This is a genomic window from Pseudomonas sp. NBRC 111143 (assembly GCF_001320965.1).
In the GTDB taxonomy this organism is placed as follows: domain Bacteria; phylum Pseudomonadota; class Gammaproteobacteria; order Pseudomonadales; family Pseudomonadaceae; genus Aquipseudomonas; species Aquipseudomonas machongensis.
The window spans coordinates 1-42,213 of record NZ_BCBT01000058.1; the positions used below are offsets into that span (position 1 = coordinate 1).

37 protein-coding genes are annotated in these 42,213 nt (G+C 64.4%); 17 read left to right on the forward strand and 20 right to left on the reverse strand.

Going from position 1 to position 42,213, the window contains the following annotated elements; genetic code table 11:
• Positions 1-26: 26 nt before the first annotated feature.
• Positions 27-476: a hypothetical protein gene (locus APH44_RS23930; protein WP_054894891.1), complete on the reverse strand. Its 450-nt coding sequence runs from the start codon at positions 474-476 to the stop codon at positions 27-29.
• Between the two features lie 110 nt (positions 477-586).
• Positions 587-1,480: a helix-turn-helix domain-containing protein gene (locus tag APH44_RS23935; RefSeq protein WP_054894892.1), complete on the reverse strand. Its 894-nt coding sequence runs from the start codon at positions 1,478-1,480 to the stop codon at positions 587-589.
• A 196-nt stretch (positions 1,481-1,676) separates the two neighbouring features.
• Between APH44_RS23935 and APH44_RS23940 the strand changes: the two genes are divergently transcribed.
• From APH44_RS23940 to APH44_RS23955, 4 genes are all read left to right on the forward strand, one after another.
• Positions 1,677-2,582: a DMT family transporter gene (locus APH44_RS23940; RefSeq protein WP_054894893.1), complete on the forward strand. Its 906-nt coding sequence runs from the start codon at positions 1,677-1,679 to the stop codon at positions 2,580-2,582.
• A gap of 84 nt (positions 2,583-2,666) precedes the next feature.
• Positions 2,667-4,178, forward strand: a complete 1,512-nt coding sequence (locus APH44_RS23945) for a glucosyltransferase domain-containing protein (protein WP_054894894.1) — start codon at positions 2,667-2,669, stop codon at positions 4,176-4,178.
• The gene (locus APH44_RS23950; RefSeq protein WP_367613733.1) at positions 4,175-4,561 is read left to right on the forward strand and encodes a GtrA family protein; all 387 of its coding nucleotides are present in this window, start codon (positions 4,175-4,177) and stop codon (positions 4,559-4,561) included. Before APH44_RS23945 ends, APH44_RS23950 begins: the two co-directional genes overlap by 4 nt.
• A complete protein-coding gene (locus APH44_RS23955; RefSeq protein ID WP_054894895.1) occupies positions 4,558-5,496 on the forward strand; it encodes a glycosyltransferase family 2 protein in 939 nt (312 codons plus the stop codon). Before APH44_RS23950 ends, APH44_RS23955 begins: the two co-directional genes overlap by 4 nt.
• Positions 5,497-5,630: 134 nt before the next feature.
• Here the strand turns inward: APH44_RS23955 and APH44_RS23960 are convergent, their stop codons facing one another.
• Positions 5,631-6,605 (reverse strand): D-glycerate dehydrogenase, encoded by a 975-nt coding sequence (locus tag APH44_RS23960; protein ID WP_054894896.1) that lies wholly within the window; start codon positions 6,603-6,605, stop codon positions 5,631-5,633.
• A gap of 113 nt (positions 6,606-6,718) precedes the next feature.
• The gene (locus tag APH44_RS23965; RefSeq protein WP_054894897.1) at positions 6,719-7,666 is read right to left on the reverse strand and encodes a LysR family transcriptional regulator; all 948 of its coding nucleotides are present in this window, start codon (positions 7,664-7,666) and stop codon (positions 6,719-6,721) included.
• Between the two features lie 180 nt (positions 7,667-7,846).
• Between APH44_RS23965 and APH44_RS23970 the strand changes: the two genes are divergently transcribed.
• Genes APH44_RS23970 through APH44_RS23985 form a run of 4 tightly spaced genes read left to right on the forward strand, consistent with a single transcriptional unit; the run spans position 7,847 to position 12,578 of the window.
• A complete protein-coding gene (locus APH44_RS23970) occupies positions 7,847-9,361 on the forward strand; it encodes an efflux transporter outer membrane subunit (RefSeq protein ID WP_054894898.1) in 1,515 nt (504 codons plus the stop codon).
• Positions 9,361-11,517, forward strand: a complete 2,157-nt coding sequence (locus APH44_RS23975) for an FUSC family protein (protein ID WP_054894927.1) — start codon at positions 9,361-9,363, stop codon at positions 11,515-11,517. The genes APH44_RS23970 and APH44_RS23975 overlap by 1 nt, the downstream gene beginning before the upstream one ends.
• Positions 11,507-11,707, forward strand: a complete 201-nt coding sequence (locus tag APH44_RS23980; RefSeq protein WP_054894899.1) for a DUF1656 domain-containing protein — start codon at positions 11,507-11,509, stop codon at positions 11,705-11,707. Before APH44_RS23975 ends, APH44_RS23980 begins: the two co-directional genes overlap by 11 nt.
• A gap of 10 nt (positions 11,708-11,717) precedes the next feature.
• On the forward strand, positions 11,718-12,578 hold the full coding sequence (locus APH44_RS23985) for an HlyD family secretion protein (protein ID WP_054894900.1): 861 nt from the start codon (positions 11,718-11,720) through the stop codon (positions 12,576-12,578).
• A gap of 3 nt (positions 12,579-12,581) precedes the next feature.
• On the opposite strand, the gene APH44_RS23990 is transcribed toward APH44_RS23985, so the two are convergent.
• Entirely contained in the window at positions 12,582-13,028 is a 447-nt protein-coding gene (locus tag APH44_RS23990) for a universal stress protein (protein ID WP_054894901.1), read from the reverse strand.
• A gap of 274 nt (positions 13,029-13,302) precedes the next feature.
• Here APH44_RS23990 and APH44_RS23995 point away from each other — a divergent pair, with 274 nt between their 5' ends.
• The 4 genes from APH44_RS23995 (at position 13,303) to APH44_RS24010 (ending at position 18,402) form a co-directional block, all read left to right on the forward strand.
• The gene (locus APH44_RS23995) at positions 13,303-14,208 is read left to right on the forward strand and encodes a LysR family transcriptional regulator (RefSeq protein WP_054894902.1); all 906 of its coding nucleotides are present in this window, start codon (positions 13,303-13,305) and stop codon (positions 14,206-14,208) included.
• 122 nt (positions 14,209-14,330) lie between these two features.
• The gene (locus APH44_RS24000) at positions 14,331-15,872 is read left to right on the forward strand and encodes an MFS transporter (protein ID WP_054894903.1); all 1,542 of its coding nucleotides are present in this window, start codon (positions 14,331-14,333) and stop codon (positions 15,870-15,872) included.
• Between the two features lie 23 nt (positions 15,873-15,895).
• Positions 15,896-16,957 (forward strand): HlyD family secretion protein, encoded by a 1,062-nt coding sequence (locus tag APH44_RS24005; protein ID WP_054894904.1) that lies wholly within the window; start codon positions 15,896-15,898, stop codon positions 16,955-16,957.
• Positions 16,954-18,402, forward strand: a complete 1,449-nt coding sequence (locus tag APH44_RS24010) for an efflux transporter outer membrane subunit (RefSeq protein ID WP_054894905.1) — start codon at positions 16,954-16,956, stop codon at positions 18,400-18,402. The genes APH44_RS24005 and APH44_RS24010 overlap by 4 nt, the downstream gene beginning before the upstream one ends.
• Before the next feature lie 203 nt (positions 18,403-18,605).
• Here the strand turns inward: APH44_RS24010 and APH44_RS24015 are convergent, their stop codons facing one another.
• The 15 genes from APH44_RS24015 to yaaA form a co-directional block, all read right to left on the reverse strand.
• A complete protein-coding gene (locus APH44_RS24015; RefSeq protein WP_054894906.1) occupies positions 18,606-19,418 on the reverse strand; it encodes an SDR family oxidoreductase in 813 nt (270 codons plus the stop codon).
• Positions 19,419-19,557: 139 nt separating this feature from the next.
• Positions 19,558-20,022 (reverse strand): hypothetical protein, encoded by a 465-nt coding sequence (locus APH44_RS24020; protein WP_054894907.1) that lies wholly within the window; start codon positions 20,020-20,022, stop codon positions 19,558-19,560.
• Between the two features lie 132 nt (positions 20,023-20,154).
• Positions 20,155-21,609 (reverse strand): mannose-1-phosphate guanylyltransferase/mannose-6-phosphate isomerase, encoded by a 1,455-nt coding sequence (locus tag APH44_RS24025; protein WP_054894908.1) that lies wholly within the window; start codon positions 21,607-21,609, stop codon positions 20,155-20,157.
• Between the two features lie 35 nt (positions 21,610-21,644).
• Positions 21,645-22,292 carry an alginate O-acetyltransferase AlgF gene (locus APH44_RS24030; RefSeq protein WP_054894909.1) on the reverse strand — a complete coding sequence of 216 codons (648 nt, stop codon included), beginning with the start codon at positions 22,290-22,292 and terminating at the stop codon, positions 21,645-21,647.
• A gap of 17 nt (positions 22,293-22,309) precedes the next feature.
• A complete protein-coding gene (locus tag APH44_RS24035; RefSeq protein ID WP_054894910.1) occupies positions 22,310-23,467 on the reverse strand; it encodes an alginate O-acetyltransferase in 1,158 nt (385 codons plus the stop codon).
• A gap of 10 nt (positions 23,468-23,477) precedes the next feature.
• On the reverse strand, positions 23,478-24,938 hold the full coding sequence (locus tag APH44_RS24040) for an MBOAT family protein (RefSeq protein WP_054894911.1): 1,461 nt from the start codon (positions 24,936-24,938) through the stop codon (positions 23,478-23,480).
• A 182-nt stretch (positions 24,939-25,120) separates the two neighbouring features.
• On the reverse strand, positions 25,121-26,224 hold the full coding sequence (locus tag APH44_RS24045) for a mannuronate-specific alginate lyase (RefSeq protein WP_054894912.1): 1,104 nt from the start codon (positions 26,222-26,224) through the stop codon (positions 25,121-25,123).
• Positions 26,225-26,231: 7 nt separating this feature from the next.
• Positions 26,232-27,677, reverse strand: a complete 1,446-nt coding sequence (locus APH44_RS24050; RefSeq protein WP_054894913.1) for an alginate O-acetyltransferase — start codon at positions 27,675-27,677, stop codon at positions 26,232-26,234.
• A gap of 13 nt (positions 27,678-27,690) precedes the next feature.
• Positions 27,691-29,250 (reverse strand): mannuronan 5-epimerase AlgG, encoded by a 1,560-nt coding sequence (algG, locus tag APH44_RS24055; protein ID WP_054894914.1) that lies wholly within the window; start codon positions 29,248-29,250, stop codon positions 27,691-27,693.
• Positions 29,251-29,268: 18 nt separating this feature from the next.
• Positions 29,269-30,747: an alginate export family protein gene (locus tag APH44_RS24060; protein ID WP_054894915.1), complete on the reverse strand. Its 1,479-nt coding sequence runs from the start codon at positions 30,745-30,747 to the stop codon at positions 29,269-29,271.
• Positions 30,744-32,141, reverse strand: a complete 1,398-nt coding sequence (algK, locus tag APH44_RS24065; RefSeq protein WP_054894916.1) for an alginate biosynthesis TPR repeat lipoprotein AlgK — start codon at positions 32,139-32,141, stop codon at positions 30,744-30,746. Before algK ends, APH44_RS24060 begins: the two co-directional genes overlap by 4 nt.
• A gap of 190 nt (positions 32,142-32,331) precedes the next feature.
• Positions 32,332-33,498 (reverse strand): alginate biosynthesis protein Alg44, encoded by a 1,167-nt coding sequence (locus APH44_RS24070; RefSeq protein ID WP_054894917.1) that lies wholly within the window; start codon positions 33,496-33,498, stop codon positions 32,332-32,334.
• A gap of 36 nt (positions 33,499-33,534) precedes the next feature.
• Entirely contained in the window at positions 33,535-35,016 is a 1,482-nt protein-coding gene (locus tag APH44_RS24075; RefSeq protein WP_172964813.1) for a glycosyltransferase family 2 protein, read from the reverse strand.
• A 62-nt stretch (positions 35,017-35,078) separates the two neighbouring features.
• Positions 35,079-36,395 carry a nucleotide sugar dehydrogenase gene (locus APH44_RS24080; RefSeq protein ID WP_054894919.1) on the reverse strand — a complete coding sequence of 439 codons (1,317 nt, stop codon included), beginning with the start codon at positions 36,393-36,395 and terminating at the stop codon, positions 35,079-35,081.
• Between the two features lie 765 nt (positions 36,396-37,160).
• Positions 37,161-37,940, reverse strand: coding sequence for a peroxide stress protein YaaA (yaaA, locus tag APH44_RS24085; RefSeq protein WP_054894920.1), 780 nt, complete (start codon positions 37,938-37,940; stop codon positions 37,161-37,163).
• Between the two features lie 134 nt (positions 37,941-38,074).
• Here yaaA and APH44_RS24090 point away from each other — a divergent pair, with 134 nt between their 5' ends.
• From APH44_RS24090 to moaE, 5 genes are all read left to right on the forward strand, one after another.
• A complete protein-coding gene (locus tag APH44_RS24090; RefSeq protein ID WP_054894921.1) occupies positions 38,075-39,202 on the forward strand; it encodes a polysaccharide deacetylase family protein in 1,128 nt (375 codons plus the stop codon).
• Positions 39,203-39,495: 293 nt separating this feature from the next.
• Positions 39,496-40,890, forward strand: a complete 1,395-nt coding sequence (locus tag APH44_RS24095; RefSeq protein WP_054894922.1) for a PhoH family protein — start codon at positions 39,496-39,498, stop codon at positions 40,888-40,890.
• 151 nt (positions 40,891-41,041) lie between these two features.
• Positions 41,042-41,512, forward strand: coding sequence for a cyclic pyranopterin monophosphate synthase MoaC (moaC, locus tag APH44_RS24100; RefSeq protein WP_054894923.1), 471 nt, complete (start codon positions 41,042-41,044; stop codon positions 41,510-41,512).
• Positions 41,512-41,757: a MoaD/ThiS family protein gene (locus tag APH44_RS24105; protein ID WP_054894924.1), complete on the forward strand. Its 246-nt coding sequence runs from the start codon at positions 41,512-41,514 to the stop codon at positions 41,755-41,757. Before moaC ends, APH44_RS24105 begins: the two co-directional genes overlap by 1 nt.
• 2 nt (positions 41,758-41,759) lie before the next feature.
• Entirely contained in the window at positions 41,760-42,206 is a 447-nt protein-coding gene (moaE, locus tag APH44_RS24110; protein WP_054894925.1) for a molybdopterin synthase catalytic subunit MoaE, read from the forward strand.
• Positions 42,207-42,213: the final 7 nt, after the last annotated feature.

Below are 42,213 nucleotides of genomic sequence, written 5' to 3' on the forward strand. Positions count from 1 at the left end.
TAGAGTGCTTTCAATACACTCAGTCATCAACGTGGTTCACGCGGGTAAGGGAAGTTGAAATACCCTTTTCTGAGGATGAACCCGTCTGCCGTTCCAGAGAAGCTGACGATGCACCTTCCGTCGATGTTGTTCAGATCGACAACACCTTTTATTGAACGGAGGGCGGTTCCTCCCAGGATGATTCCGGGGATGATGCCGACTTTCCCGCCGTCATGTTCATCCCTGGTGACAAAAGGGTAGTTCCCATCTTTGGTCCCATTGGGAACGTTCAGAACGACCCGATCAACCGGGGGATCCATATACGCGATGATCTGAGTGAAGCCTGCGTTGAACTCATAATCAATCTTGGCATTCGAGGTCTCATACGTATGTTCGCTCTCGAAGCCATACCACTTCAGGCTAAAGTAAGGTTCCGGCGATCTATCCGGCGCAGTTGAACCATAAGAGGCGTCGGGGAGTTTTGTGATCTTGTCCATGTTCCACTCCTGAGCGATAGATTCAGTGAAGGACGATAGGTGCCTGCTGAAGCTAAGCAATTGATCAGGAGCCCACAACTAGCAGAATTATCAGGTACCCAGGCGAAGGTTTACCTGCTCGCAAGTTCTATTCTGCCCAACGCAGCGCGATATTCCCCGGGCGTTGCGCCCATCGCCTGCCTGAAGCGGTTGCTGAAATGGCTGGCACTGGCAAACCCGCACAGCAATGCCACCTGCCCCAGCGGCAGGTCGCCCTGGCGCAGTAACCGGCACGCCTGGTGCAGCCGGCGCGCCAGCAGGTATTGGTGTGGCGGCAGGCCGAAGCTTGCGCGGAACATCCGGGCAAAGTGGTATTCGGACAGATTGCAGCGCAGCGCCAGTTCGTTCAGTGAAAGCGGCTGATCGAGATTGGCCTCGATGTAGTCCACCAGATGCCGACGCTGGTGCGGCGCCAACCCGCCCTTGAGCTTTAGCCCCTGGCGCAGGCCGGCCTGGCCCAGCACGGCATGGTCGATGATGGCGTGGGCCAGGCTGCTGGCCAGCAGGCGCTCGGCAGGTTCGTTCCAGTCAAGCCCGATCAGTTGGTGAAAGCGCAGGGCCTGCTGTGGGTCGTCGAGGAAGGTGGCTTCGTGCAGCTGCATTTCCCGTGGCTCGCGGTCGAGCAGGCGAATGCAGCCGAGGGCGAACTGTTCTTCGCTGATGTACAGGTGCGCCAGGCGGATGGTGCCGTTGATCACCCAGTTGGACTCGTGGCCGGCCGGCATGATGCACAGTTTGTTCGGCGCGCCCTTGTCGCCCGGGCGCTGGCGGCGGAAGGTGCCGGTGCCGTCGGCGATGTAGCACGACAGGGTATGGTGGCTGGGGGCGAGGTAGTCACGCGCATCGTCACGGTTGCGCCACAGGGCTGCGGCCAGGCCCTCGCCCATTTGCGCGCTGGCTTCCAGGCGGGCGTTGGGCGAGCTGTGCATGGCGTTGAAGACTTGCAGCTGATGAAGTGGCGGCATGGGCGATTCCTCTGGAGGGCTATCGTACTGCGGCGCGAGCGCAATGGGAGTGGTTGCCGACGTAAAAGCGCAAGTTTGTGCAAGCGCGGGGCGGGGCGAGGGGGACACACTTCGTGAGCGGCGGTGGGTTCTTCGCGGGCAAGCCCGCTCCCACCGCCGCTCCCGCAGACCGTCGCCAGCCCCAAGGACCCCGCCCATGAACCTGTCGCTCTACCTGCTCACCGTCCTGATCTGGGGCACCACCTGGATCGCCCTGAAGCTGCAATTGGGTGTGGTCGAGATCCCGGTATCGATCGTCTACCGCTTTGCCCTGGCAGGTCTGATCCTGTTCGCGATCCTGCTGCTGACCCGTCGCCTGCAACCGATGAATCGGCGTGGGCACCTGATCTGCCTGGCCCAGGGGCTTTGCCTGTTCTGTGTCAACTTCATGTGCTTCCTCACCGCCAGCCAGTGGATCGCCAGCGGCCTGATCGCCGTGGTGTTCTCCACCGCGACCCTGTGGAACGCGCTCAACGCGCGGATCTTCTTCGGCCAGAAGATCGCCGCCAACGTGCTGGGCGGTGGCGCCATGGGCTTGCTGGGGTTGGGCCTGCTGTTCTGGCCCGAGCTGTCCGGACACGCCGCCAGCCGTGAAACCCTGGTCGGCCTGGGCCTCGCGTTGCTGGGTACCCTGTGCTTCTCGGCCGGCAACATGCTTTCCAGCCTGCAACAGAAGGCGGGCCTCAAGCCGATGACCACCAACGCCTGGGGGATGGTGTACGGTGCGACCCTGCTGGGGTTGTATTGCCTGGTCAATGGCGTGCCCTTCGCCATGGAGTGGAACACCCGCTATATCGGTTCGCTGCTGTACCTGGTGATTCCAGGTTCGGTGATTGGCTTTACCGCCTACCTTACCCTTGTCGGGCGCATGGGCCCGGAGCGGGCGGCGTATTGCACGGTGCTGTTCCCGCTGGTAGCGCTGAACGTGTCGGCATTCGCCGAAGGCTATCAGTGGACGGCACCGGCATTGCTGGGGCTGGTCGCCGTGATGGCCGGTAATGTGCTGGTGTTTCGCAAGCCCCGGTTTGCCAAGGCCACCCAGGCAGCGTTGGCCATGAAGTGAGGCCTGTGCCCGACACCGATGCAGAAGACGCTGGCGCTGCGCTGTCTACACTTGGCCAAACCCCTTGATCCTGCAAGGTAGGCCATGCCGACAGCCCAGCCGTGGAACCGCCCCCTGACACCGCGCCAGGCGCACCTGCTCTGCCTGCTCGCACTTGCCCTGCATGTGCTGCCGCTGATTCTCGCCGACTCGATGTACCTCGACGATGTCTGGCGCGCGCAGACCGCCACGGGGAACTGGACCGCCGAAGGGCGCCTGCTCACCCAGTGGCTGCATGCAGGGCTGAGCTTCGCCGGCGGGGCGATCAACCTGTTCCCCTTGCCGCTGCTGTTGAGCCTGCCAGTGGCGGCCTATGCCCTGGCGCGCCTGGCCATTCACTACTTCGGCCAGCCGCGCCCGACCGACCTGCTCGTGGTGTTGCCGCTGTGGTACAGCCCGTTCTTCCTGCAGAACCTGTCATACCAGTACGACGGGCCCGCCATGGCACTGGGTCTGGCGACGATGATCCTGGCGGTGAGCCTCGATCCACGCCGGTTGTTCGCCGGCACCGTCTTGATTGCCTGCGGCCTGGGTTTCTACCAGGTGACGCTGAATGTATTCATCGGCTTGTGTTGCATCGACGCGGTGCGTGGCCTGTTGCGCGGCGATCCGCTGGCCCGGCTGGGCAAGGTGGTGATCTTGCGTGTGGTGCAGATGTTGTTGGGCGCGCTGGTGTATCTGTCGGTGGCGATGCCATGGATGTCCGAGCAGCGTTTGACCATGCTGGCAGTGGATGCTGCGCTGCCGGGCGAAGTGATAACGCGCCTGGGCACGGCGTTCGAGCATGTCGCCCTGCTGCTGACGCCCGGCAACCTGGTCCTGGCGGCGGGGCTGGCACTGCTGGCCGCCGCTGGGCTGTGGCGCGATGGTCGAGGTATCCATCGGCAGCACGGCCTGCCAGGCCTGCTCGTGCGCGTCGCCGGCCTGCTGCTGGCGGTGCTGGTGCTGGTGGTGATGACCAGCGGCGTGATGCTGGCATTCGACTATTTCATTCATGGCGCACGCACCCTGATGGGCTTTGCCTGCGTGCTGGTGCTACTGCTCTACCTGGCCAGGCGCGGGCTGGGTGACCGCGCGCCTGATCGCGCGCTGATTCTCTGCCTGCCGCTGTTGTCGATGCTGGCGCTGGCCTACGCCCATGGCCGTCTGCTGGAGGCGCAGAAGGCGCAGTTCGCGGCGATCGGTCAGTACATCGGTCAGGACATCCTCAGCCACCCCGCGCTGGACAAGGCCCGCGCCTATTACCTGCTCGAACGCAACCAGGCCGATGGTTGGTTGCCTGCTGCCGCTGGCGCGCAGGCCCGGGCACCATTGCTCAAGTTCATCCGCAGTTCGGACTTCGTACTCTTGCCGGAGATGATGGCGCGCGTCGGTATCGGCCAGTTCTATATCAACAGCAGCGCCAACCAGAGCCCGGCGCCGACCTGGCGCGCCGATGACCTGCTGGCCCGCGGCGGCACACCGGTAGTGGACAACCGCCTGTACAGCATTTACCTCATCGGCGACCAGGGTTATGTGGTGACCAAGCCGCAGCCCAAACCCTGGACGCTGCCTTGAACGCCGGTGCGGGCGGGCTGTTGGACCAGATGCGGCGTTATGTGCTGGTCGGGTTGGGCAACACCCTGGTGCACGGGTCGGTGTTCTTCCTGCTGCACCTGCTGCTGGGGTTGCGCCAGGCGCCAAGCAACCTGCTGGCGTTTGCCGTTGCGGCGAGCCTGTCGTACTACGTCAACGCCCGCTACACCTTCGCGGCCAGGCCCAGCAAGCGGCGCTACTTGCTGTTCCTGCTGGGCATGGGGATAGTGAGTGTGGCGGTGGGTGCGCTTTCCGACTGGGCGCGCCTGTCACCCTGGCTGACCCTCGTGATCTTTTCCATGGTCAGCCTTGTAGCGGGTTACAGCTACTCGCGCAGTGTGGTCTTCAGACGGAGGACGCCATGAACATCACCCTCATCGTGCCGGTGTACAACGAGCAGGACACCCTCGAACACTTCTACCGCACCGTGCGTGCCGAGCCGTCGCTGCAGGGCATGACGGTGGAGATCCTGTTCGTCAATGACGGCAGCAGCGACGAGACCGAGGCGATCTGCGCCGAGCTTGCGCTACGCGATGAATGGGTCACGGTGATCAACTTCTCGCGCAACTTCGGCAAGGAGTCGGCGCTGTTCGCCGGGCTCGAATATGCCGATGGCGATGCCATGGTGCCGATCGATGTCGACTTGCAGGACCCCATCGAACTGATCGCGCAGATGGTCGAGCGTTGGCAGCAGGGCGCCGACGTGGTCCTGGCCAAGCGTCGCAGCCGCGATGCCGACACCCCGCTCAAGCGCTGGAGTGCGCGCCTTTATTACCGGCTGCACAACCGTATCGCCTCCACTCATATCGAAGAGAACGTCGGTGATTTTCGGCTGCTCGACCGCAAGGTGGTCGCCGCGATCCGCCAGTTGCCGGAGCAGCAGTTGTTCATGAAGGGCGTGTTGTCGTGGGTAGGATTTCGCACCGAGATCATCGAATACGACCGCCCGCCGCGGGTGGCGGGGGAGAGCAAGTTCGGCCTGTGGCGGCTGTGGAACCTGGCGCTGGACGGCATCACCTCGTTCAGTACCGTGCCGTTGCGGTTGTGGACCTACATCGGCGCGGGGGTGTCGCTGTTCGCGCTGGTATTCGCGGTGTACCTGATCGTGCAGAAGGTACTGTGGGGGATCGACCTGCCAGGGTATCCGTCGTTGCTGTCGGCGATCCTGTTCCTGGGCGGGGTGCAGCTGATCGGGATCGGGATACTGGGCGAGTATGTCGGGCGGATCTACCAGGAGACCAAGCACCGGCCGCGGTATGTGGTGCGCAGGGTGCTGGGCAGGCGGCGCCAGCCGCGGTGAGCCTGTTGGATGGGTGCTGGCCTCTTCGCGGGCAAGCCCGCTCCCACAACAGCCCACATAGCTTCTGAATACGGTGGTGTTACCTGTGGGAGCGGGCTTGCCCGCGAAGAGGCCGGTACAGTCAGCGGCCAGGCTCAGCCCTTCCACACCTGCGGATTCACCAGGTCCCGTGGCCGCTCGCCCAGCAACGCTGCGCGCAGGTTCTCCATTGCCCGGTTGGCCATGGCATCGCGGGTCTCGGCAGTCGCCGAGCCGATGTGCGGCAGGGTGAGCGCGTTGGGCAGCTTGAACAGCGGAGAATCGGCCAGCGGCTCCTTCTCGTACACATCCAGCCCTGCGCCACGGATGGTGCCAGCTTGCAGCGCTTCGACCAGCGCCGCCTCGTCCACCACCGGCCCGCGGGCGATGTTGATCAGGAAGGCGCTCGGCTTCATCAGCTTCAGCTCACGGGCGCCGATCAGCTTGCGGGTGGCATCGGACAACGGCACCACGATGCAGACGAAATCGGACTCGGCCAGCAACTGCTCCAGGCTGCGGAACTGCGCGCCCAGTTCCTGCTCCAGCGCGCTCTTGCGGCTGTTGCCGGCATACAGGATCGACATGTTGAAGCCCAGGCGACCACGGCGTGCCACGGCGGCGCCGATGTTGCCCATGCCGACGATGCCCAGGGTCTTGCCGTGCACGTCGCTACCGAAATGTGCCGGGCCTACGGTTGCCTGCCAATTGCCGGCCTTGGTCCAGGCGTCCAGCTCGGCGGTACGGCGGGCACAGCCCATGATCAGCGAAAAGCCCAGGTCGGCGGTGCTTTCGGTGAGCACGTCGGGGGTGTTGGTCAGGGCGATGCCGCGTTCGTTGAAGTAGTCCAGGTCGTAGTTGTCGTAACCGACCGACACGCTCGACACCACCTCCAGCTTGCCCGCACCTTCGAGCTGCGCGCGGCCGAGCTTGCGGCCGACGCCGATCAGGCCGTGAGCCTCAGGCAGCGCTTCGTTGAACTGGGCATTGATGTCGCCCAGCTTGGGATTGGGCAGGATCACGTTGAAGTCGTGCTGCAGGCGCTCGGCCATGGCCGGGGTGATACGGCTGAAGGCCAGGACGGTCTTTTTCATCGGGCTACTTCTCTGCAAGGCGGTGGGACGATGGCGGCCCGCGAAAAGGCCGCCGCGAATCAACGATTGGTTAGCAACCTACCATTGTCCCCACCTTCAGTGCAGCAGCTTTTTCAGGTGGCGATCAGCAATTCATGGGTCTTCAGGTCCGCTTCATGCGCCGCCAGGATTTCCGGCAGCGAGTTGCGCAGGTACTCGACCCAGGTCTTGATCTTGGCATCCAGGTACTGGCGCGACGGGTAGATCGCGTACAGGTTCAGCTCCTGCAGGCGATAGTCGGGCATCACCCGCACCAGGCTGCCGTCGCGCAGGCCGTCGATGGCAGAGTAGATCGGCAGCACGCCCACCCCCATGCCACTGCGGATCGCGGTCTTCATCGCGTCGGCGGAGTTCACCTGGAACGGCGAGCTGGTGATGTTGACCATTTCCTGGCCTTCCGGGCCGTCGAACAACCATTTTTCCAGCGGAATCACCGGGCTGACCATGCGCAGGCACTGGTGCTTGAGCAGGTCGGCAGGCTTGTGTGCGATGCCGTGGCGAGCAATGTAGTCGGGCGAGGCGCAGACGATGCTGTAGGTGATGCCCAGGCGCTGGGAGACGAACCCCGAATCCGGCAGCTCGCTGGCCAGCACGATGGACACGTCGTAGCCCTCGTCGAGCAGGTCTGGCACGCGGTTGGCCATGGTCAGGTCGAATGTGACGTCTGGGTGCGTTTCGCGGTAGCGGGCGATGGCATCGACCACGAAATGCTGGCCGACGCCGGTCATCGAATGCACTTTGAGCTGCCCGGCCGGGCGGGCGTGGGCATCGCTGGCCTCGGCTTCGGCCTCCTCGACGAAGGTCAGGATCTGTTCGCAGCGCATCAGGTAGCGCTTGCCCGCTTCGGTCAGGGCGATGCGCCGTGTGGTGCGATTGAGCAAGCGGGTTTGCAGATGGGCTTCCAGGTTGGAGACCGCTCGCGACACGTTGGCGGTGGTCGTATCCAGCTGCGCAGCGGCGGCGGTGAAGCTGCCGAGCTGGGCTACACAACTGAAAGCACGCATGTTTTGCAGGGTGTCCATGGGTCACTCTCGATCTAGAGGACAAAATTGTGACATGAAGTGACGAAAAAGAACGTCCGACCAAAGCCGGATTATCGCTGTTTTGGTAACAAAGATTCGCAGGAATATGCGCTTATCGCCAATGAAACCCGCCCCTAGAATTGCCCGGCCCCTTCACCTCTTCCTCGGGAAATCGCAGCTGTGCCGCGTCGCAACATCGGAGCGCTTCGAGCGCTCAGTGCCTGTGCCCTTAGCCTGTCCTTGAGCGGCTGTATCGGAACCTGGGGCATCGCCCCGCAAAGCAAGACGCTGCAAGCCAACCAACTCGCCACCGACACTGCCATCCGCGAAGCCGACCGCGACGCCCATTGGCCTGCGCAGCAATGGTGGCGCGCCTATGGTGATCCCCAGCTCGATCGCTGGATGGACCTCGCGGTTGCCGATAGCCCGAGCCTGGCCATGGCCGCGGCGCGGGTGCGCCAGGCCAGGGCCCTGGCCGGTGTGGTCGAGTCGGCGGAACGCCTCCAGGCCAACGGCGAGGCGACCCTCAAGCGCCACAACTGGCCGGAGGACCAGTTCTACGGTCCCGGCGCCCTGTCCGGCGCCAATACCTGGGACAACAACGCCGCCATTGGCCTGAGCTACGCCCTCGACCTGTGGGGCCGTGAACGCAACGCCACTGAGCAGGCGCTGGACCAGGCGCACATGCGCGCCGCCGAAGCCCGCCAGGCCCAGCTCGAATTGCACGACAACGTGGTGCGCACCTACATCCAGCTGAGCCTGCATTTCGCCCAGCGCGACATCGTCCAGGCCGAGCTGGAGCAGCAGGAGCAGATCCTCGCGTTGGCCAGGCGGCGCCTCGAAGCCGGGATCGGCACCCATCTGGACGTCAGTCAGGCCGAAGCGCCGTTGCCGGAAACCCATCGGCAGCTCGACAGCCTCGATGAAGAAATCGCCCTGACGCGCAATCAATTGGCGGCACTGGCCGGCAAGGGGCCGGGCGAGGGGGCCAGTCTGCAGCGCCCGACACTGACGCTCGCGGCGCCGCTGTCCTTGCCCTCGGCATTGCCCGCCGAGCTGGTCGGCCAGCGCCCCGACGTGGTCGCCAGCCGCTGGCAGGTGGCAGCCCAGGCCCGCGGCATCGAGGTCGCCCACGCAGGCTTCTTCCCCAATGTCGACCTGGTCGGCGGCCTTGGTTTCATGGCCACCGGTGGCGGGCCGCTGGAGTTTCTCACCGGCCGCAAGTTCAACTACAACGTCGGGCCTGCCATCAGCTTGCCGATCTTCGATGGCGGGCGGCTGCGCGCGCAGTTGGGTGAAGCTTCGGCCGGCTACGACATGGCTGTTGCCCATTACAACGAAACAGTGGTCGGGGCGTTGAAGGGGATTTCCGACCAGTTGATCCGTCGCGAGTCGATGGCGCAGCAGGCACACTTCGCGGCCGAATCGGTCGCCGCCGCGCAGAAGACCTACGACATCGCCACGGTTGCCTTCCAGCGCGGGCTGACCGACTACCTGAACGTGCTCAATGCGCAGACCCTGCTGTTTCGCCAGCAGCAGATCCAGCAGCAGGTCCAGGCTGCGCGCTTGAGTGTGCACGCCGAGCTGGTCACGGCGTTGGGCGGTGGTCTTGGCGCGGGCAGCGACGTGCCGGATGAGGCGCATCAGGCGGTGCCGAAAGCGCCGGCCCTGATTGCCTCGGGACGCGAGCAATGATGCGTTGGCTGTCCAGCCTGGAATGGCGCCGGGGCTTCTTTGCCTGGGCGCGCACCGACGGGGTGACCTGGGTCTACATCTTCAAGGTGCTCGCTGCGGCGTTCCTCACCCTCTGGCTGGCCATGCGCCTGGAGCTGCCGCAGCCGCGCACGGCGATGATCACCGTGTTCATCGTCATGCAGCCGCAGAGCGGGCATGTGTTCGCCAAGAGTTTCTATCGCATGCTCGGCACCCTGGCCGGTTCGGCGATGATGGTCGCGCTGATCGCGATCTTCCCGCAGAACACCGAGCTGTTCCTGCCCAGCCTGGCGCTGTGGGTCGGCCTGTGCTCGGCAGGGGCCATGCGCTATCGCACCTTCCGCGCCTATGGCTTCGTGCTGGCCGGTTATACCGCGGCGATGATCGGCCTGCCGGTACTCCAGCACCCTGACCAGGCGTTCATGGCCGCGGTATGGCGGGTGCTGGAGATTTCCCTGGGGATTCTCGTCTCGACCCTGGTCAGTGCCGCGATCCTGCCGCAATCGGCCAGCGCCGCCATGCGCAATGCCTTGTACCAGCGCTTCGGCGTGTTTGCCGGGGTGGTGGTCGAGGCCCTGCGCGGCAACAGCCAGCGTGCGCTGTTCGAGTCGTGCAACGTGCGTTTCATCGCCGAGGCGGTGGGGCTGGAGAGCCTGCGCAACGTCACCGCCTTCGAAGACCCGCACATGCGCAGGCGCTCCGGGCGCCTGGTGCGCATGAACAGCGAATTCATGGCCATCACCACCCGTTTCAACGCCTTGCACCGTTTGCTCGAACGCCTGCGTGCACGCGGCCCGGCGCAGATCGTCGGCGCCATCGAGCCGGGCTTGCATACCTTGGCGCAATTGCTCGAGCCCTACGTCGGGCGAGCCCTGACCGATGCCGATGCGCTACGCCTGACCCTGGAACTGGCAGCCTACAAGGATGGCCTCCAGGCGCAGGTGCGCGGGCTGCGTGCGGCGTACCTGGAGACCGGCCCCAGCGACGCCGACCTGCTGGACTTCCACACCACCTACGAGCTGCTCTACCGCCTGGTCGACGACCTCTACAGCTACGCCCAGACCCACGCCTCACTGGCCGCGCACAACCACGAACGCGAGCAGTGGGACGAGCCCTATGTGGCACAGACCAGCTGGCTGGTATCGCTGGCCGCCGGCGTGCGTGGCGCCGCGGTGCTGTTGCTGCTGGGCAGCTACTGGCTGCTCAGCGACTGGCCCAGCGGCGCCATGATGACGCTGATCGCCACGGTCACCGCCGGCCTTTCGGCAGCCTCGCCCAACCCCAGGCGCATGTCGTTCCAGATGGCGTGCGGCACCCTGCTCGGGGCGTTCATCGGTTTCTTCGAGACCTTCTTCGTATTCCCCTGGATCGACGGTTTCGCCCTGCTGTGCATGGTGCTGGCGCCGGTGTTCGTGCTCGGTGCGTTCCTCTCGTCGCGTCCGGCCTATGCCGGTTTTGGCGTGGGCTTGCTGGTGTTCTTCGCCATCGGTTCGGTGCCCAACAACCTCACGGTCTACGACCCGTATGCCTTCATCAACGATTACATCGGCATGATCATCGGCATGCTGGTCTGCGCTGCTGCCGGGGCGATCATTCTGCCGCCGAACAGCCGTTGGCTATGGAGCCGTCTGGAGCAGGACCTGCGCGAACAGGTGCTGTTCGCCATCGGTGGGCGCCTGCGTGGCCTGGGCTCGGCTTTCGAAAGCCGCACCCGCGACCTGCTGCACCAGGCCTATGGCCTGGCGGCCGGCAAGCCGCAGGTGCAGGCCGAGCTGATGGGCTGGATGTTCGTAGTATCGGAAGTCGGTCACGCCGTGATCGAACTGCGCAAGGAGCAGGCCAATGCCCCGGTGCACCCGGCCTATGCCGAATCGCAGCCCTGGCGCCAGGCGATCAGGGTGATGGGGCGCGCCCTGGCGCGGCTGTTCCTGCAGCCCAACGCCAGCAACCACGAGCGCGCGCTGGTGGCGGTCGACCACGCCATCAGCCGCGTGCAGGCCACCGACGAACCTTTCGGCCGGCACTTCGACACGTCGGTGCTGCGCCGCGCGCAGAGCTACCTGCACTTCATCCGCACCTCGCTGCTCGACCCCCAGTCACCCCTGGCCCCGGCCAAAGGATTGCACCATGCCCCGTGAGATCGCCTTCCATGGCGTGTACATGCCCACCATGACCCTGATGTTCCTGTTCGCTGCAGGCCTGGCCTGGGGCCTGGACCGCTTCATCGCCAGCCACGACGGCTATCGCTTCTTCTGGCACCCGGCGCTGTTGCGCCTGTCCCTGTTCGTCTGCCTGTTCGGCGCACTGGCGCTGTCTGTCTACTGGTGAGAAACCTTCGATGAAAAAGTTCTTCAGCCTCCTCGCCACCCTGCTGGTGCTGACCGCTGCCGTGGTGATCGGCCGCCAGTTGTGGCTGCACTACATGACCACGCCCTGGACTCGCGACGGTCGCGTGCGCGCCGACATCATCAACGTCGCGGCCGATGTGCCGGGCTATGTGGTGGACGTGCCGGTGCGTGACAACCAGCAGGTGAAGAAGGGCGATGTGCTGATCCGCATCGACCCCGAGCACTATCGCCTGGCCGTGGAGCAGGCCCGGGCGCTGGTCGCCTCGCGCAAGTCCACCTGGGAGATGCGCAAGGTCAACGCACGGCGCCGTGCCGACCTGGACAACCTGGTCATCTCCAAGGAGAACCGCGACGACGCCAGCAATATCGCCAACGCCGCCCTGGCCGATTATCAGCAGGCCCAGGCACAACTGGCAGCGGCCGAGCTGAACCTCAAGCGCACCGAGATCGTCGCCACGGTCGACGGCTACGTCACCAACCTGAACATCCACAAGGGCGATTACGCCCGCACCGGCGAGGCGGTGATGGCGGTGGTGGACGAGCATTCGTTCTGGGTTTACGGCTTCTTCGAGGAGACCAAGCTGCCGCATGTGAAGGTGGGGGACCAGGCCGAGCTGCAGATGATGAGCGGCGAGTTGCTCAAGGGGCATGTCGAGAGCATTGCCCGCGGCATCTACGACCGCGACAACCCGCAGAGCCGCGAGCTGGTCGCCGATGTGAACCCGACCTTCAACTGGGTGCGCCTGGCGCAGCGGGTGCCGGTGCGGATTCATATCGATGAAGTGCCAGAGGGCTACCTGCTGGCGGCGGGCACGACCTGCACGGTGGTGGTCAAACCGGGCGGTGCGTGAGGGTCACTCGCCTGCCGGGCAGACCAGCACCGGCACCTGTACCCGGTCGATCACCTTGCTGCTGATCGACGGGTCCAGCAGCCTGCCGAGGCGCGAAAGGTGCCGGTGGCCCATGATGATCAGCTCGCAGCCGAGTTCCCGGGTCTTGTCGACGATGGCCTCGACCGGTTGCGCAGCGACCATGCACCCCTGGCATTGGAAACCCGCTTCGCGCAGCGTGGCCACGGCTTGTTGCAGGGCGCGTTCGGCCAGTTGCTGCTCCTCGCAGGCGGCGGGGTATTCCTCCAGTTCCTGCTCGGTATAGGACGCCGGGCGCTCGTGCACGGCGAAGGTCGGGTCGATGGCCAGCAGTACCTGCAATGGATGTTCGCCGGGGCGGCAGTAGCGGCGGGCGAGGTCGATCAGGGGGGCGCTGGCGGGGGAGGCGTCGATGGCGATGAGGATGGGCATTGGCGGGGCCTTGTGTCAGGGCGGGTGAGCGGTGTCGATCTTTTCGCGGGCAAGCCCGCTCCCACTGGTTGCCATGTGAGAACAACTGTCATGTTCAAATTTGACAGCCAGCTAAATCCTTGTGGGAGCGGGCTTGCCCGCGAAAAGAACCCCACCATTCTCGAACCTTCCCCCAACCTGGATAAATGGCCCCCCACGCACGGCGTCATTGCACCAGACGCAATCGTGCGACCTGCTACCATCGCGTTTCCCACACTCGCCACGGAAACCGGCCATGCAACTCCCGGACATGAACCTGCTTGTCGCCCTCGATGCCCTGCTCGACGAGGGCAGTGTGGTGGGCGCTGCGCAGCGCATGAACCTGAGCCCGGCGGCGATGAGCCGCACACTGGGGCGCATCCGCGACGCGCTGGGCGACCCGATTCTGGTGCGCGCCGGGCGCGGCCTGGTGCCGACACCCCGCGCGCTGGCCCTGCGTGACCAGGTGCGGGCGCTGGTCGAGCAGGCCGGGCTGGTGTTCAACAGCGGCGAGGACGTCGACCTGCCGAACCTGGAGCGCGCTTTCAACATCCGCACCAATGACCTGTTCGTCGCGCTGTATGGCGCGCGCCTGCTTCACATGATGCTGGCTGAGGCACCGCGCACGGTGCTGCGTTTCGTGCCGGAAGCCCATGGCGATGACGACCTCGTGCTGCGCCACGGGCAGATCGACCTGGTGGTGAGTTCGAGCATCGAACTGGGGCCGGAGATCAAGGTGCAGCATCTGTTCGATACGCACTTCGTGGGCCTGGCGCGGGACGACCATCCGATCTTCGACGCGCCGATCACCCCCGAGCGCTTCGCTCGCTATCCACAGATCAGCGTGTCGCGGCGCGGGCGGGCCAATGGGCCGATCGACGTGGAGCTGAGCAACTACAAATTGCACCGGCGAGTGTCGCTGATCACCCCGAGCTTCCACTCGGCGATGTTCTCCCTGCCGGATTCCGACCTCATCCTGCCGATGCCGGCGAATATCCTTGGCAATGTGCTGAAGTTCGGGCTGCCGCTGCGCTCGTTCGAGATTCCGGTGGAGTTGGAGAAGGTGCGGGTGATGCAGGCCTGGCATCCACGCTTCGACAATGACCCGGCGCATCGGTGGCTGCGGCGCACGCTGAAGGCGTGTTGCGGGACCGAGCCTTGAGGCCACCATCGAAAGCGGATTGCGTCTGGCGCAATATAAAACTGCCAACAAGTCAGTTTTCGTAAGCATTGCCCGCCCCTAGACTTCCCACAGCTGAAAAATGTTGCTGGAGATGTCTAGAAATGAGTTCCCTGAGCGCACCCGCCGCTGCACTCGCTGCCGCCCCGGTGGCTGCTGCGCCCGCGCAGACGCCATTCGGCCTGCGCGTGGTGGTGGGGTTGTTCGGTGTGTTGCTGGCGGTGCTTTGCGCCGGGCTCAACGAGGCGGTGACGAAGATTTCCCTGGCCGATATCCGCGGCGCCATGGGCATCGGCGCCGACGAGGGCGCCTGGCTGGTGGCGGTGTATGCCGCTGCATCGGTTTCGGCCATGGCCTTCGCACCTTGGCTGGCCACCACCTTCTCGCTGCGCCGCTTCACCATGACCGCCATTGGCCTGTTCGCCGTGCTGGGCCTGGTCCAGCCCTTGGCCCCCAACCTGCATAGCCTGATGCTGCTGCGGGTGCTCCAGGGCTTTGCCTCGGGGGCATTGCCGCCGATGCTGATGAGCGTGGCGCTGCGCTTCCTGCCGCCGAACATCAAGGTCTATGGCCTGGCCTGCTACGCCCTGACTGCCACGTTCGGGCCCAACCTCGGCACGCCACTGGCGGGCCTGTGGACCGAATATGTCGGCTGGCAGTGGGCGTTCTGGCAGATCATCCTGCCCTCGGCACTGGCGATTTTCTGCGTCGGTTGGGGCCTGCCGCAGGACCCGCTGCGCCTGGAGCGCTTCCGGCAGTTCGACTGGCGCGGCGTGCTGCTGGGGTTGCCGGCCATCAGCAGCATCGTGCTGGGCCTGTCGCTGGGCGATCGTTGGGGCTGGTTCGATTCGCCGCTGATCTGCTGGTTGCTGGGCGGTGGCCTGCTGCTGCTGGTGCTGTTCATGTACAACGAATGGTCCGAGCCCTTGCCGTTCTTCCAGTTGCGCATGCTGTCGCGGCGCAACCTGAGCTTCGCCCTGGTGACCTTGGCCGGCGTGCTGGTCGTGCTTTCCGGCGTAGGTAGCATTCCTTCGGCGTACCTGGCGCAGATCCAGGGGTATCGCCCGGCGCAGACCAGCCCGCTGATGATGCTGGTGGCCATGCCGCAACTGATCGCGCTGCCGCTCACCGCAGCGCTGTGCAATATCCGCGCGGTGGACTGCCGCTGGGTACTGGCGAGCGGGCTGGCGATGCTGGCGGCCTCGTGCGTGGGCAGCAGCCTGCTCACCAGCGAATGGATCCGCGGTGATTTCTACCCGTACTACCTGTTGCAGGTGTTCGGCCAGCCGATGGCGGTGCTGCCGCTGCTGATGCTTTCGACCAACGGAATGACCCCGCAGGAAGGCCCGTTCGCGTCCGCCTGGTTCAACACCGTGAAGGGCCTGGCGGCAGTGATCGCTACCGGTCTGCTCGATGCCCTGGGCACCCTGCGCAGGCATTTTCATTCCAACCATCTGGTCGACAGCCTGGGCAATGCGCCACTGCTGGACGACGGCGCGGCGAACCTGGCCAGGCGCCTTCACGAACAGGCCCTGGTACTGACCTCGGCCGACCTTTACCTGGTGATGGCCTGCATCGCCGTGGCCCTGATCTGCCTGATTCCCTTTGTGCCTACCCGGGTCTATCCGCCCCGTGCGGTGGCCTGACCCTGTAGTTCGAGACAAATGACATGACCCAAGCACGCAAGACAGTTTTCATCGGCTCGGTACTCGCCGTGGCCGTCCTCGCCGCCATCGTCGGCCCCTGGATGTTCGGCAGCGACCACCGCCAGAGCACCAACGACGCCTACGTCACCGCCGACTACACCGTGGTCGCGCCGAAGGTAGCAGGCTTCGTCAAGCAGGTGCTGGTCGAGGACAACCAGCAGGTCAAGGCCGGCCAGTTGCTGGCGACCATCGACGCTCGCGACTACCAGGCCGCACTGGATGCCGCCCAGGCCCAATTGCTGGTGGCCAAGGCGCAGGCCATCGATGCCCGCGCCACCCTCGAGCGCCAGGCGGCGCTGATCGCCCAGGCCGAGGCCGCGGTGAAGGCGGCGCAGGCCGAGGCCGGTTTCGCCGACCATGAAGTGACGCGCTACAGCCGCCTGGCCGAGCAGGGCGCCGGCACCGTGCAGAACGCCCAGCAGACGCGCAGCCGGGTCGACCAGGCTCGCGCGCGGCTGGCCAACACCCAGGCGGCACTGGTGGCCACGCGCAAGCAGGTGGACATCCTCCAGGCCCAGGTCGCCAGCGCCGATGGCCAACTCAAGCGCGCCGAAGCCGGCGTGGAAAAAGCCGAGCTGGACCTCTCCTACACCCGCATCACCGCGCCGGTGGACGGCATGGTCGGCGAACGCGCGCTGCGTGTTGGCGCCTACGTCAATCCAGGCGCGCGGCTGCTGTCGGTTGTGCCACTGCAACAGGCCTATGTGGTCGGCAACTTCCAGGAAACCCAACTGACCCATGTGCAGCCCGGCCAGCCGGTGCGCATCAGTGTCGATACCTTCTCCGGCGAGACCCTGCACGGGCATGTCGAGAGCATCGCGCCGGCCACCGGCGTCACCTTCGCCGCGGTGAAGCCGGACAACGCGACCGGCAACTTCACCAAGGTGGTGCAGCGGATTCCGGTGAGGATCGTCTTCGATGATGGGCAGCCTTTGCTCGAGCGTCTTCGTGTGGGCATGTCGGTGGAGGCGACCATCGATACCCAGGGCGACACCCTGGCTGGCAAAGAGGTGACTGCGCGATGAAAGCCCATCCAGCGATTGCGGCAGCCGCTTCCACAGTGCTGCTCGCCGCGCTGTTGGCCGGCTGCACCCTCGGCCCGGATTTCCAGCGCCCCGACAGCCAGGCGCTGCAGCAGTGGAACGCCCTGGAGGGCGAGCAGGCGGCGAGCCAGCCTGTGGTAGAGCCGCTGCAACTGCGCTGGTGGGACAGCTTTCATGACCCGCGCCTGAGTGCGCTGATCGAGCAGGTCGCAGCGCGCAACCTCGATCTGCAGATCGCCAGCGCACGCCTGCTGCAGAGCCGGGCGCTGCGCAGTACCGTCGCAGCCGACGAGCTGCCGTCGGTGGATGCCAACGCTGGCTACAGCCGTGCGCGCAACAGCGCCGAAGGGCTGAGCGACCCATCTGGCAAGGCGGGCAAGTCGGCCTTCAACCTGTGGCAGGGCGATCTTGTAGCGGGTTGGGAGTTGGACTTCTGGGGGCGGGTGCGGCGCCAGGTCGAGGCGGCCGATGCCAGTGTCGAGGTGGCCGAGAATGACCGCAATGGCATGCTGCTGGCGCTGCTCGCCGAGACTGCGGGTGACTACATTCAGTTGCGCGCGGTGCAGCATACCCTGCAGGTCACCGAGGATAACCTGAAGGTTGCCCGGCACAGCCTGAAGCTGTCCGAGGACCGCCAGGCCGAGGGTGTCGCCACTCGCCTCGACGTGGCCCAGGCCAATGCCCAGGTGGCGTCGATCGAAGCGCGCCTGCCGACCTTGCAGGCGCGCCGCGATGACCTGATCAATGCCCTGAGCCTGCTGGCGGCCGAGCCGCCGCGCAGTTTGCAGACCACCTTGCTGGACGCTGGCGCGTTGCCGGCGCCGGAGCAGAAGTTCGCCATCGGCGTGCCTTCGCAGCTGGCCGAGCGCCGCCCGGATATCCGCCAGGCAGAAGCCCGTCTGCATGCCGCCACCGCGAGCATCGGCGTGGCCAAGGCGGATTTCTACCCCAGCATCCGCTTGTCCGGGAGTGCCGGCTTCCAATCGATGCAACTGGCTGATTTCGGCAACTGGGATTCGCGGCGCTTCGCCTTCGGGCCGCAGTTGTCGTTGCCGATCTTCGAAGGCGGCCGCCTGAAAGGCACGCTCCAGTTGCGTGAGGCGCAGCAGCAGGAGGCGGCGCTGAACTACCGCAAGGTGGTACTCGGTGCCTGGCATGAGATCGACGATGTGCTGCGCTTGTACAACGCCAGCCAACTGCGCCGTGACCATTTGGCCGAGGCGGTGCGGCAGAACCGCATTGCCCTGGAAACGGCGCAGCGTCAGTACGTGGAAGGGGCGGTGGACTTTCTCAACGTGCTGACCGTGCAGTCGGCACTGTTGGCCAGCCAAGAGCAGTGGATCGACAGCTCGGCGGCCGTATCGCAGGCGCTGGTGGGGCTTTACAAGGCGCTTGGGGGCGGCTGGCAGGCGTTCGACAAGGTTTGAGACGGGTGGTGGATTCTTCGCGGGCAAGCCCGCTCCCACAGGATGGACAGCACCGATTCTGTACTTGTGGGAGCGGGCTTGCCCGCGAAGAATCCACCACCGCTTCAAAGCGGCCGCAACAACCCGAAGCGCCCCCACAGGATGGACAGCACCGATTCTGTACTTGTGGGAGCGGGCTTGCCCGCGAAGAATCCACTACTGCTTCAAAGCGGGCGCAACAACCCGAAGCGCTTGCGCAACACCTTGTCCAGCAACCGCTGCGGCAGCAGCCGTGCCATCAACGGCAAGGCGGTGCTGCCATTGCCCAGCCTCACCAGCGCCGGTGTCGGCGTCTTGCGTGTGGCTCCCAGCAATCCCTGGGCAAAGGTCGCCGCTGGGGTCGGCCTGTCCTGCGAGGCGCGAGCCCTGGCCTGCACCTGCTCGCGCAACGGCCACCACGGCGAATCCGCTGCCAGTACCTGCTCGGCTTCGTGCTGTGCATTGCTGGCGAACTGCGAAGCGATCGCCCCGGGCTGCACTTCCATCACCCGGATCCCGAACGGTGCCAGCTCCAGGCGCAGGGCGTCGCTGAGCGCATGCACGGCGGCCTTCGAGGCACAGTAGGCCCCGGCGAAGGGGGTGACCAGGACTCCGGACACGCTGCCGATGTTCACCACCAGGCCTTTGGAGCGGCGCAGCAGCGGGAACAGGGCGCGGGTCACGCCGACCAGCGAGAACACATTGGTTTCGAACTGGCGCTGCAGGGCTTCGACGCCGCCGTCGAGCAGCGGGCCCATGGCGCCGTAGCCGGCGTTGTTGATCAGGATGTCGAGTTCCGGCAATTCCTCGGCCAGTCGTGCCAGGGCCTGAGGGTCGTTGACGTCCAGTTGCCGGGCGACGAAGCCTGCGGCGGCGAGGCGCTCGACATCTTCAGCTTTGCGGGCGGTGGCCCAGACCTGGTGGCCGGCATCGCGGAAAGTATCGGCCAGGGCGCGGCCGATGCCGCTGGAACAACCGGTGATGAGAACGGTGGGCATGGTCAGGGTCTGCTGTCAGGTGGGACGTACAGCGTCTGCGCCGGCCTCTTCGCGGGCAAGCCCGCTCCCACAGGTACTGCACAATTCCTCAGACTGTGGGAGCGGGCTTGCCCGCGAAGAGGCCGGTGCAGGCGCCCGGTCAATTGGCAAATGTACCCTGCAGGTGCTCGGCACGAAACTCCAGGGTCTGCGCACGATAGCCAGAGCGCAGCGGTGGCAATGGCAGGCAGTCTGTCCATTCGGCACCCGGCTGCAGCTCACCGGGCCCACGATAGCGCGGCGCGGCATAGGTGTTTTCGGCAAGGTTGACCGTATCGCCCGGGGTGTAGGCGGCAACCCGCCAGCGCAGCTCGGTGAGCGGCACCTTGTTGCCGTTCTTCATTCGTACTTGCAGGGCGCGGTCGGCGGGGCATTGATCGGGCGCATAGCTCAGGCGCAGATCGAGACGTGCCAGTTGCGAGGCTTCGCGGCTGTCCTGCCAGACCACGAGCAGTGCGACCAGGCCCAGGCCGCACACGGCGGCCATGGAAATCGGCAGGGCCTTGGCCGGGTAGCGCAGTAGCAGGACCAGCCAGGTGAGGATGAGAAAGGCGCCGATGATCATGAGGGTGCAGGCCTTGGTTGGGCGGTTCGATCATCGTAGCGGGAAATGACGCATGGCTCAAAAACGCCATCGCGGAACACGTCGCAGCGGCGAACCGCCGCTGCGACTTGTTCCGCGATGAAAGCGCTGCCGTTACTGCGCGATGGTCTTCACCGAAACCCCACGTTCGACCGGCGTAGAGGTGCGCCCGTACACATCCTCGAAGCGCTCGATATCATCCTCGCCCAGGTAGCTCCCGGACTGCACTTCGATGATCTCCAGCGGGATCTTGCCCGGATTGCGCAGGCGGTGCACCGAGGCAATCGGGATGTAGGTCGACTGGTTCTCGGTGAGCAGGAACACGTTCTCGTCGCAGGTCACCTCGGCGGTGCCGCTGACCACGATCCAGTGCTCGGCGCGGTGGTGGTGCATCTGCAGCGACAGGCTGGCGCCTGGCTTGACGGTGATGTGCTTGACCTGGAAGCGTCCACCCATGTCCACCGAGTCGTAGGAGCCCCACGGACGGTACACCTCGAGGTGGTTCTGCGTCTCGCTGCGGCCTTGCTGGTCGAGGGTGTTGACCAGTTGCTTGACGCCCTGGACCTTGTCCTTGTGGGCAATCATCATCGCGTCCTTGGTCTCGACCACGACGATGTTCTCAAGGCCGATCACCGACACCAGCTTGCCGTTGCCGTGGATCATGCAGTTGTGGCTGTCTTGCACCACCACATCGCCCTTGGTGACGTTGCCGTTGTCGTCCTTCTCGTGCACATCCCACAGCGACGACCAGCAGCCCACGTCGCTCCAGCCGGCCGACAGCGGCACCACGCAGGCGCGCTGGGTCTTTTCCATCACCGCGTAGTCGATGGAGTTGTCCGGGCAGCAGGCGAAGGTGGCTTCGTCGATGCTCAGCACGTCGGCCTCTTCGTCGCTGCGCTCCAGGGCCAGCAGGCAGGTGTCGTAGATGTCCGGGTCGTGCTTTTTCAGCTCTTCGAGGAAGCGGCTGGCGCGGAACAGGAACATGCCGCTGTTCCAGAAGTAGCCGCCAGCGCGGACGAACTCGTTGGCGCGTTTCTCATCGGGCTTTTCGACGAACTGCGCGACCCGCGCCACACCCTCTGGCAGCAGGGCGTCCTGGCTGGAGCGGATGTAGCCGTAGCCGGTCTCGGGCTTGGTCGCCGGCACGCCGAACAGCACCATCTCGCCGCGCTCGGCCGCCACGGTGGCCAGGGCCAGGGCGCGTTGCAGGGCTTTCTGGTCCTCGATCACGTGGTCGGCGGGCAGCACCAGCATCAGCTCGTCGCGGCCCTCGTTGACCAGTTTCATGGCGGCCATCGCCACCGCTGGCGCGGTGTTGCGCCCGAAGGGCTCCATGAGGATGGCCTGGGTTTCGAGCTTCAGGCCCGCCAACTGCTCCTGGACGATGAACTTGTGGTCCTTGTTGCAGACCACGATGGGGGTATCCATGCCCTCGAACACCAGGCGCTGGAGGGTCTGCTGGAACAGGGTGTGTTCGCCGGTCAACGCCAGGAACTGCTTGGGGAACTGCTTGCGCGACAGAGGCCACAGACGCGAACCGCTACCACCAGAAAGAATTACCGGGATCATCATGTTTCTCCAATAGTCGTTTAGAGGCAGGGGGATCAGTTGCTAGCCACGGGGCGAGTTACCCATACCGGCGACAAGCTGTTGCCGGAACCGGTGACATACAGCACGGCCGCTTCGCCGCGCTCCAGGGCGACGGGTTTGACGTCGCTGACTTTCTTGTTGCCGTCGAACAGGGCCAGGTTGACCTTGACCGGATTGATTTCGCGCTCGCCGCGACCCTTGGCGGCCACCGGCTTGACCACTTCGGTCTTGCCGTCGGCGGTCTTGAGGGTCAGCGACTGGTCGCTGAGGTTCTGCACGCGCACCAGCGCTTTCTGCTTGTTCTTGAACGGTGGCTCCTCGATCAGTTGCGGGTTGCCGCCGTTGTTGTTGACCAGGGTGTAGTACTTGTCCGAGGCCAGCTTGACCGGCACGCTCTTGCCGCCGACCTGGGCGGTGTAGTCGCCGCCAGGCAGGAAGCTGAAGTCGCTGCTGGCCTGGGCACCGACCTGCTTGATCTGGGTATTGCCGACCGAGGCCGCGGTGGGCGCGGAACTTGCGTTGTACAGGCGCACGAAGGTCGAGCCTTTCGGGGCGCTAGGGCCATAGAGTGCGGCGTCGGCACCGGCGAAGGCCTGCAGCGATGCCAGGGAAAGGCCGGCCGCGAGGGTGAGGGCTTTGGCGATGGATGGCTTGTGAGTCATGTGCGTGTTCCTCTCTTTCAGTGGTCCGTCCGGTTGGACGAAAGGGCCAGGTTTTCTTCGGATTTACGGGTGTTCTTCAGTTGTGCGATCCACTGCGGATCGAAGCTGCTGAGGTCGTTCTTCATTGGCAGATAGCGCTCGGGGAACTCCCACACCACGACCTGTGGCGGGGTGTTCTTGAAGGCGTCGCTCTGCAGGTACTTGAGCATCGGCAGCAGCGGGCCGTGGCCGTCCTCGGCATAGTTGGCGACGTCGCTGTGCAGCGCCTGTTGCAGGGCGCCGAGGAAGTTCCAGTGCGGGTTGGCGCTGTAGCTGGTGCCCACCAGTGCCACCGGGATGGCGCTGTCGGCGAACAGCGCATCGCCGTCGCCGCCCTCGGCTTGCGCCGGGCGAGTGGTGCGCTGCTGCAGGTTGTCCGGGGTTGGCAGCAGGTTGCTGAACAGCGGGTCGAGCGGCAGGAAGTTGGTCAGGTCGCCTTTGTATGGCGCAGTCTTGCCCGCCTCGGTGATGTAGGCCTGGGGTTGGCCGTCGAGCAGTTGCTGGCGCTTGACGCCTTCGGCGATGGACTGGGCAACCACTTCGGCGCCCATTGGCGTCCAGTGCGTGTCGGTGCGCAGGAATACCTGGCCACGGGCCTTGGCCTGCTCCAGCGGGGCGAGCAGGTCGGGGGCGAACACGTTGGCCTGGCGCGCCTGGGCATGGAACTGGTTGAACAACTCGCCGTGCAGGCTGGCGGGCGTCTCCTTGCCCAGGTACTCGGCATAGACCCGTGCCTTGGCCGGCACGATCGCCAGCACCAGCTCGATGTTCTGGCGCTGCAGGGTGTCGCGCACGCCGCGGATCAGCGCCAGGTTGTCCTGCATCAGTTGGTCGGCGTTGGCGGTGGGGTTGAATTCCTCATCGCTGAACAGCCACTGGTCGCGGCCCAGCACCACACCGGGGCGGCCTTCGTTGAACAGCTTGAAGTCCAGTGCGGCCCAGAGGTTGGTGCCCAGGCGCTTGATCGGGAACTGTTCGTCGTAGTGGGTTTCAGCGGCCTTGGCCAGCTTGCCGTCGAGCAGGGTCATCTGCCCGGTGCGGTTGAAACTCTCCAGGCCCGCGACCGACCAGGCGCCCAGGCCTACCAGCAGACCGAGGAACGACAGCGAATAGGTGATGCGAAGTGTGCGGTTCATGTCATCCACCTCAGAACTGGAAGTACAGGAACGGCGAGTAGCTCTGCGCCGAAAGCTTGAGGATCGAGGCCACGAACAGCAGCAGCACCAGGGCGCGGGTCATGACCCGGCTCCAGTCCAGGCTCAGCGTGCCGTCGCCATGTACTTGCGCCGGAATGCGCGGGGCGGCCGGTGGCGTTGCGTTGCGGTAGAAGTCGCGCAGGCCGAAGAACGCCAGGGTCAGGTAGGCGACGATCAGCGTGGCCACCTGCAGGCCGGTGAGTTGGGCGCGGTTGAGTTCCGACAGCTGCCACTGGCCGAAGCTGAACATGGCGCCGTACATGCGGCCGGCCACTTCGAGGTTTTCGGCGCGGAAGATCACCCAGCCGACGACCACCAGCAGGAAGGTGAAGGCCCATTTGATCGGGTTGAAGCGCTGCGGGTTGGTGTCGATGCCCAGCGCGCGTTCGATCGCCAGCCACATGCCGTGCCAGGCGCCCCAGATGATGTAGGTGAAGTTGGCGCCGTGCCACAGGCCGCCCAGCAGCATGGTCAGGAACAGGTTGCGGTAGGTGGCGAAGGTGCCGCCGCGGTTGCCGCCCAGGGTGATGTACAGGTAGTCGCGCAGCCAGGTCGACAGGCTGATGTGCCAGCGCCGCCAGAACTCGGTGATCGACTGGCTGATGTAGGGCTGCTTGAAGTTCTCCATGAAGCGAAAGCCCATCATCAGGCCCAGGCCGATGGCCATGTCGCTGTAGCCGGAGAAGTCGAAGTACAGCTGCGCGGTGTAGGCCAGCGCGCCCAGCCAGGCATCGCCGGTGGTGGGGTTCTGCAGGGCGAAGCAGTGGTCGGCGACCACCGCCAGGGTGTCGGCGATGAACACTTTCTTGATGAAGCCCTGCATGAAGCGCGTGCAGCCTTCGGAGAACTTGTCCAGGGTGTGGGTGCGGTTGTTGAACTGATCGACCAGGTCCTTGAAGCGCAGCACGGGGCCGGCGATCAGGTGCGGGAAGATCGCCACGAACGCGGCGAAGTCGATCAGGTTGCGCGTGGCCGGGGTGTCGCCGCGGTACACGTCGATGATGTAGCTGATCGACTCGAAGATGTAGAACGAGATACCGATCGGCAGCAGCACGTGGGTGAGGATGAACGGCTCAAGGCCGAACGAGCTGATGATCGCGTTGAGGCTGTCGACGCCGAAGTTGGCGTACTTGAAGTAGCCGAGGATCGCCAGGTCCACGCCTACGCCCAGCAGCAGCCAGCGCTGGGCCGGCTTGGTGCGCACGCCGGCAGCGCCGACTTTCAGACCGATCCAGTAATTCCACAGGGTGACGCCTGCGAACAGCGCCAGGAAGTCTACCCGCCACCAGGCGTAGAAGATGTAGCTGGCCACCAGCAACAGCAGGTTGCGATAGCGGTTCCCGCTCAGGTAGTACAAGCCGAGGAAAACCGGCAAGAACAGGAACAGGAACACGTTGGACGAGAAGACCATCCCGGTTCTCCTTTTTGTTCACAGCATCCGGGGCACAGCGCCCCCCAAACCCCCCACGAAAATGCGGGGGATCACCTTGGTCCCTGTGGGAGCGGGCTTGTCCCGCGATTGCGTCAGTCGATTCGCCGGTGTTGTCCAGTCGGACGCAATCGCGGGACAAGCCCGCTCCCACAGGGGTCACTTCATTTTTTGCTTTCAGCGCTCGGGTCGTAGACCCGGGTCATGTCGCCACCCATGCGGAAGCTGTTGAACGGCTGCATGTCGTGCTTGCGCTTGAGGGTGTCGCCGACGCACTGGTACAGCGCGCACCAGGGCTCGAGCCAGGCGTACTTGCTTTCGACCTTGAGGTCCTTGAGGTCCTGCTTGACCCCGGCGCGCTGGGCGAAGTGCACCGGGTCGCGGGCGCCTGCCAGCACGCCTTCGCCCAGACGCTGCAGGGCGAAGTTGTTTTCCTTGCGCAGGTCCACGCCGTTGACCTGAGCGAAGCTGGCGATCATCGCCAGCGGCGGCAGGGCGTAGTTGTGGTAGGCCAGCGCGCGCTGGCGACGCTTGATCTCGTTGGGCAAGAAGCCCTGGTCGTCGATCTGGTTCGCGCCGACCTTGAATTCCTTCACTGCCCAGTCGAACAGGTCGCGCCGGTCGGTGGCCACTGCCGTGGCCATCACCGACCAGGCCGCCCAGTAGCTATGGTTGTTGATCTTCTCCAGCGGCAGGTCGCTCCAGTCGCGCACGGTCTGTGTCGCCAGCTTGGCGAGCCACTTCTCGATCAGCTCGGCCTCGGCCTGGTGCGCGGCCAGTGGCTGGGAGTTGGAGAACTTCAAGCGCAGCCACGAGCCGCTCATGCTGCCCAGCGCCCATTTGCGCATGGACTTGCCGGTGTGGTTGAAATCGGTGGACTCCAGCGCATCGGCGCGCGCCCAGGTGCCGAGCCAGGTCAGCACGCAATCGAGCTGGGCCGGGCGACCGTCGCGCATGTACTGGCCGACCATCTTGCTGACGCCCTTCTCCAGGGTGGTGATGTCGGCGGTGGAGTCGCGGAAGGCTTTTTCAGAGGCGACGTTGAGCGTTGCCCGAGCCTTGTCCGAACCCTCGTACTTGCTGCGAAACTGCAGCGCGCCGGTGTAGGGCTTGGGCGCGGCTTCGCAAGTGAAGTTGCCGTCGCTGGTCTTGAGTTTCTCGATGCCCTCGTAGTACCCCTGCGGGGGCACCAGCGCAGCCTGTGCGGCACCGCCGAACAAGGCCAGCGCGAGCAGGGCGGGGCTGAAGGTTCGCTTCAATGTCGTCATGTTCGCCTCACTGGCCGGCTTGCGCGGTGTTACGCGCGCTGCCGGCGAAGTTGTTGCGTTTGCAGAGCTTGGCCTCGACTTTCTGGGTGCCGTTTTCCGGGCCCTGGACTTCCAGGGCCAGCAGGTTCTGGCTGGCCCAGTCTTCGTCCTCGCGCATCTGGAAGACGAAGCGTCCGTCGGTGTCGGAGGTCTCGGGTTTTTCGATCTTGATGTCCTCGTGGCGCCCGTTCAGGTACCAGAGGGTGGCCTGCAGCACCTTGACCGAGGTGTCCTCGAAACGGATGTCGAGTTGGTGATTGCGGTTGACCAGGTCCTTGATCACGCCACCCTTGCCGTTGACCATCAGCTCGTTCTTGCCCGGCTTGAGCGTGGTGCTGGCGCTCATTTGCGCCGGGCGGCCGTCGCAGCCATCGTCGAGCAGGCCGAGGATCTGCCGCCAGATGGTTTCCTGGTCCAGGCGGTACAGCGGCGAGAATTCCCAGATCAGGATCTTCGGCGGGTTCTTGTGGAACTCCTCGCTGCCCAGGTACTGGATCATCGAGCCTTCCAGGCCGCCGCCGGGGAAAGCGACATTGAGTACGTCGGCGCCGATGTACTGTTCCAGAAAGCCCGAGAAGTTGTAGTTCTTGCCACTGTGGCTGGTGCCGACCAGGGTGATCTGCGCGTTGCCTGAATCGCCGAACAGGTCGTCGCCGCCGCTGGCGCCCCCCTTGGGTTCGGTGGCGAACTGGTCCATGTACTGCACCGCGTAGCTGGTGCCGCACAGTTGTCCGGCGACGTTGTGCAGGGTGCCGGTCTTGCCCATGCGTCCGGATTTCTGGGTTTCGAATTCCTTGCGTGGAATACCCTCGAAAGCCGGCATCTTGTGCACGGTGTCGGCCACGATCTTCGCTGCGCGCTCGGCGCCGTAGGGCGTCCAGTGCTGGTCGCCGCGGAAGTAGAAGTCCTTGCCCTGATCGGCGGCGGCGAGCTGCTCGTTGGTCAGGGGCGAGAGGTCGGGCACGTTGTAGCCCATCCGGGCGAAGCGCTGCAGCATCGCCTGGTAGTTGTGCAGGGCTTTCTGGTAGTCGAAGGCAGCCTTCTCCTCGGGCTTGAGCATGTTGCGGTTTACCAGGCCACGGGTCGGCTGGTAGACCACCACCAGCTCCACGCCGCGTTTCTTGAACGCATCGTGCACCTGCTGCAGACGCTTGTAGCCGCCGGGCGTGGTGTCGAATTCGGTGCGCAGGTCTTCGCGGGTACGGAACAGCCAGTCGCCCTGGGCCTGCACCAGGGTGGTGAAGTTCTGCTGGTAGCGGGTGGTGTAGCGGCTGGCGTCGTGGGCCTCGGGGCACAGCTGGCAGCACGGCTCGGCGCTGAAGCTTGGCGGCTGCACGTCTTCGGCGCGCACGCCCTGGCTGATGGCCAGGAGGGCGGCGGACAGGCCGAGCAGTTTCATCAGGTGTGGGGTCATGGTCTGGGCTTCCTTAATCGATCATTTCGGTCTGGCGTTCGACCGGGTCGATCAGCACGGCCTTCTGCTGGCGTACCAGCAGGTCGAGGATTTCGTCCTGGCGCTCGCCGAGCACGCCGTTGAGGCTGATGCCGCTGGACTTGCGCGGGGCGAGCATGGAGACCTTGTACAGTTCCACCGACAGCGGCGAGTCGATCGACAAGGGCCCGGAACCGTTGGCCGCCAGCTCGCCGCCGACCACGATGAGCGACACCTTGGTGTCGAACGGGTCGAGGGCGATGTCGCGGTCGGTGTCGGAGAGGTCCTTGATGTGCCCGTACACCCCGACCAGGCCGTTGGCCATGGCGATGTTTTCGTACAGGCGGATGTTCACGCTGTTGCGTACGCGGATGCCGTGGCGACGGTTGTTGATCAGCTTGTTGCCCCAGATCAGGTTGTCGCCGCTCTCGTAGAGGGTGATGCCGTCGGTGTGGTTGCGGTAGATCTCGTTGTAGGCGATCAGGTTGTTGACGCTGTTACGGTCGATCACCACGCCCGAGAGCTTGTTGTCGTAGCTTTTGTTGTTGATGATCCAGCTGTCGTTGACCTCACGCGAGACGATGATCCCGTGCTTCTTCTTGGTGCCGTACACGGTATTGCCGGCAATGATCAGGCGGTGCGAGCGGTCGTGCGGGTCGATGCCGTAGACGATGTTGTCGCGGTAGGTCGAGTCCTTGACCACGAAGTCGCTGGTCTCGTAGCAGTAGAAGCCGTACCACATGTCGCTGAACTCCGAGCCGATGATCCAACCGGTCGGTTCAGGGCGGCCCATCTGCTTGGCCATGTTCGGCGTGTACTGCGAGATGCTCACGCCATACGACTTGGACTTGGCATAGCCGAAGCTGGCCATCTTGCTGTTGACGATGTACGTCTCAGTGCCGCCCCAGCTGAGCAGGAACGGGCGGAATTCCTTGGGCGAGCGGAAAGTCGCCGGGCCGTTGGCCTGCTCGCGCCAGCCGGTGACCTGGGTATCGCTGACGAACAGCTTGCCGTCGTTGACGATGAACGAGCCGCCCTCCTGGGACAGGCGCAGCTCCTTGACCTTGCCGTCGATCTCCAGCACGCCCTTGCGCCCGACCACGATCGGCAGGCGCGCCAGATACACGCCCGGCGCGGTTTCGCGCAGGTACTGGGCGGGCACCTTCTTGCTCAGTTCGACCAGGTCGACATGCCCGTCATCGACGAAGATCGCCTGGGGGATGCCGTGCTGGCGCTGGACCCACTCGGCGGCCTTGTTGTCGCCGCCGATGAATTCCTTGAGCGACTCTTCCTGGAGCATGCGGCGCACGCTGACCTTGCCCTTGTGGCGGCGGTCGATCTTCTGTTGCACGGCCTGCGCGGTGTAGCCGGAGAGGTCGGGCAGCTTGGGCGGATCCATCTGCAGCGGCTCGATCGGCGCGCTGGCGACGGTGTAGGTCTTGGCCTGTTGCAGCTCCTTGGCGATCACCGCCGGCTGGGCCGCGGCGGCCATGCCGCTGGCCAGCAGCAGGGCGCTGGCGAGCAGGCTGTGGCGGAGGTTCGGGTGCAGGTTCATAACGGTCCTCTCCCGGCCTCAGAAGCGCCAGATCACGTCGACGAAGGCGCGGTGCATGTACGAGTCCGCTTCCTTGCCATAGGCATCGCCGGGCTTGAACACACCGGCGCGCAGGCGTACCAGGGCCGACGGCTCGTCGATCGACTGGCTCAGCGAGGCGGGCAGCAGGCCCTGCTTGAAGTACTTGGTGACCACCACGTCCATCTCCTGGCCCAGGTCCTTCTCGCCGTTGATCAGCGGACGGTTGATGCCATCGTCGTTGACCACCGCGTTGATGCCGCTGGAGCCGATGTTCTGGTTGCCATCGACGCGCCAGAACTTGTGGTAGATGAAGCTTGCGTCGTAGTCGTCGCGCAGCTGCCAGGAGGCGAACAGGGTCGCGGCCTGCAGGTTGCCCAGCTCGCCGCGGAACGCCTCGCCGAAGCGGTGCACGCGCGAGCGGGTGCCGGTGAAGTTGGAGCGGTTGCTCTCAAGGCCGGTCTGCTCGAAGTTGTTCGAGCCATCGCTGCCGCCACCACCGCTGCCACGGGCATAGGCCGCGCCGACCTGCCACTGCGGGTCGAGGCGCAGGCGGATGCCGAGGTCGGTGGCCCAGGCATTGACGTCGCCGCTCTGTTTGCCGGTGGCGACCTGGTCTTCGCCGACCAGCTGGCTGCTGAGGCTGTCGCGATTGCCGGTCAGCCAGGTGACGCTGCCCCAGTAGTTGACGGTATGGTCGTTGCGCCAGTTGTAGGCGTCGCTGTTGGCCTCAAGGCCCAGCCAGGTGAGGTCGCCGGTGCGGGTCTTGTCGAGTGCATCGACGGTCTCGCCGGGGTTCTTCAGGCTGCCGCTGTCATGGGTATGGTGGGCGCGCAGGCCGACCCAGTGGCCGGGTGTCCACTGCGTGGCGATGTTGCCGTAGACGTGCGTGCGGTCCTTGTCTTCTGGGGCCAGCTCGGTGAGGTCGGTGCGGTATTCGCTGAAGCGTTGGGCGACACCGAGGTCGGCCTTGAGCAGGGTGGTGTCGAAGCTCCAGTTCAGCGCCTCGATGTTGGTGTCGCGCCACATGCCGTCGTCGCTGCGCAGGCGCTGGCGGCCGAAGCGCAGTTGCTCGCCGGGGTAGGGCGTGAAACCGCTGTAGCCGATCCAGAATTCGCGCATGGCCAGGTAGCTCTTGTCCGGCTTGCGGCTGTCGTCGCCGGTGTCGACGGCGGTGCCGTCGTCGTTCTGGCGCAGGGTGTCGGTCTCGATGATGTCGGTGGCAGTCACCGCCTGGCCCATGGCGAAGGCGCTCCAATTGCCGCGCTCGCCATACACCCAGGGACGCAGGTCCAGGCCCAGGCCGTTGACGTCGCCGCCAGAGCGGGTGCCCAGGTCACGGTCGTCCTCGGACTGGCCGGTGATCTTCACGTCCAGGCCGAAGTTCTTCACTGCGGTTTCCGCGGCCAGGGTCGGCAGCGACCACAGCAGGGCGAAGCTCAGGCCGATACCGGCTTTCACGAAGGGATTGAGCGTCATAGCGAGTCCTCGGCGTCTACGTCTTTCTCGTCTTGCAGGGCGTCCAGGGCCAGCGGGCTGTTGCTGGCCTGGAGCATCCCGGCACGCGCCTTCTTCTCCTGCTCCAGCAGGCGCTGGGCCTGGCTGCGCTGGTCGGGCGTGAGTTGCTGGTCGAGTTGCTGCAGCAGTTCGCTGGACTGCGGCGTCGGGTTGGCCTGGGCAAGCTGGGCGAATACCCAGGCGTTGCCGGTGTTCTGGCGGATGCCGTGGCCTTCGCTGTAGAGCTGGGCCAGGGCGTAGTCGGCACTGAGCTGGCCGCCACGGGCGGCACTGAGCAGGTGGTCCACCGCTTTCTGCGGCTCGACATGGCCCAGGTAGCCGCGGCGGTAGAGCTGGCCGAGGTAGTAGTGGGCGCTGATTTCGCCGGCGTCGGCGGCGGCCTGCAGGTGTTGCTCGGCCTTCACGGCATCGGCCGGGACGGTCTTGCCTTCGTAGTAGAGGCGGCCCAGCAACAGTTCCGCGCGGGGCTGCTCGGCTTCGCGGCCCTTGTCGATGTAGGCCATCAACTGGTCGGTGTCGCCCAGTTCGGGGAAGTCGTAGAGCAGTTGCGCAAGGCTGACCCAGGATGCCGGGTTGGCCGGGGCGACGTGCTCGAGCAGGTCCTTGGCGGTCTTCTCGTCGGTCTGGCCGAGGCTACGGTCGGCGAGCACGCGGGCGACGCTGTCGACCCGTGTGGCAGGTACCGCATTGCGGGCATAGGCGGCCTTGAGCTGGTCGAGCAGGGCGGCCTGCTGGTCGGGTTGGGCGCGTTTCTGGTAAACGGTGGCCAACTCCACGTAGCAGATGTCGGTGCTGTTCAGCGCGGCCTTGCAGATCTTCTCCACCTCGGCCAGGTGCTGGTCGTAGGAGCCTTGGGTGCGGTACAGCAGCACCTGGGCCAGGCCCGCCTCGGGGTTGCCGGCGGCGCGCCACTGGTCGATCTGCTGCTGGGCGTTGATGTTCGGGAAGCTCTGCGGGTATTGCAGGTAGAGCATCGCCAGCGGGATCAGGGTGTTGCCCTCACCTTGCCTGGCCGCGAGCTTGAGCAGGGTTTCGGCCTCTTCGCGTTCGGCCTGGGTGCTGTCGGGCTTGGCCACCAGCAGGCGGCCCAGGCGTGCCTGGGCACGTGGCGAGGTAGCGGCTGCGGCGCGGTAGGTGGCTTCGGCCTGCTTGAGCTGGGCCGGGTCGCGGGTGCCAACCTGAATGTCGGCCAGGCCGACCTGGGCGTCGCTGTAGCCCAGGTCGGCAAGTGCCTTGTAGTTGGCCTCGGCGGTGGCGGTGTCGCCGCGCTTCAGGGCTTCGTTGGCCAGGCGCTGGTCAGGCAAACCGACGCAGCCGGCCAGGGTGATGGCGGCAGCCAGGGCGCACCAGGCCATCGGGCGGGCACTGCGCAACCGATCGCGGGACGAGTCGGGGCGCCGAACCGCCGCTCCCACAACTGTTGTGTCGAGCGCGATCCCTGTGGGAGCGGCCTCGTGCCGCGATCGAGGGCGCAGCCCTCGCACTGCAGGCAACATCGGCGCTGCTGAAGAAATACCGTTCAAAGGTTTCATCGTCCGGTCCCTCTTACAGCCCGCGGGCCACGGCCTTGTCGATCAGCCAGTTCAGCGAGGGACCGCGGTCGCTGTTCACCGAAGCCGGGCGGCCGGCCAGCTCTGCAGGCAGCGACTCGTCTGGCTTGATCTGCACGCGAATGTCCGAAGCCAGGTTGTCGTTGTCCAGGCTGGCGCTGCCGACGATCACACCGGTGCGCACCTCGTCTTCGCCGGCGATCTGGAAGTTGACCCGGGTGCCCGGCTTGACCTCGTCGAACTGGCGATAGCTGAAGCGTGCCTCGACCATCGGGTTGGTGGTGCGCGGGATCAACTGGTAGACCACCTGGCCCTTGCTGGCGTACTGGCCGTCATCCACCAGCTGGCGGGCGACCACGCAGTCGCAAGGGCTGGTGAGGGTGCCGGAAAGCTGCTTGCCGAACAGTTCCTCGACCTTGGCTGGCTCCAGTTGCGAGTCGTCCAGATGGCCCTTGAGCAGGTCGAGCATGCTGGTGTTGAAGGTCGCCAGCGGCGCGCCTTTGACCACCTGCGCACCGTTTTCCACCAGGCTCTGCATGCTGCCGTCGCGGGGCATGGTGACGTTGGTAGTCGGTACTGCGACCACACCGGCCTCGGCGTGGCTGACGAAGTACAGACCGTACAGCGATTTGGCGACGAAACCGAAGGCGGCGATGCCGACCACGAACACGCCCAGGGTGACGGTGACGGCACGCAGGCGACCGAAGGCCGAAAGGCCGGAGCCTGCGTCCTTCTGCTTGCGCGCCTTGGTGAAGTTGTCGCGCTGCAGGGTACTGAGCACATCACCGACGCTGATCAGCTCGCCGGACAGGTGGGAGGTGATGATGTGGCGCAGGGTGGCGATATCGCGCGGTTCCAGGTTCTGGAATTCGACACCGGTGCGGCCGCTTTGCGGATCGCTCGAGCGCACCAGGAACTCGATGTCCATCGACAGCCCCAGGTTGTCGACCACGAACTGCAGGCGACCACGCACGACATCACCGACCGGGAGGGCTTTTTTGGCATGGAACGACAGACCACCGGCGGAGAGGTCGTCGACCTTCACATCCTGCGGCTGGCGCTCGCTGTCCAGGTAGCGCAGCTTGGCCGGGATGCGCACCCGGGCGTGCTGGCGCTGGGCTTCGGACTCATGCACGACGTTGACGTTCACGGCGGTATTCATGGCGATTTGTTCCTGTTGGATCGATCCGGGTTGGGCTCACACGACCATGAACAGCACAGCGACGAAGATGCTGGCGGCCGAGAAGGTCATGGTCCGAGAGGACCAGGTGTTGAACCATTGTTGAAAGCTGGCGAGGTCACGTTTCAGGGCAGTCGGCTGGCGGGTCCAGGACTGCTTGTCGAGGCGGAAGAACACGTAGATCTTCATCAGCGCGCCGACGATCTGGTTGTAATAGAGAATCAGCGGATAGGCCGGGCCGACACTGTGGCCCGAGCACAGCAGCATGATGGTGAGGATCAGGCGGGTGATGCCGATCCACAGCAGGTACACCAGCAGGAACTGCAGGCCGAACTTGAAGCTGGCGATCACCGCCACGGTCAGGCCCAGCAGGCTGGTCCACATCGACACACGCTGGTCGAGCAGCACGATGCTGGTAAACAGCCCCAGGCGCTTGAGGCCCAGGCCCAGGGCGCGGGAGTTCTGCCGCAGGTTGTTGCCATACCAGCGGTACATCAGCTTTCGGCTGGCCTTGACGAAGCTCTTCTCCGGCGGATGCTCGACCGTGTTGATCGCCGCGTCCGGGACGTAGAAGGTGTCGTAGCCCAGGCGCATCAGGCTGAACCAGCTCGACTTGTCGTCGCCGGTGAGGAACTTGAAGCGGCCCAGGCGCCAGTGCATCAGCGAGTCGCTTTCGACGTCGGCGATGAACTCAGGGTTGGTGACCACGCTTGCGCGGAACATCGACATGCGCCCGGTCATGGTCAGCACGCGCTTGGACAGCGCCATCGAGCACATGTTGATGTGGCGCTGGGCGAAGCGCAGCTTGTGCCACTCGCTCATGATGTAGCCGCCGCGCACTTCGCAGAATTCGTTGGTGGTCAGGCCACCGACATTGGGGTAGAGCTTGAACCAGGGCACGGTCTTGCGAACTACGCCCTCGGCCAGCACGGTGTCGCCGTCGATCACCGCAACCACGGCGTTTTCGTCCGGCAGCATCCGCGAGATGGCACGAAAACCGTAGGCCAGGCCGTCGCGCTTGCCGGTACCGGCGATGCGCACGAAGTCCAGGGCGACGTGCTCGGGCGGGTTGTACTTGGCCCACAGGCTCTTGACCAGCAGCTCGTCGGACTTCTCCACCAGCGAGCAGACCACGGTGGTCGGATAGCCGCATTCGATCGCTTCGCGGATCACCGAGCTGTACACCTGGGCGGTGGTCAGCGCATCGATGCGAAAGCTGGTGACCATCAGGTACACATGAGACGGTTCGGCTGCCTTGCCCAGCTTCTGCACCTTGCGGCGCAGGTAGGGGTAGACCAGGTACAGGAAGATCATGCCGCGGATGAAATGGGTGGCGCCCATGGAGTAGCGCCAGATGCCGACTGCGCCGACCAGGAAGATGAAGTGCTTCGACTGCGAATCGAAGATATCGCTGGGCAGGGCCAGGGCGATCAGCATGAGCAGGCTCATGTAGAGCAGCCATCCGGCGCACTGCAACAGCACTGTCTGGAGCCTTTGCATGTTCAGCATCCGTCGCGAGAATCAGGAGAATGCGGGGCCGACCGGCCCCGCGTCGGGCTGGCTTACCAGCAGATGCCTTCGGTGCGGGTGAGGGTGCTGGTGGGCTTGCTCATGAAGCCGACCAGGTCGATCACCTGCTTGCCTTCCGGTGCCTGCTGGGCAAGGGCGCGGAACTGCTCGTCGCGGTTGCCGAGGATGATGATGTCGGCGCCATCGACCACCTTCTGGAAGTCGGCGTTGAGCAGCGACGAGACATGCGGGATCTTCGACTCGATGTAGTCCTTGTTGGCGCCGTGGACACGGGCGTACTCGACGTTCTGGTCGTAGATGTTCAGCTCGTAGCCCTTGCCGATCAGGCGCTCGGCCAGTTCCACCAGTGGGCTTTCGCGCAGGTCGTCGGTGCCGGCCTTGAAGCTCAGGCCGAGCAGGGCGATCTTGCGCTTGTCGTGGCTTTCGATGATGTCGAAGGCGTTCTGCACCTGCGACTCGTTACTGCGCATCAGCGAGTCGAGCAGCGGCGCCTTCACATCGAGGCTGGCAGCGCGGTAGGTGAGGGCGCGCACGTCCTTGGGCAGGCACGAACCGCCGAAGGCGAAGCCTGGGCGCATGTAGTACTGCGACAGGTTCAGGGCCTTGTCCTGGCAGACCACGTCCATCACTTCGCGACCATCGACGCCGACCGCCTTGGCGATGTTGCCGATCTCGTTGGCGAAGGTCACCTTGGTGGCGTGCCAGACGTTGCAGGTGTACTTGATCATCTCGGCCACTTCGATCGGCTTGCGGATGATCGGCGCGTCGAGCTCTTCGTAGATCGCCTGCAGCACGTCGCCGCTGGCGCTGTCCAGTTCGCCGATGACGGTCATCGGAGGCTGGTCGTAGTCCTTGATCGCGGTACTTTCGCGCAGGAACTCGGGGTTGACCGCCACGCCGAAATCGACGCCGGCCTTCTTGCCCGAGCAGTCCTCGAGGATCGGGATCACCACGTTCTTCACGGTGCCCGGCAGCACGGTGCTGCGTACCACGATGGTGTGGCGGCGGGTGGTGTCGCGCAGCACGTAGCCGATCTCGCGGCACACCGATTCGATGTATTCCAGGCCCAGGTCGCCGTTCTTCTTGCTCGGGGTGCCGACACAGATCATCGACACGTCGCTGGCGCGGATCGCCTCGGCGAAGTCGGTGGTGCCACGCAGCCGACCATTGGCGATGCCTTGCTGCAGGAGTTGCTCCAGACCCGGCTCGACGATTGGCGACTTGCCCTGGTTGATGAGGTCGATCTTGGTGGTGGACACATCCACACCAATCACTTCATGGCCCCTTGCCGACAGGCAACCTGCACAGACGGCACCCACGTAACCCAAACCAAAGATGCTGATACGCATCGTATTCACCTCGTGTGTTTATCACGCCGGCTCTTTCGAAGAACCGGACCGGGTTGATTGACCTGCTTTTACGGGCGCACGGATCCATGGCGAATTGACACTTCACCGAACGCAGGCATGAATGAATCCGGAGCGCAAACAGTGATGCGCTCAAATTGGCAGTAAAAGGCCAGTTATAAAAAGGCGTGCCCTGAGATGCAGCCGTCTTTATTGCAACGCGTTATCGGGTGCGCTGCTGTGCTTGTTCTTTCAAGTGAATAAATCCTTTGAAATCAACCACTAGGACGATTAGTAAGGGGCGCGGCTCTCCTGCTTTAACAGACCGCTTGGTTATACCGAAGCGGTAGTCGAAGTTATCAGCGCAGGTAGTGAGTACCTGCTACTTGTCATCTGTAAGTCATCTCTCACGTTGCACGCTCGTGATTCGTTACGGGTGCTATGAGCGATCTGCGAAGGGAGAAGTTCCGAGGTGCGTTCAGGGCAGATGAAAGATTTCTAAATATTTTTTCAGTGAGAAATACTTTCATTCTGATAGCACGGATGGGTTTCGCCCCTATATATAAAGGGCGGAATCAAGATGAGATGGTTATATGCCAGTATCGGAAAAATTTTTTCAAAATTCGTCAAAAAACTACGAACGGTCTTATGGCGTTTGGCGATAAGCCCAGCCCTGCCTGTTTTTTGGCGCCGGTAATTTGGCTTTTTTGAGGCGGGGATTGCAGGAGCGCGCTGGTTGGGGTGCTCCTGCAAGACGGGGAAGCAGGGCTAGTCCGCTGAGTGGTCGCGCAGGAACACCAGGTGGTCAGGCTTCGATTGTTCGGCGCTGTAGTAGTAGCCTTGCACGTCGAAGCGCTTGAGCTGTTCGGGATCGTTGATACGCTCCTGGATCACGAAGCGGCTCATCAGGCCACGCGCCTTCTTGGCGTAGAAGCTGATGATCTTGTACTGGCCGTTCTTCAAGTCCTTGAAGTCGACGTTGATCACGCGGGCATTCAGCGCATTCTTCTTCACGGCGCTGAAGTACTCGTTGCTGGCCAGGTTCAGCAGCAGGTCATCGCCCTGTTCGGCCAAGGCCTGGTTCAGCCATTCGCTGATGCGCGTGCCCCAGAAGGCGTAGAGGTCCTTGCCGCGTGCGTTCGCGAGCTTGGTGCCCATTTCCAGGCGATAGGGCTGCATCAGGTCCAGCGGCCGCAGCAGGCCATAAAGGCCCGAGAGCATGCGCAGGTGTTGCTGGGCATAGCTGAAGTCGTCCTCGCCAAGGGTTTCGGCATCCAGGCCTGTGTATACGTCGCCCTTGAACGCCAGCAGCGCCTGCTTGGCGTTGGCGGGGGTGAAGTCTGGGGTCCAGCTGCCGAAGCGCGCGGCATTGAGGCCTGCGAGCTTGTCGGACAGGTGCATCAGCTCGGCGATCTGCGCTGGCGACAGCTCGCGCAGTTGGGTGATCAACGTCTGCGAATCGTCCAGGTACTGCGGCAGGGTATGGCGCTGGGTTACCGGTGGGGTGTCGTAGTCGAGGGTCTTGGCGGGGGAAATCACCGTCAGCATGGGTCGGCTCCTGAAATCGTCGGCGACGATTCTACGGGGCCAGCAGGGCAACGCCAAACTATGGTGACGATAGTCACAGACCATCGCCTGGGCAGGCGCTATAGTGCGCATCATCCGTTTAGGGAGAACCGATCGTGCGCATTGCCTTCGCCGTGCTGGCCGGGTTGTTCAGCCTGGCTGTGCAGGCCGCTCCAGCCAATTCCGTCAGCTTCGACCGCAGCCATTGGCCTGAGCAACTCGACAGCCCGGTGCTGTTCGACGTGGCATCGCGCGCGCAGATCCTCTCCTTCGCCCAGGTGCTGCATGAAAGCGAGATGCTCGATGAGCGCGCCCTGGCGGCGCGCCTGGGGCTGCGGCAGATCAACCTGGCGGTGATCCGTTCGGTGCGGGCGCGCATGTGGCAGCGGTTGTGGGAAAACTTCCAGCAGGCCCAGCTTAGTTGCGAGCAGGATGCATCGTTCTGCTATCCGCTGGATTCGATGGCTGATTTGCGTACGCGTTCGGCTACGTTCGCTACAGATGTCGGCGAATTCTACAAAGAATGGGTCGAGCCCAGCCATCAGTTCAACGTTCGTTACCTTGACGAGCAATTGCGCAAGGCGGCCTTGTTTCCACAGACCAGCAGCGAGATCGAGCGGCTGTCGAATGGCGAGCGCAGTGGCGATGAACTCAACGACCGGATGTTCCTGCTGACGTTCGTCGGCGGCCCCGGCCCGGTCGGCAGCAACGCGGACCTGCTCAGCGATTACCTGCGCCGGCAAAAGCTGGGCGCAGTTTTCTTCGTGCTGGGCAACCGCGTGCAGCAGCGCCGCGACATGGCCCAGGGGGCCAATGTCGCGGCGCTCTACGCTGGACAGTGTGTGGGGATTCAGGGCTGGGAGTATCGCTCCCACGCCCAGTGGCAGGGCTGGCAGGATTCCCTGCGGCGCAGCCAGGCGCAGGTGCAGGGCCTGATGCCCGAGCAGTACGTGCCGCTGTTCCGCCCACCCTATGGGCAGCGTCGTGCCGACGGCGAGGCGTTCATGGCGGCGCAAGGGCTGCAGGTGTCACTGTGGGACATCGACGCCCAGGACGACGGCGCGCTGGATGCCGAGCAGTCGGCCCAGCGGGTGATGACCTTGATGCTGCTATGGCGCAAGGGTGTAATCCAGTTCCACGACACCCTGCCCAAGGCACAGCCGGCCCTGGAATGGCTGTTGCAGCACACGGCGCAAAGCGGGATCGGATGGCAGGATTGCATGGAATACGCGCATCTGCGCTAGGCATGAAATTCAGGGTCCAACAGTGACTGTAGTCCCCCGTCACCGTATCGCCAAGCGCGGTTCGTCATTCGGCAAAATAAACTTCACCGGAGCGTAAAAAGTCTTTTTTCCGTCACGCCTTTTGCGGTATGAAGGGATCAGACAGCCGATTCCTGCAGCACAGGTGGCGTCATCCAGGCCCTCCTTTGCCAGGTGCGCTCCCCGCCCGTAACGACGCGGATACGGGGAGAACGGCGGTCACTCTGCGGTGCAGCGAAGCTGTGCCGTCCTGCTTTCACATAAGGTGACCGAGTATGGATGACCAAGGACGCAACCCTTCCTCCAACCAGCCAATCCTGTATGTGCTCGATACCAACGTCCTGATTCACGATCCCAACGCTTTGCTCAACTTCGAGGAGCACCACGTCGCCATACCGATGACGGTGCTGGAGGAACTCGACAAGCTCAAGACCGGTAAACAGACCATCGCCGCCGAATGTCGCCAGGCCATTCGCCTGATCGACCAGACCCTCGGTGATGCATCGCCCAACGATGTCGAACAAGGGGTGCCGATCCAGCGTGGCAAGGGCGGGCCGAAGGGCTTCCTTTCGATTCTGATGAGCCCGCGCAACGAACCGAACCGGCTGCTGCCGGAAAACCTCAACGACAACATCATCATCAACCAACTGCTGGAACTGCGTGCCAGGCGGGCTGACCTGGACGTGGTGCTGGTCACCAAAGACATCAACATGCGCCTGAAGGCGCGCGCCTGTGGCATCGCCGCCGAGGACTACAGCACCGACCAATTGGTCGACGATGTGTCCCTGCTCTCGAAGGGCTACCACTCGGTCACCGGCTCCTTCTGGGACCGGGTCAGCAAGGTCGACACCCGCCAGGAACGGGGCCGCACCTGGCATCGCGTACAACTGATCGACAACTTGCCGGCTGTGCACGTCAATGAGTTCATCATCGACGAGCAAGGCTTCGTCGGCTGGATCAAGGGCATCCGCGAGAACGAGCTGCTATTGCTCGACCTGCACCAGGAGCCGCTGCTGCATCAGGAAGCCTGGGGCCTCAAGCCCCGCGACATCCACCAGAGCCTGGCGCTGTTCGCCCTGCTCGACCCGGACATCCACCTGGTCAATCTCACCGGCGCGGCCGGCTCGGGCAAAACCATCCTGGCACTGGCTGCAGCCATCGAGCAGACCATGGTCAGCAAGCGCTACCGGCGTATCATCGCCACCCGCAGCGTGCAGGGGCTGGACCAGGAGATCGGCTTCCTGCCGGGCACCGAGGCGGAAAAAATGGAGCCCTGGCTGGGCGCCATCACCGACAACCTCGAGGCGTTGCACATGGATGACGAAAGCACCCATGGCAGTGTCGAATACATCCTCGAACGGGTCCCGCTGCAGTTCAAGTCGCTGAACTACATCCGTGGCCGCAGCTTCCAGCAGAGCCTGATCCTGATCGACGAATGCCAGAACCTCACCCCGCACCAGATGAAGACCATCATCACCCGTGCAGGCTCTGGCTCCAAGGTGGTCTGCCTGGGCAACCTGGCGCAGATCGACACCCCCTACCTGTCCGCGACCAGCTCGGGCCTGACCTACCTGACCGAGCGCTTCAAGGACTTCCCCCATGGCGTGCACATCACCCTGCAGGGTGTGCCGCGTTCGGTACTGGCCGAGTACGCCGAGTCGCATCTGTAGACCCGGAGCGCTCATTACGCAGGCTCGCCCGCTCCCACACGGTTGTGGGGGCGGGCGAGCCCTGTGATGAGGCCGAGCCTGCCGACACATTCCCCTGCGCAAAGCTGACCCACAGGTTTACACTCTGCTTTCCCTTCACAGGAGCAGAGCAGTGCTGACTCATCTCGATTCCCAGGGGCGCGCCAACATGGTCGACGTCACTGAAAAAGCCGTGACTGCGCGCGAAGCGATCGCCGAGGCACGGGTGCGCATGTTGCCGCAGACCTTGCGGATGATCGTCGACGGCGAGCATCCCAAGGGCGATGTGTTCGCCGTGGCGCGCATCGCAGGTATCCAGGCGGCGAAGAAGACCAGCGACCTGATCCCGCTGTGCCATCCGCTGATGCTCACCAGCGTCAAGGTCGAGCTGGCTGCCGAAGGCGAAGATGTGGTGCATATCGTTGCCCGTTGCAAGCTGGCCGGGCAGACCGGTGTCGAGATGGAGGCCCTGACCGCCGCCAGCGTCGCTGCGCTGACGATCTACGACATGTGCAAGGCCGTGGACAAGGGCATGGTCATCGAGCAGGTGCGCCTGCTGGAGAAGCTCGGCGGCAAGAGCGGCCACTACAAGGTGGAGGGGTGATGAAGATCAAGGCCCTCTATTTCGCCCGTTACCGTGAGCTGCTTGGCGTTGATGCCGAGCGTCTGGAAGGGGATTTCAAGGTGCTCGACGACGTGCGCCAGGCGCTGGTTGCCAGAGGCGGCGTTTACGCCGTGCTGGCCGAGCAGAACCTGATGTGCGCGCGTAACGAGGAGCTGTGCAAGCTCGATGAGCCGGTCGAGGACGGCGATGAGCTTGCCTTCTTCCCGCCGGTGACCGGAGGTTGAGCATGGGCGTACGGGTACAGCAGGCGGCGTTCGACCCCGGTTCCGAGGTCAATGCCATGCACGCTGCCAATGTTGGCGTGGGCGCGGTGGTCGGGTTCGTCGGTTATGTGCGCGACTTCAACGACGGTCGCGAGGTGGCGGGGATGTTTCTCGAGCACTACCCAGGCATGACCGAGAAGGCCCTGGCCAAGATCGTGGTCGAGGCCGAGCAGCGCTGGCCGTTGCTCAAGGTCGAGGTGCTGCACCGCATCGGTGCGCTGGAACCGGGCGAGCCGATCGTGTTCGTGGGTGTCGCCAGTGCTCATCGGCAGGCCGCGTTCGATGCCTGCAACTTCATCATGGACTATCTCAAGACCCGGGCGCCGTTCTGGAAGAAGGAAAATACCCAGGAAGGGCCGAGGTGGGTCGAAGGCAGGCAGAGTGACCAGGATGCGGCAGGGCGTTGGTAATCAAGGC

Excerpts from the sequence above, each read along its gene's own strand:
- APH44_RS23930 (WP_054894891.1), bottom strand. The coding sequence starts at position 476 with ATGGACAAGATCACAAAACTCCCCGACGCCTCTTATGGTTCAACTGCG.
- APH44_RS23935 (WP_054894892.1), bottom strand. The coding sequence starts at position 1,480 with ATGCCGCCACTTCATCAGCTGCAAGTCTTCAACGCCATGCACAGCTCG.
- APH44_RS23940 (WP_054894893.1), top strand. The coding sequence starts at position 1,677 with ATGAACCTGTCGCTCTACCTGCTCACCGTCCTGATCTGGGGCACCACC.
- APH44_RS23945 (WP_054894894.1), top strand. The coding sequence starts at position 2,667 with ATGCCGACAGCCCAGCCGTGGAACCGCCCCCTGACACCGCGCCAGGCG.
- APH44_RS23955 (WP_054894895.1), top strand. The coding sequence starts at position 4,558 with ATGAACATCACCCTCATCGTGCCGGTGTACAACGAGCAGGACACCCTC.
- APH44_RS23960 (WP_054894896.1), bottom strand. The coding sequence starts at position 6,605 with ATGAAAAAGACCGTCCTGGCCTTCAGCCGTATCACCCCGGCCATGGCC.
- APH44_RS23965 (WP_054894897.1), bottom strand. The coding sequence starts at position 7,666 with ATGGACACCCTGCAAAACATGCGTGCTTTCAGTTGTGTAGCCCAGCTC.
- APH44_RS23975 (WP_054894927.1), top strand. The coding sequence starts at position 9,361 with ATGCGTTGGCTGTCCAGCCTGGAATGGCGCCGGGGCTTCTTTGCCTGG.
- APH44_RS23980 (WP_054894899.1), top strand. The coding sequence starts at position 11,507 with ATGCCCCGTGAGATCGCCTTCCATGGCGTGTACATGCCCACCATGACC.
- APH44_RS23985 (WP_054894900.1), top strand. The coding sequence starts at position 11,718 with ATGAAAAAGTTCTTCAGCCTCCTCGCCACCCTGCTGGTGCTGACCGCT.
- APH44_RS23990 (WP_054894901.1), bottom strand. The coding sequence starts at position 13,028 with ATGCCCATCCTCATCGCCATCGACGCCTCCCCCGCCAGCGCCCCCCTG.
- APH44_RS23995 (WP_054894902.1), top strand. The coding sequence starts at position 13,303 with ATGCAACTCCCGGACATGAACCTGCTTGTCGCCCTCGATGCCCTGCTC.
- APH44_RS24000 (WP_054894903.1), top strand. The coding sequence starts at position 14,331 with ATGAGTTCCCTGAGCGCACCCGCCGCTGCACTCGCTGCCGCCCCGGTG.
- APH44_RS24005 (WP_054894904.1), top strand. The coding sequence starts at position 15,896 with ATGACCCAAGCACGCAAGACAGTTTTCATCGGCTCGGTACTCGCCGTG.
- APH44_RS24010 (WP_054894905.1), top strand. The coding sequence starts at position 16,954 with ATGAAAGCCCATCCAGCGATTGCGGCAGCCGCTTCCACAGTGCTGCTC.
- APH44_RS24015 (WP_054894906.1), bottom strand. The coding sequence starts at position 19,418 with ATGCCCACCGTTCTCATCACCGGTTGTTCCAGCGGCATCGGCCGCGCC.
- APH44_RS24020 (WP_054894907.1), bottom strand. The coding sequence starts at position 20,022 with ATGATCATCGGCGCCTTTCTCATCCTCACCTGGCTGGTCCTGCTACTG.
- APH44_RS24025 (WP_054894908.1), bottom strand. The coding sequence starts at position 21,609 with ATGATCCCGGTAATTCTTTCTGGTGGTAGCGGTTCGCGTCTGTGGCCT.
- APH44_RS24030 (WP_054894909.1), bottom strand. The coding sequence starts at position 22,292 with ATGACTCACAAGCCATCCATCGCCAAAGCCCTCACCCTCGCGGCCGGC.
- APH44_RS24035 (WP_054894910.1), bottom strand. The coding sequence starts at position 23,467 with ATGAACCGCACACTTCGCATCACCTATTCGCTGTCGTTCCTCGGTCTG.
- APH44_RS24040 (WP_054894911.1), bottom strand. The coding sequence starts at position 24,938 with ATGGTCTTCTCGTCCAACGTGTTCCTGTTCCTGTTCTTGCCGGTTTTC.
- APH44_RS24045 (WP_054894912.1), bottom strand. The coding sequence starts at position 26,224 with ATGACGACATTGAAGCGAACCTTCAGCCCCGCCCTGCTCGCGCTGGCC.
- APH44_RS24050 (WP_054894913.1), bottom strand. The coding sequence starts at position 27,677 with ATGACCCCACACCTGATGAAACTGCTCGGCCTGTCCGCCGCCCTCCTG.
- algG (WP_054894914.1), bottom strand. The coding sequence starts at position 29,250 with ATGAACCTGCACCCGAACCTCCGCCACAGCCTGCTCGCCAGCGCCCTG.
- APH44_RS24060 (WP_054894915.1), bottom strand. The coding sequence starts at position 30,747 with ATGACGCTCAATCCCTTCGTGAAAGCCGGTATCGGCCTGAGCTTCGCC.
- algK (WP_054894916.1), bottom strand. The coding sequence starts at position 32,141 with ATGGCCTGGTGCGCCCTGGCTGCCGCCATCACCCTGGCCGGCTGCGTC.
- APH44_RS24070 (WP_054894917.1), bottom strand. The coding sequence starts at position 33,498 with ATGAATACCGCCGTGAACGTCAACGTCGTGCATGAGTCCGAAGCCCAG.
- APH44_RS24075 (WP_172964813.1), bottom strand. The coding sequence starts at position 35,016 with ATGCAAAGGCTCCAGACAGTGCTGTTGCAGTGCGCCGGATGGCTGCTC.
- APH44_RS24080 (WP_054894919.1), bottom strand. The coding sequence starts at position 36,395 with ATGCGTATCAGCATCTTTGGTTTGGGTTACGTGGGTGCCGTCTGTGCA.
- yaaA (WP_054894920.1), bottom strand. The coding sequence starts at position 37,940 with ATGCTGACGGTGATTTCCCCCGCCAAGACCCTCGACTACGACACCCCA.
- APH44_RS24095 (WP_054894922.1), top strand. The coding sequence starts at position 39,496 with ATGGATGACCAAGGACGCAACCCTTCCTCCAACCAGCCAATCCTGTAT.
- APH44_RS24105 (WP_054894924.1), top strand. The coding sequence starts at position 41,512 with ATGAAGATCAAGGCCCTCTATTTCGCCCGTTACCGTGAGCTGCTTGGC.
- moaE (WP_054894925.1), top strand. The coding sequence starts at position 41,760 with ATGGGCGTACGGGTACAGCAGGCGGCGTTCGACCCCGGTTCCGAGGTC.